We start from the raw sequence: 54,591 nt of genomic DNA on the forward strand, positions 1-54,591 counted from the left end.
CCGGTGCCGGCCCGATCCGGATCGCCTCGTCCGCCATCGCGACATGCGGCGCGCGCGCGTCCGCGTCGGAATAGACCGCGACGGTGGCGATCCCCATGCGCCGCGCGGTGCGGATCACGCGGCACGCAATCTCGCCCCGGTTGGCGATCAGGATCTTGCCGAACATGCCCGCCGCCGTCGCCTGGTCAGGCAGCCGCTTCGCACACCCGCATCGGCTCCTCCGCCACCATCGGCTGCAGTCCCAGCTTGGCGAACAGCGAGGCGTCGGCCCTGTCGCCGCGATTACCCGCGGTCAGCAACTTGTCGCCGGTGAAGATCGAATTGGCGCCCGCCATGAAGCACAGCGCCTGAGTCGCCTCGCTCATCGATTCACGCCCTGCGGACAGGCGCACCATGCTGCGCGGCATGGTGATCCGCGCGACGGCGACAGTACGGACGAACTCGATATCGTCGATCTTCGCCAGCGGCGTATCGGCCAGCAAGTCACCCAGCACCGTGCCCCTTACCGGCACCAATGCGTTGACCGGCACGCTTTCCGGATGGCGCGGCAGCGTGGCGAGCGCATGGACGAACCCGACGCGATCGGCGCGCGTCTCGCCCATCCCGACGATCCCGCCGCAGCACACGTTGATCCCGGCGTCGCGCACATGCGCCAGCGTGTCGAGCCGCTCGTCGAAGCTGCGCGTGGTGATCACCTCGCCATAACGCTCCGGTGCGGTGTCGATATTGTGGTTGTAATAATCGAGCCCCGCCTGGCTCAGCCGCTCCGCCTGTTCGGGCGTCAGCATGCCCAGCGTCATGCACGTTTCCATGCCCATCGCGCGAACGCCCTCGATCATCGCGACGATCGCGTCCATGTCGCGATCCTTGGGATTGCGCCACGCCGCACCCATGCAGAACCGCTGGCTGCCCGCATCGCGTGCCTCGGCCGCGCGTTGCAGCACGGCGCGCACGTCCATCAGCTTGGTCGCCTTCACCCCGCTGTCGGCATGCACCGATTGCGAGCAATAGCCGCAATCCTCCGGGCAGCCGCCGGTCTTGATCGACAGCAGCGTGCACAATTGCACCTGCCCCGCCGCGTGATGCGCGCGGTGGACGCCCTGCGCCTGCCACATCAGCTCGTCGAACGGCAGGTCGAAAAGCGCGGCAATTTCCTCGCGGGTCCAGTCGGTGCGGGTCCCGTCGCTGGGGCTCGCGTGCGTCCGGTTCAACGTGTCCACATCATGTTCCTCAATTGCGCCGTCCGCTCCTGGGTGAGCCGGGTCAGGCATTGCGCACGCGTCATCGCCTGCAGCGATCCGCCCGCGAACTCGCCACCCTCGATCACGCATTGCTTGTCGCGGAATTGCAGCCACGCGCGCTGGCTGGCAAGCGTCGCCGCCGCATAGCCGAAACCACCCGCCCCGCCGCGCGCATCGCGCTGCTTCATCTGCGCATAGGTGCGCTTCCACTGGGCGTTGAGCGCCGCATCGGCGCGGCGCAGGTCCTGTGCGGCCTGCGCGTTCATGCTCGCCTGGGTCTGCGCGCCGGCCGGCGCCGCCATCGACAGCGTCGCCGCGGTCGCAAGGGTGAGCATTCTGATCATCATCGTCTCCATAGCGGTTCCGATGCTCAACGCACCGGAACGCCATGGATGTTCACTGGCGGCACGGCGGCCGCCAACGGTTCACCGTCCCTTGAACACGGGCTTGCGCTTTTCGAGGAAGCTCATGCCGCCCTCGCGCGAATCCTCCGATCCGCCCGCCAGCCGCTGGCCCTCGGCCTCGGCGCGCAGCACCTGGTCGAACGTCCCGTCGAGCGCGGTCATGATGTTGCGGCGCATCGCCGACAGCGCGACCGTCGGGCCGGCCGCCAGGCGCGTCGCCAGCGCCAGCGCCTCGTCCATCAGCACGGCATCATCGACCGCCTTGTAGATCAGGCCCCATTGCTCGGCCTGCTCGGCGCTGATCCGCTCGCCCAGCATCATCATCTGCGTCGCGCGCGCCTTGCCGATCGTCTTAGCCAGCAGCCAGGTCGAACCACCGTCGGGCACAAGCCCAATGTTGACGAACGCCTGCAGGAAATACGCGCTCTTGCCCGCGAACACGAAGTCACCCGCCAGGCCCATCGAACAACCGACGCCGGCCGCCGGACCGTTCACTGCGGTCACCACCGGCACCGACAGGTTCAGGATCTGGCTCATCAGCGGGTTGTAGAAGTTCATCAATGCGCGGTGGCTGGTGTCGCCGCCCTTGATGCGGGTTTCCCCGCCGCCGCGCGCCTGCAGGTCGGCGCCCGAACAGAACGCCCGGCCCCCGCCGGTCAGCAGCACGGCGCGCGCCCCCTGAAGATCGTACAGCGCGACCGTCAGATCCTCCGCCAGCTGGATCGACGCCGCGTTCAGCCGCTCGGGACGGTTGAGCGTGATGACCAGGACGTCGCCCTTCTTTTCGGTCAGGATCGTTTCGTAATCAGCCATTTCGGTCTCTCTCCTTCAATGTCCCGCTCCCCTGGGGATCCGGGTGTGGCAGTGATCTGCCGGAACCTTGCGCATCATGGCGCGCCAGCGCCAGTGCGATCGCGCCCCGCGTATCGGCGGGGCGGATCACCGCATCGACGATGCCTGACGCTACGGCATTGACCGGATCAGCGATGCTGGCGGCATAGTCACGCACTTTCTCGCGTGTCGCCGCATCATCACCGTGGCGCAGCAGCAGCCGCGCGGCGCCAGCGGCGTTCATCGCGGCGATCTCCGCGGTCGGCCAGGCGAAGCGCGCGCCGCCCGCGCCGCGCGGCGCCATCATCAGCCACGCCGGCCCGGTTGCCCGCCGCGTGACGACGGTGATCACCGGCACGTCGGCACGCGCAACCGTCGCCAGCAGCGCCGCGCCCGCCGCGACGATCCCGCCCGCCTCCTCCTGCGCGCCCGGCATCAACCCGGGCGAATCAACCAGCGTCACGATCGGCAACCGGCAGGTGGCACATAGCGCCGCCAGCCGCGTCGCCTTGGCGATGCCGGCACGGTCGATCACCCCGCCCGCCACGATCGGCTGGTTCGCCATGATGCCGATGCTGCGGCCACCAATGCGGGCGATCCCGCACAGCATCCCGCCACCACGATCGGGCTGAAGCTCCAGCCACGCGCGATCATCGCAGATCGCCTGCACCAGTTCGCGCATGTCATAGGGTTCGGCCGGATCCGCCGGCACCAGCGTATCGAGATGCGCCGCGACCCGGGTGGCTGGATCAACCGATGGTGCGACGTCGCGCACCAACAAGCCAATCGCCATCCGCGCGGCGAACAGCAGCTCGATCTCATTGGCAAAGATGCGATCCGCAATCCCGCTGGTGGTTGCTTGGAGCATCGCCCCGCCCAGCGCCTCCGCCGTCGCCAATTCGCCGGTGGCGTCGCGCAGCACGTCGGGCCCCGACACATACAGCCGGCTCGCGCGCTCCAGCATGAAGGTGAGATGCGCCATCGCCGGGGCGAAGGCTGCCGCGCCGATCGCATCGCCGAACACCAGCGCCAGATGCGGCACACGCCGGCGGCCGCCATTCGCCAATGCGTGAAGGATCGTCGCCTGTCCGGCCAGCGCCGCCTGCGCCTCGTCCAGCGCGAGCCCGCCCGAATCATACAGGCCGACGACCGGCACCTGCGCCGCCTGCGCCCGCGCCAGCAATTCTGCGATGTGCGCGGCCTGATCCGCAGTGGCGATCCCGCCCTGGTCGGTCACGTCCTGCGCAAAGGCCATCACGCGCTGCCCGCCGACCAGCCCGGCCGCGGTGATCACGCCCGCGCCGACGGCGATCGGCATCATCGTGCCCTCATCGAACAGGGTGTCGAGCCGCTCGCACGCGGCCAGCCGGTGCCGCTCATGCTGCGCTGCTGCGGCGGCAAAGCGCGCCCGCAGCGGATCGGGGGGCCGGTGCCCCTCCCCCGCCGCCCCGCTCATGACGCCCCCTCGCTCATCGCAAATGTCCTGCGCCGTCACGGCGGTGGAGGCAAATGACGAATCCGTCAGGGGGCAACAGCAACGCTATGCCGTGTATGGCTACCAGCCGGGCGCCGTGTGCGGCTTACCAGCCTGGAACCGCGGCTGGCCTACCAGCCCTGGATCGCGTCGGGATCGACCTGGGCGATCAGCCGCCGCGCCGCGCGCCGGGCAAAGGCGAGCGTGCATTTCTTGCGCCCATGGGTGCTCATCGCCTCGATCTTGGCCTCGCGCACCACCGCCGCGTCATAACGATCGGCGACGATCAGCCCGGTACGCTCGGGCAGGAAGGCGGGGCCAGCAATCGGCCCGTGATCGAACCCCGCCGGCACCGCCCAGAAGAAGCGGTCGCAATGCGGCAGATATTCCTGCCACTTGTTGTCGCCAAGCAGGTCGGCGCGCGACACCTTGATCTCGATGATCGTGATCTGGCCGCGCACGTCGAGCGCCATCAGGTCGACGCGCCGCCCGCCGTCCAGCGGCACCTCGGGCATGGCGACAAGTTCGTGGCGCAGCAGCAATCGCGTAACCCCGCGCGCCACATCGGCGGCGCACAGCGGCGAATCGGGATCGTCAACGCAAGAAGCGGGCGTGGTCAGCACGCCCGCTTCATAGAACATTGCAGGAACAATGAGAAGGGCTCAGCCCGCAATCGGCATCAACGGCGGCTCAGCGCCAGAAGATGTGGTTGCCGATCGACGCGACCTTCTTCAGCCCCGATGCGGGCGGACGGCCACGGTTGAAATACAGCGCCGGACCGGCCTGATCGTCCCATGCGTCGTTCAGCGCGACCTTCGCCACCGCGACGGCGGTACGATAGGCCTTGCTGTCCTCGTTGATCGACGGGATGCGGCCGCCACGCACGAAGCCGAACTGGCCACGCTGCGTGATCACGTCACAGACGTCCGAGGGGAAACGGCCCGACTTGGCGCGGTTCAGGATGACCTCGGCCACTGCCAGCTGGCCCGACAGCGGCTCACCGCGGGTTTCGAAGTAGATCGCACCGGCCAGGCACTGCAGCGCCTCATCGTCGCCATCATGGGTCGACTGGGCAGCCACGGCGGCGGCAAGCGACGGATATGCAACCGTTTCCTCGTTTGCGAGTTCATCATCGGCGAGGTCGGTAGGATTGGGAACCTGTACCGTCGTCGGCGTCGGCGTGAAAACTGTCGCGGTCATCGGTGCGGTAGCGTTCGGCTGGGGGAGCATGTGCTCAACCTCGGCAGCCAGTCCGGCCGTGCTCTGCGCAGTCAGGCCGAAAAAGGTGATCGTCATGGCTGCGGCAAGCGCGGCCCGCGAAAGAAACGACATCTTCTACATTCAAGTGCGGTGGTTACGCGGACACGACCGGGTTTCCGTGGAAACAGCGATCGACCGGGACCCCCCCGACTGCGTCACCGATGTGGATCGCACCCACCGCGGCACAACGCTTTGAAACTATGCTGGCGGGATTTGCCCCGGCCGCGCGGCGAGTCAATCAAGCCAGGATCGTTTCAGCGGCGAACCGTTGTGAGTCCGCGACGTCCAGAGCCACTACCCATAGATCGGGATCGCGCTGGCGCCGCCGTTTCCAATAATCCTCGATCGACTCGTCCCGCGTCGCACCGGGCCCGCTCTCGACCAGAATGTCCCCGCCATCGGGCCCGATCGCGCGTTCGACGACGGTGTTTTCGCGCTCCAGGATGATCAGGATCGCGCCGGCATCGGCATCCCCGCGCGCCCGCACGACGGCGATTCCCCCCGCATCGTTGACGCGGCGGATCAGCGCCGCGACCAGCAGATGGGTGGGCAGGCGGCGTGTCATAGGGTCAGGCGCTGCGATAACCGGGCAGGCTGGCCAGCGCGATTCGGCTGCGCATGAAGGTGCCGGTGCCGCGCGCGACCTCCTCGCCATCCGCCGTGATCAGCCGCGCATCGCCGACGAACACGCGCCGCTGGCCGTTGACCCAGCGTCCTTCGGCGACCACCGGCCCCGCCGACAGCGGGCGGGTCAGCAGCAGGTTGAACTGCGTGGTCAGCAGGAAACGATCGGTGATCAGGCTGTTGCAGGCGTAGAAAGCCGCATCGTCCAGCATCTTGAAATAGGTCGTGCCATGCGCCGCGCCGGCGGCATGGTAATGATCGCGCGTCACCTCGAAACTGATCCGCGCCACGCCGGGCTCGGGAATCGACAGGGTGGACGCGAACAGGCGGTTGATCGGCGCCGCCGCATAAAGCGATTCCAGCGCGCGATGATGCGCCTCGGCGCCTTCAGGCTGCATCCCGGCCCATCCCCGGCTCGTCCGCCGTCAGCAGGGCGTAGATCGCATCGCGCGATCCCGCGCCGCGCAGCTTGGCGACGAAGCCATGGTCGCGGAACCGGCCCGAAACTCGCGCCAGCGCCTTCAGATGATCCGCTCCCGCGCTGGCGGGGGACAGCATCCCGACGACGATGTCGACCGGCATGTCGTCGATCGCGTTGAACTCGATCGGTTGCGCCAGCCGCGCGACGATCACCACGATGCGCGACAGCCCCGGCAGCCGCGCATGCGGGATCGCCACGCCGCCGCCAAAGCCGGTCGAGCCCAGCTTCTCACGCTCGGCGAGCGCATTGGTTACCATGCTGGGATCCAGCCCCAGCGGCGGGCCGGCAAGCGCGCCCAGCTGCTGGAACAGGATCTTCTTGTTGTTCGCCATCACCCCGACCACGACCAGGTCGGGGTGGAGGAGGTCACTCAAATCGCTCGCCATCGTAGTCGGCGTTACCCCGCTCGTTGCGGCTCGACCCAGCCGATCGTGCCGTCGCCGCGCCGATAGACCATGTTGTACGAGCCCGTCCCGCTGTTCTTGAACAAAAGCGCATTGGTGTTGCGCAGGTCGAGCATCATCACCGCGTCGGACACGGTCGCATCGGGCACGTCCACGCGCGTTTCGGCGATGATCAGCGGGGCGTCCTGTTCCTCGTCCTCGCCGATCCGCTCGGCGAACAGCGTGTACCCGGCATTGTCCAGATTGTCGTAGGCGCCATTCTCCGCCAGCGCCTGCGCCTGCCCGGCGTTGCGGTCCTTCAGCCGGCGCATGTAGCGGCGCAGCTGCTTCTCGATCTTCTCCGCCGCACCGTCAAAGGCGAGGTGCGCGTCCGGCGCGTCATGCCGGCCCTTCAGCACCAGTCCCTGCATGACATGCGCGACGATGTCGCAACTGAACCCGCCATTGGGTCCCTGGCCAAATGTCACCTGCGCCGAAATCGCGCGACTGAAATATTTCTCGGCCATGCCTTGCAGCCGAGTGTCGACATGATCCTTCAGCGCATCACCCGTTTCCACCTGGTGACCAGATACCCGGATTTCCATCGACTCATTCTCCATTGCTGGCCCGGCGTGCTTGCGCCGGTGCGTTGGGCGTCAACCGGACGCCGCGGCCCCCCAGATCGGATTCTTGATCTTTGTCATGAACGCTGAATGGGCGGTAAGTTCCGCATCGCTGGGTGCGAAATGCCGCGGGGCGCGCACCGGGCGCGGCGGAGCGTCGGCGACGGCCACCTCCTCCACCACCAGATCGCTGACCAGCGACAGGCCGATCTGCCGCCCGCCCATCAGCTCGACATAGACCTGCGCCAGCAGTTGCGCGTCGAGCAATGCGCCGTGCAGCACGCGGTGCGACCGGTCGATGCCATAGCGCGAGCACAAGGCGTCCAGCGTCAGCTTCGCGCCGGGATGGCGCTGCTTGGCGATCGCCAGCGTGTCGACCATCCGGCTGGTGCAAATCAGGTCGCGCCCGCACCGCCCCAGTTCGCCATTGAGAAAGCCGAAGTCGAACGAGGCATTGTGCGCGATCAGCGGCGCATCGCCGACAAAGGCGATCAGCTCCTCCGCCACCGCGGGGAACAGCGGCTTGTCGGCGAGAAACGCGTCGGACAGGCCGTGGATCGCGAACGCGCCCGGCGGCATCGTGCGCTCGGGATGGAAATAGGCGTGAAAGGTGCGCCCCGTTTCGCAGCGGTTGATCAGCTCGACACAGCCGATCTCGACCATCCGGTCCTCGCCAAAGGTGAAGCCGGTGGTTTCGGTGTCGAAGACGATTTCGCGCATGCGCTGATTATCGGACTTCCACCTCGTTCAGGCAAGCGATCACCCGGCGAACATGGCTACGTGTTTCCTCGATGGGGACGTCAGTCGGGATGACGAAATCGGCCTGCGCGCGCTTGTCGGCGTCGGGCACCTGCCGCGCCAGGATCGCGTCGAGCTTCGCTTCCGACATGCCCGGCCGCTGCAAGGTTCGGGCGCGCTGCACCTCGGGGGCGGCGGAAACGACCACCACCTTGTCCATCGCGCGCTGCCCGCCGGTCTCGAACAACAGCGGCACGTCGAAGATGACCACCGGCGCCTCGGCATTGGCCGTCAGGAACGCTGCCCGCTCCTCTCCCACCGCCGGGTGGACGATCGCCTCCAGCGCCTTCATCGCCGCATCATCGCCAAGCACCGCCTCGGCCAGCGCGGTGCGATTGACCCCCTGCGCGCCGGTCGTGCCGGGAAAGCGCGCCTCGATCGCCGCGACAACGCGGCCGGCCGGCCCCTGCAGCTTGTGCACCTCGGCATCGGCATCGAACACGGGGATGCCTTCGTCGGCAAACATTGCCGCGACGGTGGACTTGCCCATGCCGATCGATCCGGTGAGCCCCACTTTCAGCATTCCCTTTTCTCCCCTCATCGCCCGCCCGTGCGGCGGCGCTTCATCGTGCCGTCAGGCGTCGCCGCCGATCAGCCGCGCGCGCAATTCGGCGTCATGCTCGCGCGGCGCCGGCTGGTCGAAGAACAATTCGAACGCCGCCGCCGCCTGCCCGACCAGCATTTCCAGCCCGTCGATCGTCTCCAGCCCGCGCGCCTCGGCCGCGTCGAGCAATGGCGTGTGCAGCGGCGCATAGACGATGTCATAGACCAGCGCGTCGGCGGGGAGCGGCAGCAGGTCGAGGTCGAGCGGCGGCTGCCCCTCCATCCCCAGCGCGCTGGTGTTGACCAGCAGCTTCGCCGCCGGCAGCCGCCCGGTCAGCGGCAGCACCTCGCCCTTCAACCCGAACCGGCTCAGCAACGCCGCTGCCTTCAGTGGCGAACGGTTAAGGATCGTCACCGGTCCGACGTTCATCCGCGACAGCGCGAACAGCACCGCGCGCGCCGCGCCGCCCGCGCCGACGATCGCCACCGGCGCGCCGGTCAGGTCGACGTCGGCGATCGGCGCATAGAAGCCGGCGGCATCGGTGTTGGTCCCGAACAGCGTGTCCGCCCCCTGCCGCACCACCGTGTTCATCGCCCCGATACTGTCGCGCACCCCGCCCGGGTCGTCGACCAGATCGAGCATCTCCACCTTGTGCGGGATGGTCACGTTGCACCCGCGCCACGCCGGATCGGCGCGCCGCTCGGCAATGAAGCGCGGCAGGTCATCGCTGGTGACGCGCGTCGCGCGATACTCGGCGTCGATCCCCCGTTTCTCGAGCCAGAAGCCATGGATGATCGGCGACTTGGAATGGGCGATCGGATCCCCGATCACTTCGGCATAGGGCCTGGTCATGCCGGCAACACGCTCCGTTCACGCAAGTAAGAGAGGACCGGCAACAGGGGCATGCCCAGCACGGTGAACTGGCTGCCCTCGATCCGGCTGAACAATTGCGCGCCCGGCCCCTCGATCCGGTAGCAGCCGACGCAGCCCGAAATCGCCGGCCATTCGGCGTCGAGATAGGTGTCGATAAAGGCCTCGGACAGCGGCCGCACCATCATCCGCGCACGATCGACATGGCGCCACACCGGCCGGCCGCCCTCGGCAATCACCGCCGCGCTGACGAGATCGTGGCGCTTGCCCGACATCATCGCCAGGTGGCGCGCAGCGTCCTCGCGGCTTTCCGGCTTGGACAGGATCGTGCCATCCTCCAGCACCGCCAGGCTATCCGACCCCAGCACCAGTGCCTGCGGATGGCGCTGCGACACTTTCAGCGCCTTCATCTCGGCCAGCGCATCGGCCAGGTCGCGCGGGGCGATCGCGCCCAGCGCCGCCTTGGCGGCATCCTCGTCCACCATCGCCGGCTCGGCGTGGAACGGCACGCCGGCGGCGGTCAGCATCGCCATGCGCGAGGCGGATTGGGAGGCAAGCACAAGCGTCAGCGCGCTCGAACCGGGGGCAGCAGGCGTCACGGCGTCTTTATTCCTTCAGCGTTCCATCATGCCGGTGCCGCCCGCGCGCTCGTTGAACAAGGAAATGACGGCGGCGGCCGTTTCCTCGATCGAGCGGCGGGTGACGTCGATCACCGGCCAGCTATGGTCGGCGAACATGCGCCGGGCATAGCTCAGCTCGTGGATCACCGCTTCCTGATCGACATAGGATGTCTCGGGCGCCTGGTTCAGCGACAGCAAGCGGTTGCGCCGCACCTGGATCAGCCGGTCGGGGCTGGTGGTCAGCCCGACGATCAGCGGGTTCTTCAGCGTGAACAGGCTCGCGGGCGGCGGGCTTTCCACCACGATCGGGATATTGGCGACCTTGAACCCGCGATTGGCGAGATAGATCGACGTCGGCGTCTTGGACGATCGCGAGACGCCGGCCAGCACGATGTCGGCGTCCTCCCATTCCTCCCACAGGACGCCATCGTCATGCGCAATGGTGAACTGGATCGCATCGACGCGCGCAAAATAGGCCGCGTCCAGCACGTGCTGGCGCCCCGGCTTGTTCTTGGCCTGCTGCCCGAGCAGCGCGGACAATGCGTCGTTGACCGGATCGAGCGGCGCGACCAGCGGCAGGCCCAGCGACTGGCAGCGCTGCTCCAGCGCGCGGCGCGTCGCCGGATTGACCAGCGTGTAGATCACCAGCCCCGGGTTCTGCGCGATTTCCTGCAGGATGCGGTCGAGATGCGCCTCGGTGCGCACCATCGGCCAGAAATGGCGGACGGTTTCCACGTCGTCATATTGCGAGAGCGCCGCCTTGGCGATGTTCTCCAGCGTCTCGCCGGTGGAATCCGACAAAAGGTGCAGATGCAGCTTAACCGTCATCGGCATGAATCTGTGGATAACATGGGGATAAGCGGTAGCGTAACCGGCGCGTCCGGCCAAGCGGGACACCGGATCGTGGAAAACCGATCATCTATCCACAATCCCGTCCACGCCGGATGGTTTCACCCACAGGCTGTGGATAATGGGGACAGCTGAATCGAATCCCCGGGAGTCCGCGACTCTGCGTGGGTCAACCTGTTGGCAATCAGGGGACGAACGCATAAGCCCCGGCACCAACGCGCCAACATCATCTCACAACCCTGTGAATCTTACTTTTGAGTAGAAGCATGGACGCCCAAACCGATTCCAAACCGCTGTTGGATGTCCTGAAAGGGCAGCGCCGCGCGCGGCCACCGATGTGGCTCATGCGCCAGGCGGGCCGCTATTTGCCCGAATATCGCGCGCTCCGGGCCGAAAAGGGCGGATTCCTCGCGCTCGCCACCGATCCGGAGGCAGCCGCCGAGGTGACTCTGCAACCGATCCGCCGCTTCGGCTTCGACGGCGCGATCCTCTTCTCCGACATCCTGATGGTGCCCTGGGCGCTCGGCCAGGACCTGACCTTCGGGCCGGGGGAGGGCCCGCGCCTCACGCCGCGGCTGGTGGATCATGCGCTCGCTTCGCTGCAACCGGTGCCCGAACGGCTTGCCCCGGTGTACGCCACCGTGCGCCGCGTCGCCGCCGCGCTGCCCGCCGAAACCACCTTCCTCGGCTTTGCCGGCTCGCCCTGGACGGTCGCGACCTACATGGTCGCCGGGCAGGGCAGCCGCGACCAGGCCGAAACGCGCAGCATGGCCTACCGCGATCCCGCCGCGTTCGGCGCGATCATCGATGCGATCATCGCCAGCACGGTCGATTATCTCGCGGCGCAGATCGACGCGGGGGTGGAGGCGGTGCAGCTGTTCGACAGCTGGGCCGGCACGCTCTCGCCGGCGCAGTTCGAACGCTGGGTCATCGCGCCCAATGCCGCGATCGTCTCGGCGCTGAAGGCACGCCACCCCGACACCCCGATCATCGGCTTTCCGAAGGGGGCAGGGGGCAAATTGCCGGCCTATGCCCGCGAAACCGGCGTCGATGCGTTGGGGCTCGATGAAACCGTCGATCCGGCCTGGGCCGACGCCAACCTGCCCGAGATGCTGCCGGTGCAGGGCAATCTCGATCCGCTCGCGCTCATCGCCGGGGGCGCGGCGCTCGATTCAGCGGTCGACCGCATCCTTGCGGCCTTTCCCCACCGTCCGCATATTTTCAACCTCGGCCACGGCATCGATCAGCACACGCCGATCGCGCATGTCGAGCAGGTGATCGCCAGGGTACGCGGATCAGAGGCAGGCGGGTCGGGAGCGCACGGCTGATGGGTGTAGGATTTCTCGGCGAATACTACCTTTGGGTGAAGGCCGCGCACGTCATCTTCGTCATCTTCTGGATGGCGGGGCTGTTCATCCTGCCGCGCTATCTGGTCCATCATCAGGATGGCCTCGGCGACCCCGTTGAGGAGGACCGCTGGAAGCTGCGCGAAGGCCGCCTGCGCCGCATCATCCTGACGCCTGCAATGATCGCCGTCTGGGTCATCGGCCTCGCGCTGGCGATCAACATCGGCCTGCTGGTGACGATCCAGGGCCTCGCCTGGCTCCATGCCAAGCTGTTCGTCGTCTATCTGCTGACCGGCTATCAGGCGGTCATGGTCGGCTATGCCAAGAAGCTTGCCGTGGGCAAGGCGCCCTGGCCCGGCCGCCGGCTGCGGATGATGAACGAGGTGCCTGCGCTCGCCGTCATCATCATCGTGATTCTGGCGGTGGTGAAGCCGTTCTGATCCCGTTGGCGTGACATTTGGCCGGCAGCGGCCGAAATCAGGCCGTTTGTCGCCCGGATACAGGCCGGGCGCGGTGTGATGGAGGCCGCAGGACGCGCTTGACTATGCCCTGACGCGCTCCTACGTCGCGGCTTACGGTGTGGCCTTTCGGCCCGCTGCCTCCTTGCAGTCTCGTTGCCGCGCGAACGTCTTTTCCGCCGACCGGGCTTTCTCCCCAACCGATTCACATCGGACTCAAACATGCATCTCAAAGATCTCAAGAAGAAAGCCCCGGCAGAGCTGGTCCAGCTGGCCGAGGAGCTTGGCGTCGAGGGCGCCTCCACCCTGCGCAAGCAGGACCTGATGTTCGCGATCCTCAAGGTCCAGGCCGAGGAAGGCGAGCAGATCATGGGCGAGGGCACGATCGAGGTGCTCCCCGACGGCTTCGGCTTCCTGCGCTCGCCAGAGGCGAACTATCTCGCCGGTCCCGACGACATCTACGTCTCGCCTAACCAGGTCCGCAAGCATGGCCTGCGCACCGGCGACACGGTCGAGGGCGAGATCCGCGGGCCCAAGGACGGCGAACGCTATTTCGCGCTGACCAAGCTGGTTCGCGTCAATTTCGATGATCCCGACGCGGTGCGTCACCGCGTGAACTTCGACAATCTCACTCCGCTCTATCCCGAAGAGCGGCTGAAGATGGAGATCGAGGATCCGACGCTGAAGGACAAGACCGGCCGCGTGCTCGATCTTGTCTCGCCGATCGGCAAGGGTCAGCGCTGCCTCATCGTCGCCCCGCCGCGCGTCGGCAAGACGGTGATGATGCAGAACATCGCCCGCGCGATTTCGCTCAACCATCCCGAAGTGTTCCTGATCGTGCTGCTGATCGACGAGCGCCCGGAAGAAGTCACCGACATGCAGCGCACGGTGAACGGGGAGGTCGTGTCCTCGACCTTCGACGAGCCGGCGACGCGCCACGTCGCGGTGGCCGAAATGGTGATCGAAAAGGCCAAGCGCTTGGTCGAGCACAAGAAGGACGTGGTGATCCTGCTCGACAACATCACCCGCCTCGGCCGCGCCTACAACACGGTTGTGCCGTCGTCGGGCAAGGTGCTGACCGGCGGTGTCGACGCGAATGCCCTGCAGCGTCCAAAGCGCTTCTTCGGCGCCGCACGCAACATCGAGGAAGGCGGCAGCCTCACCATCATCTCGACCTCGCTGATCGACACCGGCAGCCGCATGGACGAGGTGATCTTCGAAGAGTTCAAGGGCACCGGCAACGCCGAAATCGTGCTCGACCGCAAGGTTTCGGACAAGCGCATCTTCCCGGCGATCGACGTATCGAAGAGCGGCACGCGCAAGGAAGAGCTGCTGGTCGAGAAGGACAAGCTCAGCAAGATGTGGGTGCTGCGCCGTATCCTGATGCAGATGGGCACCGTCGATGCGATGGAGTTCCTGCTGGGCAAAATGAAGGATTCGAAGACCAACGAAGACTTCTTCGCGAGTATGAACCAGTAAGGGTTCCGTCAGGGCGGGGCGGCAGGCGCCTGTCGGCCGCCCGTCCTGGTTGCGAGATTACAGGTGCCGTGCGCCAGCCTCCGACCGAACATGTCGGTGTGGCGCGGTGCCGCTCCCCCTCGGCACCGCGCCCGCGGATACGCGCCGTCCCCCTGTTGGCGACGCGCCTCCACCACATGAAGCGAGCATGCCGCGCCATTCAGCGCTGATGCGCGTCGGACACCATCCGGGAAAAACCCGGTAAGACGCTCATCTCCGGGAATTTTCCGGGTGGCGAACCGCTCGCTGCCGGCGCAAGGCAAGGGCAATGGCAAGCCGCTTGCTCTCCTTCGCGCCGGGTGACAGGCGCGCCCCGGTGCTGGCAGGCCGGCATCCCACCGCGTCGCGCCTGCGCACCGATGCGCTGCTTCTTGCCCTCTACGCGGCCGGGTTCCTCCTGGCCCATGCCATCGCGGTTCGCTGGGGTGGCGATGGCTATTATTCGCTATGGTTCCCTGCCGCCGGCCTACGCTTCGCCTTGCTCTGGCGGGCAGGGGTGCGTTTCACCCTGCCGGTCGCGGCGGTCGAGCTTGCAGCCAATCTCGCGACGGGCGCGGTCGTTCTTCGCAGTGAGGACTGGGTCTTGGTGGTGCTGAGCGTCGTTCGCCCGGCGCTGGCCTATGGCCTGGCGATCTATGCCGTCCAGTGGCTGACCCGCGGGGCAAAGGCGGATGACGCCTTTTTTGCGCCGCCAATGCCGTTTGCGCTGGCGAGCGTGGCTGCACCGTTCGCGGCCGCGCTTGCTGCCTTGCCGCAGGCGCTGTTGCGGCCTGAGCTGACCGGGGTGGCGGACCTGCGCAGCGTCGTGCTGTCGCTCAGTGCCTTCACCATCGGTGATCTTCTTGGGGTCCTGCTGGTCGCGCCTCCCTTGCTCTGGGTGGCCGACGCCGTGCTCGCGCCGAGCGCGCGGCCGGTGCGACGACCGTCGCCGGCTCTCCTGGTCGAGGCGTTCGGCGTGTTGCTGGCAGGGCTGGGCGTGGCCGGCGGGCTCGCGTGGATCGGCCTTGGTCTGCAGCCGGCGCCGGCGCTGGTGGCGATTGCCTGGGTCGGCCTGCGGTTCGGGCGTGTGGCGGCCTGGGCGGCGCTGCTGTGCGTGGCGGCGATCGTCCTGCCGCTCTCAGCCGGCGCGATGGACACCGGCGATCGATTGCAACTCCACCTCGGCCTAGCGACGATCGCGGTCGCGGGATATCTCGCTGGCAGCTTCGCCGACGCGCAGATCCAGGCGCGCGAGGATCTCGCGCGGCGTGATCGGCTGCTCTTCCAGGCCGAGCGCCTGAAGACGCTGCGCGCCATGTCGGTCGCGGTGATCCACGAAATCTCGCAGCCGCTGTCGACGCTGTCGATCGAGGCGCGGCATCTGCATGAATCCGCACAGGGCGCGTCCCCGGAGGTCGAGAAAACCGCGGCGCTGATTCATGCCAAGGCGACGCAATTGTCTGATCTGGTGCGCCGCCTGCGCCGCTACGGCGGCCGTGCCGTCGATCAACCAACCCCGCTGCCGCTCACCGCGCTCTTCGAGAGCGTCCTGCCGCTCGCCGGCCCGGAGGTTACCGCGCTGGGCGCGAGGATCACCATTGAGCCGCTGGACGCGGACATCCTGATCGAGGGGCAGGAGGTCGAGCTTGCCCAGGCGCTGGTCAATTTGGTCCGCAACGCCGCCCAGGCCTGCGGCCGGGGCGGGGAGGTGGTGCTGTCCGCGCGCAAGGAGGGCGCGGTGGCCATCATCACCGTCGCCAACCGGCATCGCGCTGACCTGCCGCCGCAGCCCGGCATGGGGGTCGGCACGCTGGTCGCCCGTGCGATCCTCGAGGCACATGGCGGCACGCTGACCCGCGAGACGGGCAGCGATGCGATGGTGCGCGCGACCATCACCTTGCCGCTGATCGGAGATCCGGAATGAAGGAAGCGCCGGTCTATGTCGTCGATGATGACGCCGATCTCGGCGCCAGCGTGGCGCGCCTGCTCGGTCGGCACGGCTTTGCTGCGCAGGCGTTCGTCGATCCTGCCGCGCTGCTGGGTCTCTACGCCGCGGCACCTGCCCAATGCATCGTGACCGACGTGATGATGGGTGATCTCGACGGCTTTGCCTTTGCCGATCGCGTGCGCGCGATTGATCCGGCGACGTCGATCGTCTTCATGACCGCCTGGCCAACCACCGCCAACGCCGTTGATTCCGTGCGCCGCTATGGCGGGCTCGATTATCTGGAAAAGCCGATCGACGAGGATCGCCTGGTCGCGGCCGTGGCCGAGGGGGTGGCGTGGAGCCGCCAGCGCCGCGAGACGCACGCGCGGACCGCACAGCTGACCGCGCGTGAGCGTCAGGTGTTCGACCTGCTGGTGCTGGGCCACCCCAACAAGGTGATCGCCGACCAGCTCGGCCTGTCGCCCAAGACGATCGAGGATCATCGCGCTGCCGTGATGGCCAAGACCGGGGTCAACGGCCTCGCGCAGCTGATCGCGCTGACCCGATGACCGGATCCGTCACGTCATTCGGCGGAGACGCCGCGATGGACGACCAGCTCGTCGAACTCGCCATCCTTGGCATCCTGGCCGAGCGGTCGGAGGTCTATCCGCCGTATCTCGTCAGTGAACTGCGTCGTCGTGCGCCGATGCTGCGCGTGGAACTCGTGGGCCCGGTGCTGGAGCGGCTGTGGCGGGAACGGCGCGTGGCCCGGCTGTGGCACCGCTATCTGCTTCCTGACCGCGTGCCGACGGTGCGCGCACGCTGGCTGTCGATGATCGAGCATAGTCGCACGAGCCGCGCCGCGCGTGAGGCGGCGGGCGCCGCTTATGATGATGGTCAGGCGCTGCTGCAGACATGGGATGGCTGGCGCATCGGCGCGGTGGACGCCTGACCGGCGCCCGCCCGAAATCTCCGGGTTAATTGAACCGAGGCACATAGTGATGCATATATGAGGCAAGGAGTGCACTCATGCTTGCCGCTTTCCTCGACGACATCCGCGACCAGGACCTGATTGCCCCCCGCCGCATGGCGGAGCGGCTGCGCCTGCCGATGTCGCGTCTGGCGAAGCTGGCACATCTGAACCGCAACACCATGGCGGCCCGTCCCGACAGCCCCGCCGTGCAGACGAAGCTGGGCGAGATTGCCCGCATCATCGCGCGCGCCGCGGAACTGGCGGGCGACGAGGGGCGGGCGATCATCTGGTTCAAGCATCAGCCGATCGCCGGCTTCGGCAAGACGGCGGAGGAACTGGTGGAGGCCGGCCGTGCCGATGCGGTCATGTGGACGCTCGAAAGCATGGATCAGGGTAGCTACGCCTGATCTCGCCCGGGCGATCGGACGCTCCCGTGCCGCACCAGCCGCTTCTCCCGCTCACCGGACGCTTCTGGCGCATGCTGGGGGTCCGGTGGCAGCGGCGCCCCTATGACAGTGGATCGCACCTGACCGGTGGCCGCTGGAATCCGGTCGGCACGCCGGCGCTGTACCTGTCGGCGGATTACAACACCGCGATTCAGGAGATGCACCAGGATCTGGTGCGCCCCGGAACGCTCATCGCCTTTGACGTCGCGGCGGATTCGATCGCTGATCTCGGGGACGCAGATCCGGCCATCACCCTTGCCTTGTGGCGGCAGATCCACATGATCGACCGCAAGACGCCGCCAAGCTGGGCGCTCGCGAGCAAGCTGATCGCCGAAGGGGCGCAAGGCGCGCTGGTTCCCTCGGCGCAGCATCGCGGTGGCCGTAACCTTGTGTTGTGGCGCTGGCACGACGCGACCGTCGCAGGAGAGGGCGCTCGCCTCACCCTGCTCGATCCGGAGCGCGCGCTGACCGGGCGTGACTGACGCCAAGCGCGGCTTTGTTCGTCCGCGACGTGCGGAGTGCCTCCTGATCGGCGGATATCAGCCGACGCTGGCGGACGCTGTTGCGCTGGGATAACGACGTGGCGCAACCGGGGCGGTTCAGGACCGTTCCACCACCAGCCATGCCGGAGCCATTGCGTTGATCCTCACTCTTCTTGCTCAAGCGGCTGCTGCCATACAGGGGCCCGGCTCGCTGGGTGACATCTGGCAGCATATCCTTGCCGATTTCTCGAACCTGTCCGAGCCTGCGGCGCTGGCCGCCTTCGGTCAGGTGCTGATGATCGATCTGGTGCTGGCCGGCGACAATGCGGTCGTCGTCGGGGCGCTCGCCGCGGGCCTGCCCGCCGAACAGCGCAAGAAGGTCATCCTGATCGGCATTATCGCCGCCCTCGTGCTGCGCATCGCCTTTGCGCTGGTGGTGACATGGCTGATGGGGATCGTCGGCCTGATCTTTGCCGGCGGCCTGCTGCTCTTGTGGGTCAGCTGGAAATTCTGGCGTGAATTACGGGCCGATTCGCACATCAACGCAGGCTCGGAAGAGATCGAGGGCGACGAGCGGTCGGGCCTCGCGCCCGCGCGGTCGTTCGCGTCGGCCGCCTGGGCGGTTGCCATTGCCGACGTGTCGATGAGCCTCGACAACGTTCTCGCCGTCGCGGGTGCCGCGCGCGAGCATCCCGGCATCCTCGTCGTTGGCCTGATCCTGTCGGTCGCGCTGATGGGGTTGGCCGCGAATTTCATCGCCCGCATCATCGGCCGCTATCGCTGGATCGCCTATATCGGCCTCGCCGTGATCGTCTTCGTTGCGTTCAAGATGATCTACGAAGGCTGGGTCGGCACGGGCGAGACGGTCGGCATCATCACCCTGTTCTGAGCCGCGATCGCTTCGGCTGACGGGAACCGGAGGGGGTTCACCACGCGTTCAACCCCTCCGGCCGATACGCCGCGCAGTGACCAACGGGAGAGTCATGGTGAAATTTGTGGTGCCATTTGCTGTTGCGGTCGTCATCGCTGCGCCCGCAGCCGCGCAATCGGGTGATCTGGCGCAGGTCCAGAACCATCTGCGCGCGGTCAACACGATGACGGCGAATTTCACGCAGACGGACCGCGCCGGCAAGACGGTCACCGGCACGCTGTCGCTCAAGAAGCCGGGCAAGATCCGCTTCCAATATGAAAAGAGCGTACCGATCCTGGTCGTCGGCGATGGCAAGGCGCTGACCTTCATCGACTATTCGGTGCGTCAGGTGCAGCGCTGGCCGATCACCAATTCGCCGCTCGGCGTGCTGATCAACCCGGATCGCGATATCAGCCGTTATGCCAAGGTGATCCCGGGCGCGGACCCCCGCGTGCTGTCGGTGGAGGGCTATGACCCCAAACACCCTGAATATGGTCGTATCACCATGGTCTTCGCGCGCGACGCGTCAGCCCCGGGTGGGCTCATGCTGCAGGGCTGGGTGACGCTCGACAGCCAGGGTAATCGCACGACCATCCGGCTCGATAATCAGCGCTTCAACGTGCCGGTGAGCGATGGAACGTTCCGCTGGAACGATCCACGGAGGACCAGCCCGCGCAGCTGATTGATTTAGATAGGTTCCGTTCATCTAGGCGACAGGTATGTGATTCTAGAACATGAGGTGCGGATGTGGGGCGATCCGGGATTTTCCCCCTGTTGCCCGGACAATGTTCCACACTCCCCCTGCGTGACGAACGCCAGGTCGGCCCTCGCTCCATGCCCCCGGAGCGAGGGCCTTTCCTTTTCCGCGCGTTCTACTCTCGCAGCGCGCCACGGGGCATCGGCCGATCGGTTGTGAGCGGCGCAGCCTCCCGCTACAGCCACTGGCGTGAAGATCGTCAGCTGGAACATCAATTCGGTTCGCTTCCGCCTCGACATCGTCGAGCAATTCCTTCGGGAGGCGGCGCCAGACATCCTGTGCCTTCAGGAAACCAAGGTCATCGATGCGGATTTCCCCACCGCCAGCTTCCGCGCGCTGGGCTATGATCATGTCCTGATTCACGGGCAGCGGATGCATCACGGCGTCGCGATCATCAGCCGCGTGCCGCTGGCCGAGGACGATCGTTTCGATTGGCAGGCCAATCGCGAGGCGCGCCATATCGGCGTTCGCCTGCCCAACGGGGTCCGGCTGGAAAATGTCTATGTGCCGGCCGGCGGCGACGTACCCGACCGGGAGGTGAACCCGAAGTTCGGCCAGAAGCTCGATTTCGTGCAGCGCATGACCGAATGGTCCGCCTCGCTCAACTGCCCGACTATCCTGACCGGCGATTTCAACATCGCGCCGCTGCCGTCCGACGTGTGGAGCCACAAGGCATTGCTCAAGGTGGTCAGCCATACGCCGGTGGAGGTCGAGGCGCTCGACAGGCTGCAGCAATCCAACAGCTGGGTCGATCTTGGCCGGCACTTCTACCCCGCCCCGGCGCGGCTCCATACCTGGTGGAGCTATCGCTCGCCCGACTGGACCAAGAATGATCGCGGCCGGCGCCTCGATCACATGTGGGCGACCAGCGATGTGGCTCAGGCGGCACGATCGCACCAGGTGTTCGAGGCGTGCCGCAGCTGGCTCAAGCCTTCCGATCACGTACCGATCATGACGGAGTTCGACTTTTGACCGGCGCGCGCCAGCCCGATCCCAAGGCGGCGGCGCGGGCGATTGACGCCCTCCGACGCGGGTGGCCGATCCGTATCGGTGCGCTTGCGCTTCTGCCGATCGAAACTGCCGATCCGCTGCGGCTGGAGGCCTTCGATCCCACGGCTGAGGCGCCCGTGCTGCTCTCCGCTGGCCGTGCGGAGACGCTGAAGCTCGCCAATCAGCGCGAGGCTGCCGTGCCCGACGCGCCGGTGCTGGTCGATCGTGCGCCATGGATTGATTTTGCCGGCGGCACTGCGCTGGCCGATCCGCAGCTTGATCTCGCGACGCCGCTGAAAGGGCCGTTCCGTGCAATCGAGGTGGTCTCCCCCGACGACGCACGCGCGGCGCTGCGGCTCGCGCGGGTCGCGGGGATGCTGCCGGCCTTCTTCGTCCGCCCGGATGGCCCGGCCGAGGTCACGCTGACCGCAGCAGATATCGAGGCGCACGAGGACGCGATACGCCTCAGCATCGCCGCGCGCGCCCGCCTGCCGGTCGCCCATGCCGAAGATGCCGAGATCGTCGCCTTCCGCACACCGGAGGGGCCGGGCGAACACGTCGCGCTGCTGATCGGCGCGCCCAACGGTCAGCCGCCGCTGGTGCGGCTGCACAGCGAATGCCTGACGGGCGACGCGCTGGGCAGCCTGAAATGCGATTGCGGGCCACAGCTCGACGCCGCGTTGAAGGCGATCGCCCAGGCCGGCTGGGGCATCCTCCTCTACCTGCGGCAAGAGGGGCGGGGGATCGGCCTCGTCAACAAGCTGCGCGCCTATGCGCTGCAGGATCAGGGCTTCGACACGGTCGACGCCAACACCCGCCTCGGCTTCGCGATTGACGCGCGCGATTTCGGTGTCGCGGCGCGGATGCTCGACCTGCTCGGCCAGCGCGACATCCGGCTGCTGACCAACAACCCCGGCAAGGTGCAGGGGCTGGAGGCGCATGGCATCAAGGTGGTCGAGCGGGTGCCGCATTTCCTGCCGACCAACCCGCACAACGAACATTACCTCGCCACCAAGCGCGACCGGACTGGCCACCAGCTCTGACCGATACGGCGTAGGCGCGCCGCGGTGCTGGCGGGCTTACGCGCTCGCCGGCAGGCCGAGCACGCGGCGGACGCCCTCGAAATCGTGCGCGATCGTGTGGACGCCAATCTTGCGCAGCCGCTCGTCATGCCCAAGCGCGCAATGGCTGCCGGCGCACAGGCCAATCACATGTGCACCGCTGGCGACCGCGCCGGTCGCGCCAACGGGCGAATCCTCCAGAATCACGCAGCGTTCGATCGGCACGCCCAGCTGCGCCGCGCCATGCAAATACAGGTCGGGCGCCGGCTTGCCGCGGGCGACATGCTCTCCGCCGGAATATAGATGATCGCCGAACACATCCTCCAGCCCCAGGTGGCGCAGGTGCGTGCTGATCCACCGTGTCGAGCTGGACGAGACAACCGCCTTGGGCAGGTCGGCCGGCAGCGATCGAACAAAGGCAACCGCCCCGACGACCTCTTCGACGCCTTCCAGCAGGACGCGCTCATTCTCGGCCAGGCGCGCCTCGTTCCAATTGGCGGGCAGCGGGCCGCCGATGAAATCCTCCACCCGGTTGAGGAAGTCCTGGCCGGCCAGCCCCATGAAGCGGGCCATCGATTCCTCCGGCGTGATCGGGTGGCCGTTCGCCGTCAGGAAATCGGCGATATGCTTGTTGCCGAGAAACTCGCTCTCGATCAGCACGCCATCGAAATCGAACAGCAGCGCGTCAAAATCGATCATGCGGCCGCCTCCGGCTGGGTGCGGGCGCCGAACAGTGCCGCCCCGATGCGCACATGGGTCGCGCCGATCATCACCGCCGTCTCGAAATCATCCGACATCCCCATGCTGAGGCCTGTTAGTCCTTCCTCACGCGCCAGCTTTGCCAAGAGCGCGAAATAAGGCGCGGCATCGACCCCGACCGGGGGAATGCACATCAACCCGGCGACCGGCAGGTCTGCCTGCCGCGCCTCGGCAAGCAGCGCGGGCAGGTCGTCGATCGCGCACCCGCCCTTTTGCGGCTCCTCGCCGATATTCACCTGAACGAAGCAGGGCAGACGACGATCCTGCGCATCCATCGCGCGGCTCAGCGCGCCGACCAGTGAGGATCGGTCGACGGCGTGGATCACGTCGGCCAGTGCCACGGCATCGGCCGCCTTGTTCGATTGCAGCTGGCCGATCAGGTGCAGCGTGACGTCGGGAAATTGCTCGCGCAGCGCCGGCCATTTGGCGGCCGCTTCCTGCACCCTGTTCTCACCGAAATGGCGCTGGCCGGCCTCCAGCAGTGTCACGATGGCCTCGGCGCCGTGTGTTTTGGAAACGGCGATCAGCGTCACATCGCTTGCCTTGCGGCGGGCGAGCTTGGCGGCGTGCGCGATGCGGGTGGTGGTCGCGGCGAGACGGTCGTCGGCGTGCATCGCCCGCGCTATAGGCAGGCGGATGCCGCGCCGCCAGCCTGTCCCGACCACCCGGCCGATTCCCAGCATCTGGTTGATGACGGACGAGCGGATGGGGAAGCGGCTGTGGCACGCCGTCCAACGCCTGCCGCGCGGGGCAGGGATCGTCTTTCGCCATCATCGCACCCCGCTGGCGCAGCGGCGGCGGCTGTTCGCCCGCCTGCTGCGGCTGGCGCGGTCGCGCGGGCTTGTACTGGTGCGCGCCGGCGAGGTGGCATTGCCGGGCGAGATGGGGGTGCATCGCGGCACGTCCGGGGCGTTCGTCACCTGGCCGGTCCATAATCGGCACGAAGCACGCGCCGCGCGCTGCGCTGGCGCTGCAATCGCCTTCGTATCGCCGGTCTTCGCCACGCGCTCCCACCCGGGCGCGCGGGGGTTGGGGATGGCGCGTGCGGCAGCGCTAGCCCGCGCCTTGCCGATGCGGCGGATCGCGCTTGGCGGCATGGACGCGCGCCGTTTCCGACAAAGCGCAGATTTCGATGGCTGGGCGGCGATCGACGCCTGGCTGGACTGATCAGCGAGTCATCGCGACGTAACCCACGCCGCGCGATCGTCAGAAGCGGAAGGCGGTGCCCAGGTAGACGGCCTGGCTGTCGCGGCGATCGTCGTTGAAGCGGGCGAGCCGCTCACGTTCCGACTTGTAGCGCACGCCGGCGGTCAGATCGATGTTGCGGGTCAGCGAATAGGAGCCGCCCACATCCAGCGAGTAGCTCGGCGCTTCCTCGACCATCTGCGTCGCGGTGCCCGGCAGCGGACGATCCGCCGCTGCCTTCACCCGGCCGGTGAAGCGCGGCATCGAATAGCTGACCGACAGATCGGCCGCCTCGCGGCTGCCCGGCTGCCCGGCCAGATCGATCTTCGCCACGTCACCCGTCACGGCGAACCGCTTCCAGCCCACCGATACGCCAAGGTTGTAGGCGACCGGCACCAGGCCGACGGTCGGCGCGGCCGCGGTGGTCCGCGCGGCATCGGCAACCTGCGTCGAGCGGGCACGCACCGCCACCGTCACCGGGCGGTTGCCCTGACGATTCTCGGACGGGGTGAAACGGAACTGGCCATCGGCAAGGCCGCTGCGCGCAAAGGCGGCGGCAAGGCGCGGATCGGCCGCGGCAGGCGTAAAGCCACCCACCGAACGGGTCGCCGACGGACGCTTGGTCGTGGTGCGATCAAGCTCGGACGCACCCATCGCCGGCGCAACGACGAGCGCCGAGGCGACAAGCGCCACGACAGACCCACCAATTAGCGCACGAACAGCGATCACGAATCCCTCCGACCCTTGCAACGCAACTAACACGATTCGTTCGCACGCCGCCATGCTGGCTTGTTGCTTTTGGGACGAGTGTTGCACGCTTTCCACACTATGCGCGACGAATGGACTGGGCGATGCGTCGGTTCCGTGAACTTGCGGGCAATGGGTCGCCTCTGTAGAGGTCGATGTCACCAGTTTTCCATCAGGACGATGCCCATGTTCCGCCCGTTGCGTTCCGCGCTGGTCGTTTGCGCTGCCCTTGCCGTTGTGGGCTGTGGCGGTGGCCGGCAGAAGGTTTCCACCGATCTTGCTGCCAGCCGTGTCACCACGATCGGCGTGAACAGCTATCTGTGGCGCGCCTCGCTCGACACGCTCAGCTTCATGCCGCTGCTGCAGACCGACTCAAACGGCGGCGTCATCGTCACCGACTGGTATGTGAACCCGCAGACGCCCAATGAGCGGATGAAGGTCACGGTCACGATCCTCGACCAGGATCTGCGCGCCGATGCGGTGCGCGTCGCGGCGCTGAAGGAGGTCAACCAGGGTGGACAGTGGGTGGCGGCACCCGTCACCGCGGCTACCACGCAGAAACTGGAAGACATAATCCTGACCCGGGCGCGCGACTTGCGGCGTGCGTCCTCGCTGAACTGATCCAGCCATCATGAGCCAGCGTTTCAACGCGCTTTCCGTCGACGCCCGCTGGCAGCGGGTGTGGGATGAGCGTCGCACTTTTGCCGCCAACGATTCCTCGCCGAAGCCCAAGAGCTATGTTCTTGAGATGTTCCCCTATCCGTCGGGGCGCATCCACATGGGCCATGTACGCAATTACACGATGGGCGACGTGCTCGCCCGCTTCCGCCGCATGAACGGCATGGAAGTGCTCCATCCGATGGGGTGGGACGCCTTCGGCATGCCGGCGGAAAATGCCGCCATGGAAAAGGGCGTGCATCCGGGCGGCTGGACGCGTGACAATATCGCCACGATGAAGGCGCAGCTGAAGCGGCTGGGCTTCGCGCTCGACTGGACGCGCGAATTCGCCACCTGCGACCCCGAATATTACGGCCACGAACAGGCGATCTTCCTCCGCTTCCTTGAGGCGGGCTTAGTCTATCGCCGCGAAAGTGCGGTGAACTGGGACCCGGTCGACATGACCGTCCTCGCCAATGAGCAGGTGATCGATGGGCGCGGCTGGCGCTCGGGCGCGCTGGTCGAAAAGCGCAAGCTCAACCAGTGGTTCCTGAAGATCACGGCCTTTGCCGAGGATCTGCTGTCCGGCCTCACCGACCTGAAGGACTGGCCCGAAAAGGTCCAGCTGATGCAGGAAAACTGGATCGGCAAGAGCCAGGGGCTCACCTTCCGCTTCGCGCTGACCGATGCGGCCGGCACGGGCGAGGGCGTCGTTGAGGTCTATACCACCCGCCCGGACACGATCTTCGGCGCAAGCTTCGTCGCGGTCGCGGCGGATCACCCACTGGCGCAGTCGGTGGCGGCTGGCGATCCCGCCGCGCAGGCGTTCATCGAGGAATGTCGCCGTGGCGGCACCACTGCGGCCGAGCTGGAAACGCAGGAGAAGAAGGGCTTCGACACCCGCTACAAGGCCGCGCATCCCTTCGATCCGACGATCCAGCTACCGGTGTATATCGCGAACTTCGTGCTGATGGATTACGGCGTCGGCGCGGTGTTCGGGGTTCCCGCGCACGACCAGCGCGATTTCGAGTTTGCCACCAAGTACAAGCTGCCGATCCGCCGCGTCGTCTCTGAAGGGACGAAGGATTCGCCCGAATTCCACGAGACGGAGGCCTATACCGGCCCTGGCACGCTGGTGAATTCGCACTTCCTCGACGGCATGGACATCGAGGATGCGAAGCGTGAGGTGATCCTGCGCGCCGAGGCTGGCGGCTGGGGCGAGGGGACCACGGTCTACCGCCTGCGCGACTGGGGCATCAGCCGCCAGCGTTACTGGGGCACGCCGATCCCGATCATCCATTGCGCCGGTTGCGGCGCCGTGCCGGTGCCGCTCGATCAGCTGCCGTTGAAGCTGCCTGAGGATGTCAGCTTCGCGGTGCCTGGCAACCCGCTCGATCGCCATCCGACCTGGAAGCATGTCGCTTGCCCCTCGTGCGGCAAGGATGCCGTGCGGGAGACCGACACGCTCGATACGTTCGCGGATTCCTCCTGGTATTTCATCCGCTTCGCCAGTCAGCCGGACGACAAGCCGTTCGACAAGGCGGTGGCTGAGCAGTGGTTGCCGGTCGGGCAGTATATCGGCGGCGTGGAACATGCGATCCTCCACCTGCTCTATGCGCGTTTCTGGACGCGCGCCTTGCAGCATGTCGGAATGATTGATCTCGCTGAGCCATTCGCCGGCCTGTTCACCCAGGGCATGGTGACTCACGAGACCTACAAGTCTTCCGACGGCCGCTGGCTGTCGCCGGGCGAGATCGAGGACGGGATCGAAGTATCGACGGGGCAGCCGGTCACGGTGGGCCGCGTCGAGAAGATGTCCAAGTCGAAGAAGAACACCGTCGATCCCGAACCGATCGTCGATCAATATGGCGCCGACGCGGTGCGCTGGTTCATGCTGTCGGATTCGCCGCCCGAGCGCGATCTGGAGTGGAGCGAGAACGGCATCGAGGGCGCGTGGCGCTTCATCCAGCGACTGTGGCGTCTGGTCGCCTCAGAGGGCGGTGGGAGCGCTGCTGACGGCGGCGAGGACATCGGCCTGCGCAAGACCGCGCACCGCACCGTGAAGGGCGTGGCAGACGCCATTGAGGGGCTGCAGTTCAACAAGGCCGTGGCGCTCATCTACACGCTCGCCAACGCGATCGAGAAGGCGGCGCCGTCGCAGGACCGCAGCGACGCGCTCGCGACGCTGCTGCGCATCGTCGCACCGATGGTGCCACATCTGGCCGAGGAGGCCTGGGCCGCGCAGGGCGGCGAGGGGCTGATCGCCGATGTCGCCTGGCCGACTGTTGACCCGGCGCTGCTCGTCGATGACGAAGTGACCGTCGCGGTGCAGGTCAATGGCAAGCTCCGCGACACGATCCTGCTGCCAAAGGGCACGCCGCGGGAAACCGCCGAGGCTCAGGCGCTCGCCTCCGAAAAGGTGGCCCGCTTGCTCGAGGGCAAGCCGCCGCGCAAGGTGATCGTGGTGCCCGATCGCCTGGTGAACATCGTCGCATGAGGCGGCTGCTGCCCCTCGCTGCGGCGCTCATGATGCTGGGCGGATGCGGCCTCAAGCCGCTCTACTCCGGCGGCAGCGCCAGCCCGGCCGCACAGGTCCTGGGCGAGATCGAGATCGTGCCGATGGAGGGGCGCGCCGGCTGGCTGCTGGCCAATGCGCTGCGTGAACGGATGAGCGTCGTCCCGGCATCGGCCAGCCCGCGCTACCGGCTGCAGATCGCGCTCGACGACCAGATCACTGGCCTTGCCATCCGCCGCGACGATTCGGTCGCGCGGGAGCGGCGCACGCTCCGTGCACGCTACCAGCTGGTGGAGGTCGGCAACGACGGCGTGGTGCTCGACGCCACGGCCGGCTCAGACGCAGGCATTGACGTCGTCGGTTCGGACTATGCCACGATTGCCGCTGAGGCCACGGCGCTTGAACGCCTCGCCGATGTGGTCGCGGATCAGATCATCACGCGGATTTCGGTATCCGTGGGGCAGAACGCCGCCAAGCAATGAAGGCGACCGAAGCCCGCCTCAAGGCGGCCCTGGATCGCCCGCCTGCCGACATCCGGCTCTATCTCCTGTTCGGCCCGGACGAGGCGGGGGCGACCGCGCTCGCCGACCGGCTGCCCCGCGCGCTCGGCCCCGATGCCGAGCGGATCGATCTCGACGGCGCCACGCTGCGCAGCGACCCGGCGCGACTGGTCGACGAAGCCGCCTCGCTGTCGCTGTTCGGCACGCCGCGTCATATTCGGGTCAGCGCCGCTGGCGAGGAGAGCCTGGCGGCCGCTACGGCGCTGCTGGAGGCCGATCGCGTCGCCAACCCGGTGGTGATAATCGCCCCCGCGCTGAAGGCCAGTTCGAAGCTCAGCAAGCTCGCGCTCGACTCACCCGCCGCTCTGGCACTCGCCTGCTACGTCCCCGGCGCCGATCAGATGGAGTCGATCGCCAATGACCTCGCGCGTGAGGTCGGGTTACGGCTCGGTCCGGGCGTCGCGCGCCGCCTCGCAGCCGCCGGGGGAGGTGACCGGGCGGTGATCGCGCGCGAGATCGAGAAACTCGCCCTGTACCTCGACGCCGCTCCCGATCGTCCCGCCGCCTGCGAGCAGGACGCGCTCGATGCCGTCGGCGCTGACCTCGGCGATGCCGACATGGGCGACGTGGTTGCTGCGCTCGTCGCCGGGCGACCGGCCGAGCTTGGTGAAGCGCTCCGTCAGCTCGACGAGGCCGGCATATCGTCAATCCCCTGGCTTCGTGCGCTTGCCCGCCGGCTGGCCACGCTCGCCGAAATGAAGGCCGAGGTTGCGGGGGGCGATGACGTCGGCAGCGTGATGAAGCGGCACCGCGTGTTCTTCAAGGAAGAGGCGGCCACCAGCGCGGCGTTGCGCCAATGGTCGCCCGCGGCGCTCGCGCGGGCGATGGTGCTGGTACGCGAGGCGGAGCGCGCCGTAATGGCAGGCGGCGGCAGTGCGGGCGACGTGGTCGCCAGCCAGGCGATGCTTACGCTCGCACAGCGCCTTCGCGGCTAGTCACGGGGCAGGGCAGTGCCAGTCCGTCGCTGGCGCGTACCCGACAGGATCAGATCGGCTCGCCGCTCAACCGCTGGCAAATCATGTCGAGCTGATCGAGCGTCGAATAATCGATCGTCAGCGACCCGCCATTGGGGCTGTAGGTGATCCGCACGCGCACACCCAGCAGGTCGCCCAATTGCCGCTCCAGCGCGGCGACATCGGCATCACCGCTCGCCGAGGAGCCACCAGCACTCGCGCGGTTGCCGGGCTTGCGCGTCGTCGCTGGCTTGGCCGATTGCGCCAGTTTCTCGGTCTGCCGTACCGACAGCCCCTTGGTCACCACCTGATCGGCCAGCGCCTCGGGGTCAGGCGCGCCGATCAGCGCACGGGCGTGGCCCATGCTCAGCGTACGATCGACCACGCGCGCCTGGACGGTCTTCGGCAGGTCCAGCAGCCGCAGCAGGTTCGCGACATGGCTGCGCGACTTGTGCACCGTCTGCGCCAGCACTTCCTGTGTATGGCCGAATTCGTCGACCAGCCGGCTGTACGCCTCTGCCTCTTCGATGGCATTCAGGTTCTGCCGCTGGATATTCTCCACCAGCGCGATCTGCAGCGTTTCACTGTCGGTATAGTCGCGGACGACCACCGGCACTTCGTGCAGCCGTGCACGCTGCGCCGCGCGCCAGCGCCGCTCACCCGCGACAATCTGATAGGTATGGCCATGTGGCCGCACCACGATCGGCTGGATGATGCCGCGTTCCGCGATCGACGCGGCCAGTTCGTCGAGCGCATCCTCGTCGAAATGTCGCCGCGGCTGCTCCGGGTGGGGGGCGATCGCGCTGACGGGGATCATTCGCACGCCCGCGGGCGGCCCGCCCTCGGTCGCGGTCGGGGAATCATCACGGGCGATATCGCCGAGCAGGGCCCCCAGACCCCGGCCCAGCCCGCCGCGGGCGCGCTTGGTATCGGTCATGCGGCCACCTCGCTGGCATGCGGCAACCGGGCAATCAACTCCCGCGCTAGGGCAATATAGGCTTGCGATCCGCTGCACCGGTGATCGTAGATCAGCGCGGGCAGGCCGTGGCTGGGCGCTTCGGACAGTCGTACGTTGCGCGGGATCACCGTCTCGAACACCACCTTGCCCAGCACGGCGCGCACGTCCGCCGATACCTGCTCGGTCAGCCGGTTACGCCGATCATACATCGTCAGCGCGACGCCGATGATCGCCAGTGCCGGATTGAACCTGGCACGGATCCTCTCGACCGTCGTCAACAGCTGGCTGAGACCCTCCAGCGCGAAGAACTCGCACTGCAACGGCACCAGCAGCGAATCCGCCGCCACCATCGCATTGATCGTCAGCAGCCCGAGGGAGGGGGGGCAGTCGATCAACGCAATGTCCCAGCGCGGCGGCGCTGCGTCGAGCGCGCGGTGCAGGCGATGAGTCCGGTTTTCCAGCTCGACCAGTTCGATCTCTGCGCCGGACAGGTCAACCGTCGCCGGCAGCACGTCGAGCCGCGGAACGCCCGTCGCGACGACGGCGCTTTCCACCGGCGCCCGATCCACCAGCACATGATAGCTCGATGCAGCGCGCTGCGCCTGAGTGATCCCCAGCCCCGTCGAGGCGTTACCCTGCGGATCAAGGTCGATCAGCAGGACGCGCTTGCCCGTCGCGGCCAGCGCGGTCGCCAGATTGATCGCCGACGTTGTCTTGCCAACCCCGCCCTTCTGGTTGGCCACTGCGATGCGGATCATCGCCGTTCCTTCACATTTGTCACGACGACGATGCCGGAGGCAGGGTCGGTGATGCTCTGTTCCACGTGGAACAATCCCGCGAAGCGGCGCTGCGCTTCCTTGACCTCAGTGGTGGCCGATTGTCCCTTGGGTAGCAAGTAAAGCGTGCTCATCGACGCCAGATGCGCCGTGGATTGCAACAATTCCGCTAACGAGGCGACCGCCCGCGCAGAAATCACCGCGGCTTTGGGCTCGGCGACGCGCTCGACCTTCGCCTGCTGAACCGTGACGCGCGCTGTCAGACCCTCTTGCTCGATCACGCCCCGCAAGAAGTCTGCCCGCATCCGGCGGGGTTCGATCATGACGACAGGCCGATCACTCGCCAGCGCGACGACCATGCCTGGGAAACCCGCGCCCGTGCCGACGTCAATCCACGTCCCGTCATGCTTATCGGCCAAGGGAAGCAGCTGCGCGGAATCGAGGAAATGCCGGTTCCACAAGGAGTCGAGCGTCGGCCGGGCGACCAGATTCTGTCGCTCGCTCTCCGCGCGGACAATATCGGCAAACCGCTCAAGCCGCGGCATCGCTGCGTCACCAACGATCGCACGGACCGCGGCGCGTGCTTCTTCCTCGTTCATCGCTGCGCTGCCTTCGCATCAAGCCACAAGGCGGTGAGGGCGGCAGGGGTGACCCCGCGCACGCGCGACGCCTCACCCAGCGTACGCGGCCGCGCTGCCCGGAGCCGCTCGCGCATCTCGTTCGACAGGCCGGCAATCCGGTCCAGCGCCACATCGCTGGCGATCACGATCTTCTCGTCCTTCTTCATCCGCGCAATCTCCGCCGCCTGCCGTTCGAGATAGGGGGCGTAGCGAACGTCCTCCTCATGCTCGCGGATCAGGTCAGCGTCGATCGCGCCGTCTGCGTCTGCCTCGCCACTGCGGAGCTGAGCGCGCTGCGCCATGCGTGTCGCGACATGACGCTGCCGCCGTGGGGACAGCAGCCCCAGCCGCTCCGCTTCCCCGCTCAGCCGCGCCTCGGCATTGTCGGCGCGCAGTGCAAGACGATATTCGGCCCGCGCCGTCAGCATGCGATAGGGTTCGCTGATGCCTTGCAGGACCAGATCGTCGATCATGACGCCGATATAGCTGGCGGTCCGATCCGGCTGGAAAGGCGTTAGATCAAGCGCAGCAGCGGCCGCATTGGCCCCCGCCACCAGTCCCTGTGCGGCGGCCTCTTCATAGCCGGTGGTGCCATTGATCTGGCCAGCCAGGAACAGGCCCTTCAGCTGCGGCAGCGCTAACGTGGCGTCGAGCGCGCGTGGGTCGATGTGATCATATTCGACCGCATAGCCGTGCATGGTGATCCGCACGTCTTCAAGCCCCGGCACACTCCGAATGAACGCGTCCTGCACATCGGTCGGGAGCGAGGTGGAGATGCCGTTGGGATAAACGGTGGCATCATCGAGTCCCTCGGGCTCAAGGAAGATCTGATGCCCGTCGCGATCGCCAAAGCGCCGGATCTTGTCCTCGATCGACGGGCAATAGCGTGGACCCAGGCCCTCGATCGCACCGGTCTGCAGCGGTGAGCGATGCAGATTGTCACCGATGATCGCATGCGTTTCACCGGTGGTACGGGTGATGGCGCAGGCAAGCTGCGGAAGGCGGCGGCCGTGCGTCATGGGCGACATCGTCCAGGGATCGACGTCCGATGGCTGTGGTTCGAGCCGCGCCCAGTCTATCGTGCGGCCGTCAAGGCGGGGAGGGGTGCCGGTCTTCAGCCGCCCCATCGGCAGCCCCAATTCGCGAAGCTGCGTAGCCAGCGGCAGTGCTGCCGCCTCGCCGACGCGACCACCGGTTTCCTGCACCTCGCCACGAAAGATCCGCCCACCAAGGAACGTGCCGGTCGCCAGGACGACCGCGCCGGCTGAAATGGTCGTGCCGTCGGCAAGCGTAACGCCGGTCACGCGGTCACCCTCCAGGCGAAGCGCGACCGCGTCGCCACCAACGATCGTTACGCCGGCCTGGTCAGCCAACATCGTCCGGATGGCGGCGGAGTAGAGCTTACGATCGGCCTGAATTCGCGGTCCCTGAACCGCCAGTCCCTTGCTGCGGTTGAGCATCCGATGGTGGATGGCCGCAGCATCGGCCGCTCGTCCCATCAGGCCGTCAAAGGCGTCTACCTCGCGAACAAGATGACCCTTGCCCAACCCGCCGATCGACGGGTTGCACGACATGGCGCCGATTTTGCCAGGATCATGGCTGACCAGCGCGACCCGGGCGCCGCGTCGGGCAGCCGCGGCCGCGGCTTCTGTCCCGGCGTGTCCACCCCCGATGACGATAACATCCATGGATTGTTCCACGTGAAACATCACTTTCCAACACAGAAGCGCGCGAACAGTGCATCGAGCATGGTCTCGGTGGCGTCGACCCCAAGCAGACCGGCGAGCGCGCGCGTTGCCGTTCGTACCTCTTCTGCGCGCAACAGCAAGTCGTCGCTGTTTAGTGAAGCGACAAGCGCGCGGTGCGCGGCGTCAATCGCGCGGCGCTGTTCCACGTGGAACGTCGCCTCCGCTCCACCGCCCAACACAGCATCAGCCCGGCGCTCGATCTCACCCCACAGACGGTCGATGGTCGCCGGATCATAGACCGACGTGGGTATAGCGCCCCTCGGCGCGTCTTCCCGGCGGTCGGCCTGAGCGAAGACACGGATCGCACGTTCGCTGTCCTCAGTCCCCGCGAGGTCCAGAATGATGTCCGCCGAAGCCAGCGCGGCGCGTGCGCGCTCGATCCCGATCCGCTCGATCGGATCATCCGTCTCCTCCCGCAACCCGGCCGTATCGATCAGCGTATAGGCCCGCCCACGACGAACGACCTGCGCCTCAACCCGGTCGCGCGTCGTCCCGGCAATCGGCGAGACGATCGCCGCCTCACGCCCGATCAGCGCATTGAGCAGCGATGATTTGCCCGCATTTGGCGGGCCGACCAGAACGATGCGAATACCATCGCGATATCGCTCGACCGATGGACGGGCGAGAACCCCCGCCAGCTTATCCGCCAGCGCTCTGGTTTCCGCATCAATCCGAACGGTATCGACCGCCTCGACATCATCCTCATCGTCGAAGTCGATCGTCGCCTCGATCAGCGCGCCGATACGCGCAAGCTCGGCCATCCACTGCGCGACCAATCGGCTGACCACACCATCGGCGCTGTCCATCGCCAGCCGCCGCTGCTGCTCGGTTTCCGCTTCGAGAAGATCGGCAATCCCCTGCGCCTGGATCAGGTCGATCCGACCATTGGCCAGCGCCCGCCGCGTGAACTCGCCAGCCTCCGCCGGCCGCAGTCCCGGTTGCTCACTGAGCGCGCGCTCTACCGCTGCAACGACCGCTCGCCCGCCATGCAGGTGCAGCTCGACCAGATCCTCCCCAGTGGCGGTCCGTGGTCCCGGAAACACCAGGACCAGCGCTTGATCCAGCACCAGCCCATCATGGCGCAGCGTGCGCAATGCTGCGGTCCGAGGCGCGGGCAGGGGGCCCGCAAGCGTCTTTGCTGCCACTATGGCGCTCGGCCCGCTGACCCGCAGCACGGCGATGGCGGCCGGCGGGCGGCCGCTCGATACGGCAAAGATCGTGTCCATCAGCCGCCGGGCTTGGAGCCCGCCTCGAACATGCTGCGCCAGAAATTGGCCCCGGTCTCACCCATGGGCGCCCAGTTGCGCATCAATCCCTCCAGCACCTCCGGCGCCACGGCCTTCTGCTCCAGCGATTGCTGCAACAACGCGACGTAGCGGTCGTGCAGCGGCGACAGGTCCGGCAGCCCCATGGCGCGGCGCGCTTCTTCCGGAGAACAATCCACCTCAATGCTGATCTTCATGGCCGCCTCCGCTTGAGCCGTGCTGCGGGGAGCGATAGCGTCACCCGTGCACCATCTATGCCCGCTCTGCCGCTGCCGTCGCAACTGCGGGAGCGGGCTGCATCACAAGGAGAAGGATTTTCATGGGTCAGATGATCGACATCACCGCGCTGAACAATGAGGGCAGCTTCAAGGCCTATCGCGCCGATCCGGCTGGCACGCCGACCGCTGCCATCATCGTCATCCAGGAAGTGTTTGGCGTGAACCCGGGCATCCGGCAAAAGTGCGATCGCCTGGCAGAGCAGGGCTATCTCGCCATCGCGCCCGATCTGTTCTGGCGCATCGCGCCGGGCGTCGAGCTGAACCCGGACATTCCCGAAGAGTTGCAGCGCGGACTCGACCTGTTCGGCCAGTTCGATCAGGACGCTGGCATTCGCGACATCGAAGCGACCATCCACGCAACCCGGTCGCTGCTCGGCGGGTCGGGCAAGATCGGCGCGGTCGGCTATTGCCTCGGCGGGCGCCTGGCGTTCATGACCGCCTGCCGCACCGATATCGATGCCAGCGTCGGCTATTATGGCGTCGGCATCGATGGCCTGCTGGGTGAGAAGCACGCCATCGCCAACCCGGTTCTCCTCCATATAGCCGGCGAAGACGGCTTCGTTGACAAGGCCACCCAGCAGAAGATGCACGAGGGGCTGGACGATCACCCCAAGGTCACGCTGTACGACTATCCGGGTGAGGATCACGGCTTCGCGACCGAAATGGGCGACCGCCGCTCGCCGGCTGCTGCTGATCTCGCGGATCAACGCACGGCCGATTTCTTCGCCGAACATCTGAAGTAATCGGCACCCGCCTCCTCCGCCACGCGCGGGGGAGGCGCCTTTCGCTCAGCGGGCGTTGATCTCGCGGACCAGCGCCAACACCTCGCCGGCCAGTTCTTTCTGGCAGATCAGCAGATCGGGCAGGTACACATCCTCCTGATTGTACCGCAGCGGGCTGCCGTCGATGCGCGAACAATGCAGGCCGAAAGCGGCCGCCACAGCCACCGGGGCGGCCGAATCCCACTCAAATTGTCCGCCCGAATGCAGGTATATATCCGCTTCCCCCTGCACCACGGCCATCGCCTTCGCCCCGGCTGACCCCATCGGCACCAGCGTCGCGCCAAGCCGCTCGGCCACCGCCACCGCCTCGGGCGCGGGCCGGGTGCGGCTCACCAGCATCCGTAGCGGGGACGCCGGGGGAGGGACCGCCGCCGGCTGATCCGATCGCAGAACCAGCCCGGCGTCGGGCAGCGCCACCGCCCCGATCGCGGCGACACCATCGATCGCCAACGCGACATGCACCGCCCAGTCGTGCCGCGCTTCGCCATATTCGCGCGTCCCGTCGACCGGATCGACGATCCAGGTGCGGCGCTTGGTCAGCCGCTCGCCATCACAGCTCATCTCTTCCGACAGCAGGCCATCGTCGGGTCGCGCATGGCGGATCGCCTGGACAAGGAACTGATTGGCGGTCTGGTCGCCTGCCTTGCCCAGCGCCTGCGGGCTGAACACCGTGGCACCGCGCACCGCCAGCAGGATCTGCCCGGCCGTCTCGGCAAGGTGGGCGGCGAGCGCGGCGTCGGTCATGGCGTTGGTCACGGGATGATCCTGGCAATGATGAGGTCCGCTGCTTCTTCGGGCGTCATCGCCGTCGTGTCGATGCGGATCTCGGGATCCTCCGGCGGCTCATAGGGGCTGTCGATGCCGGTGAAGTTCGCCAGCTGCCCGGCGCGCGCCTTGGCATACAGGCCCTTCACATCGCGTCGTTCCGCTTCCGCGAGCGGGGTGTCGATATGCACTTCGATGAACTCGCCCGGCTGCATCATCTGGCGCACCATTTCCCGCTCGGCGCGGAAGGGGGAGATGAAGGCGGTGACGACGATCAGCCCGGCATCGGTCATCAACCGCGCGACTTCACCCACCCGGCGGATATTCTCCACCCGGTCGGCGTCGGTGAACCCCAAATCCTTGTTCAACCCGTGGCGGACGTTGTCACCGTCGAGCAGGAAGGTGTGGCGGTTCATCCGCACCAGCTTCTTCTCGACCAGATTGGCGATGGTCGATTTGCCCGCCCCGGACAGGCCGGTGAACCACAGTACCACCGGCTTCTGGTTCTTCAGCGCGGCCAGCGTCTCGCGGCTGACGTCGGTCGGCTGCCAATGGATGTTCTGCGATCGCCGCAGGCTGAAATGCAGCATCCCCGCCGCCACCGTGGCGTTGCTCAGCTTGTCGATCAGGATGAACCCGCCCAGCGCGCGGCTGTCGGCATAGGGTTCGAATACCAATGGCTTGTCGGTGGAAAGATTCGCGACCCCAATCGCATTCAGGTCCAGCGTCTTGGCCGCCAGCTGCTCGAGCGTGTTGACGTTGACCTGATATTTGGGCGCCTGCACCGTTGCGCTGACGGTCTGCGTGCCCAGCTTCAGCCAATAGGCGCGGCCGGGCAGCATGTCCTCATCCGCCATCCAGACGATCGTCGCTTCGAACTGATCGGCGACTTGCGGCGGATCACCTGCGGCGGCGATCACGTCGCCGCGCGAACAATCCACCTCGTCGGCCAGCGTCACCGCGACTGATTGGCCCGCGACCGCTTGGTCCAGATCACCGTCCAGCGTCACGATCCGCGCGATCGCGCTTGTCTTGCCTGACGGAAGGATGCGTACCGGATCACCCGGTCGCACAACGCCCGCGGCGATCTGCCCGGCGAACCCCCGGAAATCGAGATTGGGCCGGTTGACCCATTGCACCGGCAGGCGAAGCGGCCGCGCCTGGTCCGCCTCAGCATCGATCGGCACCGCCTCCAGATGCGCGATCAGCGGCGGCCCGCTGTACCAAGGCGTCTGGTCGGACGCGGCGGTGATATTGTCGCCACGAAAGCCCGAGATTGGAATGGCAGTAAACCCATCGATGCCGATGGTCGTCGCGAACGCCTGATAATCCGCAACGATCGCGTCGAACACCGACTGGTCATAGTCGACCAGGTCCATCTTGTTCACCGCCAGCACCAGGTGCCGGATGCCGATCAGATGCGCGAGATAGGAATGCCGCTTGGTCTGCGTCAGCACGCCCTTGCGCGCATCGACCAGGATCACCGCCAGATCGGCGGTGGAGGCACCTGTCACCATGTTGCGGGTATATTGTTCATGCCCCGGCGTGTCGGCGACGATGAACTTGCGCTTCTCGGTCGCGAAGAAACGGTAAGCGACGTCGATCGTGATGCCTTGTTCGCGCTCTGCCGCCAGCCCATCGACCAGCAACGCGAAATCGATTGCGTCGCCCTGCGTCCCGACGGTGCGTGAATCCTGTTCCAGTGCGGCCAGCTGATCCTCGAAGATCATCTTCGAATCGTACAGCAGCCGCCCGATCAGCGTCGACTTGCCATCGTCGACCGACCCGCAGGTGATGAAGCGCAGCAGCGACTTGTTCTGATGCTGCGCCAGATAGGCATGAATGTCGTCGGCGATCAGCCGATCCGCCTGATAGGAAGGCGCCGCCGGCGCCACTGACTGCGACGCCATCAGAAATACCCCTCCTGCTTCTTCTTCTCCATACTTGCCGCGCCGCCATCCTTGTCGATCGCGCGGCCCTGCCGTTCGCTGGTGGTGGTCAGCAGCATCTCTTGGATCACATCTTCCAGTGTCGCCGCCTCGCTCTCCACCGCGCCCGTCAGCGGGTAGCAGCCCAGGGTGCGGAAGCGGATCGATCGTTCGACCGGCACTTCGCCGTCGCGCAGCGGAAAGCGATCATCATCGACCATCAGCAGCATGCCGTCGCGCTCGACGGTGGGTCGTCGCTCGGCGAAATAGAGCGGCACGATCGGAATGTCGTTCAGCTGGATGTACTGCCAGATATCTAGCTCGGTCCAATTGGAGATCGGAAAGACCCGGATCGATTCACCACGTGCCTTGCGGGTGTTGTAGAGGTTCCAGAGCTCGGGGCGCTGGTTCTTCGGGTCCCAGCGGTGATTGGCCGAGCGGAAGGAAAAGACCCGCTCCTTGGCCCGGCTCTTTTCCTCATCCCGCCGCGCGCCGCCAAAGGCGACGTCGAAGCCATATTGATCCAGCGCCTGCTTCAACCCTTCCGTCTTCCACATGTCGGTGTGCAGCGGGCCGTGATCGAACGGATTGATCCCGCGTGCTTCCGCCTCGGGATTGCGGTGGACCAGCAACTCCATGCCGCTCTCGCGCGCCATGCGATCGCGCAGCGCGTACATCGCCTTGAACTTCCACGTCGTGTCGACATGCAGCAGCGGGAACGGCGGCGGGGCAGGGTGGAACGCCTTGCGCGCGAGATGCAGCATGACCGCCGAATCCTTGCCGACCGAATAGAGCATCACCGGCCGCTCACTCTCCGCCACCACCTCGCGCATGATGTGGATCGATTCGGCCTCCAGCCGCTCGAGGTGGGTCAGTGTCCGCGCCGTCATCGAAAATCCCCGCAACGCCAATCCGGCTGACCTGCAACATGGCCGCGGCAGGGTGACACGGCACCTCCCATGTGGGAGGGTATAATATGGCGATTACCCGCCCCGACGAAACCGACCTCTTGTTGCCGCTGCACGACGGCGCGCATGAGCAGGCACCGTTCACCCTCTTCCTCCAGCGGCTGAAGCGCCGCGTACGCGCCGATCAGGCCGCGCTGGCGGTGCGTGCGGGGCAGGGGGAATGGCGCTGGCTCGGCTCAAGGATCGCTCCGCCGCCTGATCAGGATCATCTCACCGCCTTGCGGGCGCACCGCGTCTATGCGGAGGAGGAAGGGGGCTACGCGCGGCTGATCCGCGTCGATGAACCCGGCGGTGCCGCTGCGGTGCTCGTGATTCGCCGTACGCAGCCTGATTTCAGCGCGGCCGACGGCGCCCTTCTCGCCCGCCTCGCACCGCATCTCGCGACCGCGCTGCGCACGCGTGCGGCACTCGATCATGCCGCCACCACCGCGACGGTGGTCGAGCGGGCGGTCTCCGCCGGCCGGATCGCCTGGGCGTCGTTCGGTGCCGATGGACGCCCCCTTGCGCGCTCGGATGTCTTTGCCGCGCGGGGCGGCGCCTTCTGGCCAATAGCGGCCGACGTTACCGCCTGCGTGGCCGAACGCAGGCCAATGGTCGTCCGTTTGCGGCCAAATGAGGCCGCGGCGATGCTGCTCATTCCGCTCGATCTGCCCCGGACGCCGCTCGCCACCGCCCCCGTGGCGCTTGGCCTAATGGCGCTCAACGCAGGACCTGGGGTTGATGCCCAACCGGCGCTGCTCGCGGCATTGTTCGGCCTCACCGGCAGCGAGGCGCGCCTGGCGGCCGCAATCGCCGCCGGCGCCACCCTGTCCGACGCCGCGACGCAGCTCGGCCTGACGATCGAAACGACGCGTAACTATTCCAAGCGCCTGTTCGCCAAGACGCGCACGCGCGGCCAGGTCGATCTGGTCCGCTTGATCGGCGCCAGCCCGGCGCGCTTCGCGCTGGGCCCGTTTACGCCGCCAGCGGAAAGCGAAGAAGGCGGTTCTCGACCGGAATAAGCGCCTGTGCCGAACGCCCTACCGCCCGCACGATCTCCGGATGGTCGACGTCCAGCCCCCCGGTCAGTGCGCCGAAGGCCGGCAGGATCAGCTTGTGGCTCGCCGCGACGAAGCAGCGTCGCGACACCAATTTGCCACGGATCCGGATCCGCAGCTTGGGGTGAAAGTGGCCCGACAGCTCGGGTCGCGTCTCGCTCAGCGTCGCTTCGTGCCGCAGCACCAGCCCGTCCACCACCGCCTCGTCCATCACCTCGCCGCCGCAGCGATCAACGCCGTGCGGATCGTGATTGCCGGTGATCCACGTCCATTGCGTCGCGCTGGTCAGCGACCGCAGCATGTCCTGCGCCCGCTGCGGCAATCGCGCGCATCCTTCCGGATCGTGGAAGCTGTCGCCCAGACACCAGACCTCCCGCGCGCCGGTCTCTTCCACCAGCGCGGTCAGGTCCGCCAATGTGACGAAGCTGTCGTACGGCGGCAGCATCTGCCCGGCGCGCGCGAACCAGCTCGCCTTTTCCAGATGCAGATCGGCGACCAGCAGGGCGCGCCGCGCGGGCCAGAATATCGCACCGTGGGGCAGGGGCGTCAGGTCATGCCCGCCGAACGAAAGGTGAACCATTGCCACCCTATGCGCCACCGGCCGCGGCGGATCAACGGGTGGCGCGGCGGCTCAGGCAAGTTTTAGAACGTGTAGGCCAGTCCCAGCACGCCCAGCCATTGATTGCGCGAACCCGCGATGCTGACGATCGGACTGTCACCCACATCGTTGATCAGCTTGCGATAGGTCACGCCGCCTACCACCTTGAATCCGCTCAGCAAGTCGCCGGTGATGGAATGGGTGCCGACCGCGCCGACGGTCCAGCTCTTCCAGCCGCCGCGACCACGGAAGGCGGGAAGGCCGCTCGCCGCCACCTGGCTGGGCGCGACGTCGAAATAGGTGCTAAGATATTTGGTCTCGACCCGCTCGGCCGACCCGAACAGCGCCACCGCCGCCCTTGTCGACAGCGGCGTGAAATAGTTGATCGTCGGCTGCCAGATGCCGCTCTTGTGCACGCCGGTGACGTCGTGGCGGTAGCTGACCGACAGCGAAATCTTGTCGTACGGGCTGGTGATGACGCCCGTCTTGCCAACGCCGACGAACCCGCCGAGCTCAAGCGCCGTGGCGCGCGTGCCCAGCGCGCGGACGCGCGGGTCATCGATGCTCGACCGCTTGGTGCGCATGAAGTTCAAAACGCCGATGGGTCCGGCCTGAAAGTCCCAGCTGGGGCCGGGCTGGCTCGGGATCAGATCGGCGTTGGCGCGATTGCCCAGCACCTGGAAATTGATGCCGCTCACCGTCCCGATCACGCCGGGGACGGGGGTGAACTGATAATCGTTGGAGCCTTCGTAATCCGGCATGTAGCCGGCGCCGAGACCGACGGTGATCGCATCGCCCCCTGCACGATCGGCGAGCGCGGCAGCGGGGTCCGCGGCGGGTGCGCTGTCCTGCGCGGCAGCGATGGTCGGGAACATGGAAAGAGCGGCAGCGAGGCCGAACAGGCATTTGGCGGTCACGGAAAACGTCCCCTAATGGTCCGCACCGTAACACTCGCCTCGCGATTTGGCTCCGGCGCGCCCGTTTACAGAATGTAACGCATCTTCACCTGTTGCTTTTCCGCATCATCCTTGATGCTGAAACGAGCGGCGTCGAACTTGGGCGGGCCGAAGCGGATCGGCGGATTGCGCGAGAAGCCAAACCCTTCGCGCGGGATGCCGGCGAACGTGTCCAGCTTGGCATTGCCATTCTCGTCATGGATAACCGCAACGGCATAGTCGCCATAGGGCAGTCCTTCGAAGCGGACCTTCCGGATATCGGCGGACACCGAACGGGTAGTGGCGTTCGTATCATCGACGCAATCGGGGAAATTGGCGGGATCGCCGGTCAGGCAGATGCGCAGCATCCCCTTGTTCGACCGGACGGCATCGAACCCGACATCAAGCCGCGCGATCGGCGCCGCCCCGATCAGCATCCCCGCCCCGAGCGCCAGCAGCAGCGCGCGCCCGGCTCCGCTCGTGGCTGCGCGTGAAATCGCCGAGCCCGTCGTCGGTGCCACACAGCCGGTCCCAGAAGCGGAAATACAAACCATAATTACACCCGTAACGCTCATGATGCCGCTGGTGATGGCTGGCGGTAATCAGCCATGCCCCCACTGGGCCTTTCCACATGAACCGCGGGAAAATCTCCCAACCCATGTGATTGGTGACACCCATAACTGTCATGATGGTCAGGACCAGTCCAAGCGCACCGACGTGGATCGGAATGAGGAAGACGAGTAGCGGAATTACCACAGCGCCGGTCAGCGCCTCGATCGGGTGAAACGCCATCGCCGCCCAGGCGGTCGGCGGGCGGCTGGCGTGGTGGACGGCATGCGCGATGCGGAACGCGCGCGGCTCATGCATCCAGCGATGCGTCCAGTAGAACCAGGTGTCATGCGCGAAGAGGTACAGCAGCACCGACAGCGGCAGGTACCACAGGGGATAGGCGTGGACGTCCTCGTAGATCTGCGTCCAGCCACGGTTCTGCCAGCCCCAGGCCACGATCCCCGCCGGCACGCCATAGATCGCGGCGGAGGCGAGGCTCCACCAGATCTCGCGCCGGATCTGCGGATCAAGCCCGGCGTACAGCGCCGGATGCCTCGCGCGTGTCGCCATGGCGAAGGCGCCGCTGGTGATCAGGTATCGCACGCCGACGATCAACGTCATCGCCACGGCGGAAAGGATGATGGCCAGCACGATCGACATGGCTCCGCTTGTACGGCCTCCGGTGATGCGGGGAAAGCGATCATGCCCGCTCCCGCGCCGGGACAGGTGGCGTTGGCTGTACACAAGGGCAATCGGGTGATCCCCGCTTCCGGTTTTGGCGGCGATCCGCTACGCGGGCGGTATGCCGGTTACCCATGAATGCGATCTCGCCATTGTCGGCGGCGGGCTGGCGGGCGGGCTCATCGCGCTGGCGTTGGCGGCGCGGCGCCCGGATCTTTCGATCCGCATTGTCGAGGCGGGTGACGTGCTGGGGGGCAATCACCTCTGGTCCTTCTTCGATGCCGACGTCTCGCGCGAGGATCGCTGGCTGCTGACGCCGCTCGTCTGCCATGCCTGGCCCGGCTATGACGTCGCTTTCCCGGCGCATCGCCGCACCATCAACCAGCCTTATTATTCGATCGAGTCCGAACGCCTCGACCAGGTCGTGCGCAAGGCGCTTCCCGCCGGGTCGATCATGACCGGCTGCAAGGTACTGGCCTGCAGCCCGACCGCCGTTGTCCTCGCCGATGGGGAGCGGATCGAGGCAAAGGGCGTGATCGACGCGCGCGGCCCGGGTGACCTGTCGATGCTGGAGGTCGGCTGGCAGAAGTTCGTCGGGCGGTTACTCGACATCCCCGCCGGGCATGGCGTCGCGTATCCGATGGTGATGGACGCGACCATCGCCCAATATGACGGCTATCGCTTCGTCTATCTGCTGCCCTTTTCACCCACTCAATTGTTCGTCGAGGACACCTATTACAGCGACAGCGCGACGCTGAACGTCGGCGCGCTCAATCGTCGGATCGATGTCTATGCCGAGGCAAAGGGCTGGGCGGCGACTCCCGCCGGGCGCGAGGAAAAGGGCGCGCTGCCGGTCGTCATCGGCGGCGATTTCGAGGCCTATTGGCGCTGGGGCGGCGCGAAAGTGGCGAAGGCAGGCGCGCGCGCGGGACTTTTTCATCCCACCACGGGTTACTCCCTGCCGGATGCGGTGCGGCTCGCCATCCGCATCGCAGAGGCAACGGATCTAAGTGGCGAAGGGCTGCACGACTTGACCCATGATTATGCCCAGGCGCGCTGGAACGAGCGGCGCTTCTACCGCATGCTCGACGCCATGCTGTTCCGCGCGGCGGAGCCGGACGCTCGGTACAAGGTGCTCGAGCGTTTTTACCGGCTGCACCCCAATCTGATCGCGCGCTTCTATGCCGCGCGCTCAACCGGCAAGGACAAGCTGCGCGTGCTGTCGGGCAAGCCCCCGGTGCCCCTTTTCCGCGCGCTGCGCGTCATCCGAAAGGCGAATTGATGCGCGCGATCGTTATTGGTGCCGGCTTCGGCGGGCTGGCGCTTGCCATTCGTCTCCAGTCGGCGGGCGTGGAAACCACCATCGTCGAGGCGCGCGACAAGCCCGGTGGCCGCGCCTACGTCTGGCAGCGCGACGGGTTCACCTTTGACGCTGGCCCGACCGTCATCACCGACCCCGCCTGCCTGTCGGAACTATGGGCGCTCACCGGCCAGGACATGGCGCGCGACGTGACGCTGGAGCCGGTGAAGCCATTCTACCGGCTGAACTGGCCCGACGGCACCAATTTCGATTACACCAACGATGACACGTTGCTGCGTGGCGAGATCGCGCGGCTCGATCCCGATGACGTCGCCGGATACGCCCGCTTCCTCGAATATTCCGCCGGCGTCTATCGCGAGGGGTATGAGAAGCTCGGCCATGTCGCGTTTCTCGACTTCGCCTCGATGATCAAGGCGGCGCCGGCGCTGGCGAAATATCAGGCGTGGCGGTCGGTCTATTCGATGGTGTCCTCGTTCGTGAAGAACGAGAAACTGCGCGAGGCCTTGTCCTTCCACACGCTGCTCGTCGGTGGCAATCCGATGACCACCAGCGCCATTTACGCGCTGATCCACAAGCTGGAGCGTGACGGCGGCGTCTGGTTCGCGCAGGGCGGCACCAACCGGCTGGTCGCCGGCATGGTGACCTTGTTCGAGCGGCTCGGCGGCACCATCCGGCTCAACGATCCGGTGGCGGAGATCGAGACGCTGGGCGACCGGGTCACCGCGGTACGCACGCAGAGCGGCTGGCGGCAGGAGGCCGACATGGTCGCCTCCAACGGCGACATCGTCCACACCTATCGCGATCTCCTGGGCACCTCGCGGTCCGCGGCGCGCACGGCAGCGCGGCTGGAGCGTAAGAAATACTCGCCCTCACTGTTCGTCGTCCATTTCGGGATCAAGGGCACGTGGCCGGGCATCCCGCACCACATGATCCTGTTCGGCCCGCGCTATAAGGGGCTGCTGGCGGACATCTACGATCATGGCGTGCTGAGCGAGGATTTCTCGCTCTACCTGCACCATCCGACCGTCACCGATCCCAGTTTGGCGCCGGAGGGCTGCTCGACCTTCTACGCGCTTGCCCCCGTGCCGCATCAGGGCAAGTTCCCGGAGGATTGGGACCGTGTCGCGCCGATCCTGGAGAAGCGGATCCTGGATGAGGTCGGCCGCCGCCTGATCCCAGACATCCACGATCGGATCATCACCAAGTTCAGCTACACGCCGGCCGATTTCTCGCGCGATCTCAATGCGCACCTCGGCAGCGCGTTCAGCCTGGAGCCGGTGCTGACGCAGAGCGCCTATTTCCGCGTCCACAATCGTGATGACAAGATTTCGAACCTGTATTTCGTCGGTGCCGGGACTCATCCGGGCGCCGGCATCCCCGGTGTCGTCGGCAGTGCGAAGGCAACGGCGGCACTGATGCTTGAGGGAGTGAGAAGGTGACAGTCGGTGTGATCCCTTCCGTAGTAGGGAAGGGAAAGTGATGAAGCGTCTGGCGGTTTACTGTGGATCGGCGACGCCGCGCGACCCGCAATATATGGAACTGGCATGGGATGTCGGCCGCTCGCTGGCGGAGCGTGGCATTGGCGTCGTCTATGGCGGCGGTCGGCTGGGCCTGATGGGCGCCGTCGCGGATGGCGCGTTGGCGGCCGGCGGCGAAGTGATCGGCATCATCCCGCAGGCGCTGGTCAACGCAGAGGTCGCACATCGCGGCCTGACAGAACTCCACGTCGTGGAGGGGATGCACGACCGCAAGCGGGCGTTCACCGATCTGGCTGATGGCTTCGTCACCATCCCCGGCGGCACCGGCACGATGGACGAACTGTGGGAGGCGCTCAGCTGGGCGCAGATCGGCTATCACGAGGATCCGGTCGGGCTGCTCAACGCCGCTGGCTATTACGATCACCTCATCGCCTTCTGGCATAAGATGAGCGAAGTGGGCTTCCTCCGCCCACAGCATGAGGATCTGCTGATTATCGCCGATACGCTGGACGTGTTGCTCGACCGCATGGCCGCGCATCAGCCGAGCCAGCCGATCGTGCGCATGACCGCGGACGATCTTTGAGCGGTGCGATGCCCTTCGCGAAGGTGATCTGAGCATGGCCGCTCCGGCTTCCGATCGCGCCGCGCTGGTGGCGGCGGCGCGCGAATCGATCGCGCGCGGGTCGAAGAGCTTTGCCCTCGCCAGCAACCTCTTCGATCCCGAGACGCGGGAACGCGCGTGGCTGCTCTACGCCTGGTGCCGCGCCTGCGACGATATCGTCGACGGGCAGGATCACGGCCACAACGCCACCACCGTCGACGATGCCGAGGCGCGCGTCGCGATCATCGCGGAAAAGACCACGGCGGCGCTTGCCGGTCGCAGCGTCGGCGACATGCCGTTCGATGCACTGCGCGTCGTTGCGGCGGAGACGCGGCTCCCTGCGCGCTTCGCGCATGATCTGGTCACCGGATTCCGGCTCGATGCGGAAGATTGGCGGCCGCGCAGCGAGGACGATCTGTACCGTTATTGCTACCATGTCGCCGGCACCGTCGGCTGCATGATGGCGGTGATCATGGGGGTCGATCCGGCGGATGACGATACCCTGGACCGCGCGTGCGATCTGGGACTGGCGTTCCAGCTCGCCAATATCGCGCGCGATATCGAGGAGGATGACCGGATCGGCCGCTGCTATTTGCCCGACGAATGGCTGGCGGAGATGGACATTCCGCCCGGCCAGCACATGAAGCCGCCGTTCCGTGATCGCCTGGTGGTGCTCGCGCGCCGCTTGGCGGATCGCGCTGCGCTGCATGAGGCCAGCGCCCGTGTCGGCGCGGCGAAGCTGCCGCCACGCGCGCGCTGGGCAGTGCTGGCGGCGGCCGGCATCTATGGCGATATCGCGCGCGAAGTGGCGAAGCGCGGCGCGCACGCCTGGGATCACCGTGTCACCACGTCGAAGGGCGCGAAGCTGGCGTGGGTGGCGAAGGCAGCGGTGGCGGTGCGCCGGCCGGTCGCCGATACGCCGCGCGACCGCATTCTGTGGACCCGCCCCCGCTGATCGCGCGGGCGGGCCGGCGTCCGATCACACCAGATCGGGCGGCGTCGCTTCCTTCACCAGCCGCGCGACGATCTCGTCCAGCGAGACGATTTCCTGCCCCTGGCTGCCCAGCCGGCGGACGGCGACCGTGCCTTCCTCCGCCTCGCGCTTGCCGACCACCAGCAGCGCCGGCACCTTCGCCAGGCTGTGCTCGCGCACCTTGTAGTTGATCTTCTCGTTGCGAAGATCCGTCTCGACGCGCAGCCCGGCCGCGGCCAGCCTGTCGCGCACGACATGCGCATAATCATCGGCCTCGGACACGATCGTCGCGACCACCGCCTGCACCGGGGACAGCCACAGCGGGAAACGTCCCGCATGATGCTCGATCAGGATGCCGATGAAGCGCTCGAACGAGCCCAAAATGGCGCGGTGAAGCATGATCGGCCGGTGCCGCTCGCCATCCTCGCCGATATAGCTCGCGTCGAGCCGCTCGGGCAGCACGGTGTCGGTCTGGATCGTCCCGACCTGCCACGTCCGCCCGATCGCGTCGGTCAGGTGGAATTCCAGCTTGGGCGCGTAGAAGGCGCCTTCGCCCTCCAGCTCCTCCCAGCCATATTCCGGCGTGTTGCGTCCCGTCGCGGCGACCGCGTCACGCAGCGACTGTTCGGACCAGTCCCACATCTCCTCGCTGCCAAACCGCTTTTCGGGGCGCAGCGCGAGCTTGATGGCATATTTCTCGAAACCGAGGTCCTTGTAGACCACGTCGAGCAGGTCGATGAACTTCGCCACCTCCTCGACCAATTGGTCCTCGCGCACGAAGATATGCGCATCGTCCTGCGTGAACTGGCGCACGCGCATGATGCCGTGCAGCGCGCCATGCGGCTCGTTGCGGTGGCAGCAGCCGAACTCCGCCATGCGGATCGGCAGGTCGCGGTACGATTTGATCCCCTGGCGGAAGATCAGCACGTGCGCCGGGCAGTTCATCGGCTTCAGTGCCATCCAGTCGGCGTCGTCGGACACCAGGGCGCCTTCGTCCTCGATGTTCGGCACCTCGTCCGGGATGACGAACATGTTCTCGCGATACTTGCCCCAGTGCCCCGAACGCTCCCACTGGCGCGCGTCCATGACCTGCGGCGTCTTCACTTCCTCATAGCCGCCCATGTCCAGCCGCCGGCGCATATACGCCTCCAGCTGCCGCCAGATCATATAGCCCTTGGGGTGCCAGAATACGCTGCCATGCGCCTCCTGCTGGAGGTGGAACAGATCCATCTCCTGCCCGATCTTGCGATGATCGCGCTTCGCCGCTTCCTCCAGCATGTGGAGGTGCGCATCGAGCTGCTTCTTGTTCAGCCAGCCGGTGCCATAGATGCGGCTCAGCATCGCGTTCTTCTGGTCGCCGCGCCAGTAAGCGCCCGACACGCGCGTCAGCTTGAACGCCTGAGGGTCGAGCTTGCCGGTGGAGGCAAGGTGCGGTCCGCGGCACATGTCCAGCCAGTCGCCGCCCGACCAGTAAACCGTCAGCTCCTCGTCATCGGGAAGCTCGGCGGCCCATTCGGCCTTGAACGTCTCGCCCTGCTGCTTCCACCGCTCGATCAGCTGCTCGCGCGTCCACACCTCACGGCGCAGCGGCTTGTCCGCGGCGATGATCTTGCGCATCCGCTCCTCGATCAGCGGAAGGTCCTCTTCCGTGAACGGCCCACGATCCGCCGGCGCGGCGAAATCGTAGTAAAAGCCATCATCCGTCGACGGGCCAAAGGTGATCTGCGTGCCGGGGAACAGCTCCTGCACCGCTTCCGCCAGGATATGCGCGAAATCGTGCCGCGCCAGTTCCAGCGCGTCCGCCTCGTCGCGGTTCGTCACCAGCGCGAGGTGCGAGCTGCCCTCGAACGGGCGGTTGATGTCGCGCAGTTCGCCATCGACCCGCGCGGCGATCGCCGCCTTGGCGAGGCCCGGCCCGATGGCGGCGGCAATGTCGGCCGGCGTCGATCCCGGCGGTACCTCGCGTACCGAACCGTCCGGAAGCGTGATCGAGAGCATGGTCATGAGAGGCTTTCCTGCAATGCCGATGCGCTTAGGCGAGCGCGAACGCGACGAAAAGAGCGTCCGGTATCTGGCAGGAACGAAGTGGAGGACGCCGGCCCACCCGTTCCGGGTGAGCAGGCCGTCAGCGCATCAGCGCGTGACCGACCGCCCCCGGATGCCCGGGGTGGTGGTAGTGGTCGTGGCACGATCGTGCAGCATGAGCGGAATATAGCGTTCAGGCCGCGGGCGAACAAGCGCCGCCATCCGCACATACAACAACGGGCCCGCCCTCCCGAAGGAGAGGCGGACCCGCGCCCTCAATACGCTACGCGAGGGATACGCAGGCCGAAACGGCCATTTCGTCAGCGGCAGTACCGCGGATTGTTCGACTTCTCGATCGCGTTGCCGGCCACTGCGCCGCCGACGCCGCCGAGGACGGTGCCCAGCGCGCGGTCCCCGCGGCTGTCGATCGTGCGACCCAGCAGGCCGCCGGCAATCGCGCCGACGATGGCGCCGGTCGTGCCGTTGTTGCAGCGCTGGTTGCGATAGCGGCGATCGTAGCCGCGATAGTTGCGACGATTGTCATAGCCGCGGTAATTGTCATAGCCGCGATACTGACGCTCATAACGGTCGTAACGATCACCACCCCAGCGCTGGGCCGATGCCTCGGCGGGGATCAGAGCAACCGTGCTCATCGCGAGAGCGGCGCCAGCGAGCGAAAGCTTCTTAAACATGGGTTCGACTCCCGTTTCAAAATCCGTCCGGGAAGGCTGATGCCATCCCGATGACCATGGTTTTGCGCGATTCGCATTGAGCCGACCCTGAATGCGCCCGTTATCGACGGTTCAGGTACGTTGGTCCTATGGGCACAGCGGTGCGCCGTTCCACGTCCTTCCTCCTCTCCGTCGCTGCGGTGCTGCTGGTCGTGCCACGCTATGATGGTGCAGAGCGGCTGCCGACGATCCGTGATCGCCCGACGGTCACCGCCAGCCCGTACGTGCCCGCTGGTGGCTGGCCGGATCGCATCGGCGCGTTGGCGCCCGTCGGCGGAATGACCTTGTCGAGCAGCGATCCGGCGTTCGGCGGCTTTTCTGCGCTGGCGCTACACGATGGGCGTGCGCATCTGCTCAGCGATGGCGGCAATCTCGTCACCCTCGCCCTTCGGGGCGGCACGGTGCGTGAACCGCGGGGTCATGTCCTGCGCCAAGGGCCAGGGGTGGGGTGGGACCGGCGGGATCGCGACAGCGAATCGCTGACGCTCGATCCCCGCACGGGGCGCGCCTGGGTCGGCTATGAGACGCACAACCAGATCTGGCGCTACGCCCCCGGCTATGGCCATGCCGAGCGTCACAGCGCCCCCGCTGCGATGCGCCGCTGGGAGCCGAACCTTGGCGCCGAATCACTGGTCCGGCTACGCGACGGCGTGTTCCTCACCTTTGCGGAGCGAAAGCCCAATCGCCGCACCCGCCACGGCCTGTTGTTCACTGGCGATCCGACCGTGCCTGGGGCGAAGCCAATTCGCTTTCTGTTCCAGCCGCCCAATCGCTACGACCCGAGCGACGCGGCCGAGCTTCCTGACGGCGACCTGCTCGTCCTCACACGCCGCTTCCAATATCCGTTCCGCTTCACTGCGAAGCTTGTCCGGATCAGCCGCGCCGACATTCAGCCGAATGCCGTGGTGTCGGGGAAGACGGTCGCGACCCTCGCTCCGCCGGTGCTGGGTGAGAATGCGGAGGGGCTGGCGATCACGCAGGAACGGGGCGAGACGATGGTGTGGATCGTCACCGACAATGACGCGATGGTGCTCCGGCCGACCTATCTGCTGAAACTGCGCTGGCCGCGATCAGAACGAGAAAAGTAACACCGCTTCCCCTGAACGACCAAAGGCCCGCCGTCCCGAAGGACGGCAGGCCATGGTCGCGTTCCTGTCCGCTGGATCAGGCGGCGGTGGAAACCGCGGCAGCGCGCTTCTTCTTCACGTCGCGCTTCAGGCGACGTGCACGAAGCGACAGCTTCTCGTCGCTGGTCTTGACCAGCCAGTTGTCGAGACCGCCATTGTGCTCGACCGAGCGCAGGCCGTGAGTCGAAACGCGCAGACGCACGCTCTTCTCGAGCGAGTCCGACATCAGCGTCACATTCTGCAGGTTCGGCAGGAAGGTACGCTTGGTCTTGTTGTTGGCGTGGGAAACGTTGTTACCCACCTGCCGGCCCTTGCCGGTCAGCTCGCAAATGCGCGACATGGTTCAGATCCTGAGTTTCGGGTTGGCCCGGAAAGTCGGCGCCACTAGCGGTACCCCGCCGAATCGTCAAGCATCGCTACATGCAACCTAGTGGATCACCTGATCGTTGTTGCACCACCGATACGACTGGAGATCAGGATCATGCGTGCCATTCTCGTCATTCTGGGCATTGTCGCACTTGTGATTCTGGCAGGTATGGCGACTGGTTTCATCAACATCGATCAGACGCAGACCGCGCGATTGCCGCGAATCGAGGGCGGTCAGGCGCCTGAATTCAAGGCCGACGTTGGCAAGATCGACGTTGGTACCGAACGGAAGGTCATCGAAGTGCCCAAGGTCGAGGTCCAGCGCCCGGGTGCCTCGCCCACGCCGGCGCAATGATTCGCCCGGCGCGCTGACTCCGTCGCTGGCGTTGTAATCGGCGATGGCCTGAGCCCCGCCGGCGGGGCATAGCGGCGGCGATGTTCCCTCTCCCTGATCCCATGGCCAGCGCCCTGGCTGCCGCACGCGAGGCGGCCCTGAAGGGCGAAGTGCCCGTCGGCGCGGCGATCACGCTGGAAGGACAGATTGTCGCGGTCGCCGCCAATGCGCCGCGCCGCCTCCACGATCCGACCGCCCATGCCGAGATGCAGGTCATCCGCGCCGCCGCCCGGCTGCTCGCGCGCGACCGGCTGGAGGATTGCGATCTCTGGGTGACGCTGGAACCGTGCGCGATGTGCGCCGGCGCCATCGCCCATGCCCGGATCCGGCGGCTCTATTATGGCGCATCCGATCCGAAGGGCGGGGCCGTCGAATATGGCCCGCGCTTCTTCTCGCAGCCAACCTGCCACCACCGCCCGGACGTCTATGGCGGGATCGGCGCGCGCGAGGCCGGTGACCTGCTGCGCGATTTCTTCGTCGCCCGTCGCTAGCGACGACCGCGGCCGCACCGGCGACCGCGGTCCGCATCTGCTTACTGGCGGTAACCCAGCTCGTTCTCCGAGATCGGCACGATCTTGATCTCGACGCGGCGGTTGGCTGCGCGGCCTTCCTCGGTCTCGTTGGTCGCAATCGGTTGGGTCTCGCCAAAGCCGCGAATACCGATGCGCGCGCGCTGCACGCCATGGCTGGACAGATAATCGGCAACGGCCGTCGCGCGCCGCTCCGACAGGCCCTGGTTATAGGCGTCGCTGCCGGTCGAATCGGTATGGCCGTACACGTCGATATAGGTGCGGTTGTACTCGCCCAGCACGCTCGCCACCCGGTCCAGCGTCTGCTGGAACTGCGGCTGCACCGCGGCCGAATTGTACGCGAAGTTGATGCCGCTCGGGATGTTCAGCAGCAGATCGTCGCCCTGGCGGATCACCTGCACGTCGGTGCCGGCGGTGCGGGCGCGCAGATCGCGCTCTTGCTTGTCCATATAGGCGCCGATCCCCGCGCCGGCGATGCCGCCGATCCCTGCGCCGACGATCTTCTCCGTCCGGTCGCGCCGGCCACCGACAAGGTCGCCCAGCAGATAGCCGCCCAATGCGCCGCCGATGCCGCCGATCGCCGCCTTCGAGATCCGCCGCTCACCGGTTTCCGGGTCGGTGGTGCACGCTGCCGTGGTGAGCAGCGCGCCGCTGACGACCAAGCCAACCAACGCAGACTTCAAACGCATCATCGTGTCCCCTTTTCATTCGTGTCCGCCAGAAACCCGGCGCTGATATGGGTTGTTCCGTATCCGGGCTGAACCGCAAATGACGCGAATGGTTGTGGAGCGCGGCGAATCCCGCCAAGAGAGTTCCACATCATGCTACCGCCGTTCCCCTGGATCGACGTCCTCATCATTCTTGCGCTGGTCGCCCTCAACGGCGTCTTCGCGATGAGCGAGCTCGCGATCGTTTCGTCCCGCAAGGCCCGTCTCGAAGCAATGGTGCGCAGCGGCAAGCCCGGTGCGCGGGCCGCGATGGCGCTGGCCGCCGACCCGGGCAAATTTCTCTCCACAGTGCAGATCGGGATCACGCTGATCGGTATCGGCACCGGGGCCTATTCGGGTGCCAGCCTTGGCACCCCCACGGCTGCCAGGCTGGAGGCATTGGGCATGCCGACGGCATTGGCGAACAATGTCGCGGTGGCGCTGGTCATCGGGCTTACGACCTATGCCTCGCTGATCATTGGCGAATTGGTTCCCAAGCAGATCGCGCTGCGCAATCCGGAGCCGGTGGCCAGCTGGCTGGCGCTGCCGATGACGTGGCTCGCCGTCCTGACCAAGCCGATCGTCTGGGTGCTCGATGCGTCCAGCATCCTGATCTTCCGCCTGCTGGGGCTCAACCGCGAATCGGAGGAGCATGTCACGGCGGAGGAACTGCACCTGATCGTCGCCGAGGCGAGCAAGTCCGGCGTGATCGAGGAGCATGAACGCTCGATCATCTCCGGCGTGGTGCGGCTCGCCGACCGCCCGGTGCGCGAGGTGATGACCCCGCGCACGGAGGTCGACTGGCTCGATTCCGGGCTCGACGACGCCGCGATCCGCGCCAAGCTGCTCGCGACGCCGCACAGCCGGCTGCCGGTCGCCGACGGGTCGATCGATGCGGTGATCGGCGTCGTTCAGGCGCGCGATGTCGCCGCCGCGCTGGCACGGGGCGATTCGCTCGACCTGAAGCAGCTCGTGCGCAAGGCGCCGTTCGTGGTCGATCAGATCGATGCGATGGACGCGCTCGACGCGCTGCGCCGCGCTGACGTGCCGATGGCGCTGATCCACGACGAATATGGCCATTTTGAAGGGATCGTGACCCCGGCCAATCTGCTCGCGGCAATTGCGGGCGAGTTTGCATCCGATGCCGAACCGGGTGAGGCGCCCAACATCGTCGAGCGCGACGACGGCTCCTTGCTGGTCGCGGGTACCACCTCGGCCGACACGC

63 protein-coding genes (2 of these 63 running past the window's edge) are annotated in these 54,591 nt (G+C 66.7%); 27 read left to right on the top strand and 36 right to left on the bottom strand.

Annotated features, from left to right (window positions below; translation table 11 throughout):
* The 16 genes from CA236_RS08770 to CA236_RS08845 all read right to left on the bottom strand — a co-directional run.
* Positions 1-166: the start of an acetyl/propionyl/methylcrotonyl-CoA carboxylase subunit alpha gene (locus CA236_RS08770; protein ID WP_125945317.1), read on the bottom strand. 1,796 nt of this gene lie to the left of the window's left edge; 166 of the gene's 1,962 nt are visible here — the first part of the coding sequence; its start codon is at positions 164-166; its stop codon lies beyond the left edge, outside the window.
* A gap of 19 nt (positions 167-185) precedes the next feature.
* Positions 186-1,220: a biotin synthase BioB gene (gene bioB / locus CA236_RS08775; protein ID WP_241212583.1), complete on the bottom strand. Its 1,035-nt coding sequence runs from the start codon at positions 1,218-1,220 to the stop codon at positions 186-188.
* A complete protein-coding gene (locus tag CA236_RS08780; RefSeq protein WP_231621949.1) occupies positions 1,208-1,585 on the bottom strand; it encodes a lysozyme inhibitor LprI family protein in 378 nt (125 codons plus the stop codon). Before CA236_RS08780 ends, bioB begins: the two co-directional genes overlap by 13 nt.
* Before the next feature lie 81 nt (positions 1,586-1,666).
* Positions 1,667-2,458: an enoyl-CoA hydratase-related protein gene (locus CA236_RS08785; protein ID WP_046409474.1), complete on the bottom strand. Its 792-nt coding sequence runs from the start codon at positions 2,456-2,458 to the stop codon at positions 1,667-1,669.
* Positions 2,451-3,932, bottom strand: coding sequence for a carboxyl transferase domain-containing protein (locus CA236_RS08790; protein WP_125945319.1), 1,482 nt, complete (start codon positions 3,930-3,932; stop codon positions 2,451-2,453). Before CA236_RS08790 ends, CA236_RS08785 begins: the two co-directional genes overlap by 8 nt.
* Positions 3,933-4,081: 149 nt before the next feature.
* A complete protein-coding gene (locus CA236_RS08795; RefSeq protein WP_046409472.1) occupies positions 4,082-4,591 on the bottom strand; it encodes an MmcB family DNA repair protein in 510 nt (169 codons plus the stop codon).
* 49 nt (positions 4,592-4,640) lie between these two features.
* Positions 4,641-5,282 (bottom strand): cell wall hydrolase, encoded by a 642-nt coding sequence (locus CA236_RS08800; protein ID WP_046409470.1) that lies wholly within the window; start codon positions 5,280-5,282, stop codon positions 4,641-4,643.
* Positions 5,283-5,448: 166 nt separating this feature from the next.
* Positions 5,449-5,775 carry a DUF1491 family protein gene (locus CA236_RS08805; RefSeq protein WP_046409468.1) on the bottom strand — a complete coding sequence of 109 codons (327 nt, stop codon included), beginning with the start codon at positions 5,773-5,775 and terminating at the stop codon, positions 5,449-5,451.
* Positions 5,776-5,779: 4 nt separating this feature from the next.
* Positions 5,780-6,232, bottom strand: a complete 453-nt coding sequence (locus tag CA236_RS08810) for a PaaI family thioesterase (RefSeq protein ID WP_046409466.1) — start codon at positions 6,230-6,232, stop codon at positions 5,780-5,782.
* Entirely contained in the window at positions 6,222-6,701 is a 480-nt protein-coding gene (locus CA236_RS08815; RefSeq protein WP_125945320.1) for a PTS sugar transporter subunit IIA, read from the bottom strand. Before CA236_RS08815 ends, CA236_RS08810 begins: the two co-directional genes overlap by 11 nt.
* An 11-nt stretch (positions 6,702-6,712) precedes the next feature.
* The gene (raiA, locus tag CA236_RS08820) at positions 6,713-7,303 is read right to left on the bottom strand and encodes a ribosome-associated translation inhibitor RaiA (protein WP_046409660.1); all 591 of its coding nucleotides are present in this window, start codon (positions 7,301-7,303) and stop codon (positions 6,713-6,715) included.
* Between the two features lie 51 nt (positions 7,304-7,354).
* Positions 7,355-8,041 carry a DNA polymerase III subunit epsilon gene (dnaQ, locus tag CA236_RS08825; protein WP_046409462.1) on the bottom strand — a complete coding sequence of 229 codons (687 nt, stop codon included), beginning with the start codon at positions 8,039-8,041 and terminating at the stop codon, positions 7,355-7,357.
* A gap of 7 nt (positions 8,042-8,048) precedes the next feature.
* Positions 8,049-8,642: a dephospho-CoA kinase gene (gene coaE / locus CA236_RS08830; RefSeq protein WP_125945321.1), complete on the bottom strand. Its 594-nt coding sequence runs from the start codon at positions 8,640-8,642 to the stop codon at positions 8,049-8,051.
* Between the two features lie 51 nt (positions 8,643-8,693).
* Positions 8,694-9,515 carry a shikimate dehydrogenase gene (gene aroE / locus CA236_RS08835; protein WP_125945322.1) on the bottom strand — a complete coding sequence of 274 codons (822 nt, stop codon included), beginning with the start codon at positions 9,513-9,515 and terminating at the stop codon, positions 8,694-8,696.
* A complete protein-coding gene (locus CA236_RS08840) occupies positions 9,512-10,102 on the bottom strand; it encodes a nucleoside triphosphate pyrophosphatase (RefSeq protein ID WP_082103015.1) in 591 nt (196 codons plus the stop codon). The genes aroE and CA236_RS08840 overlap by 4 nt, the downstream gene beginning before the upstream one ends.
* Before the next feature lie 45 nt (positions 10,103-10,147).
* Positions 10,148-10,981 carry a pyruvate, water dikinase regulatory protein gene (locus tag CA236_RS08845; protein ID WP_125945434.1) on the bottom strand — a complete coding sequence of 278 codons (834 nt, stop codon included), beginning with the start codon at positions 10,979-10,981 and terminating at the stop codon, positions 10,148-10,150.
* Positions 10,982-11,268: 287 nt separating this feature from the next.
* Here CA236_RS08845 and hemE point away from each other — a divergent pair, with 287 nt between their 5' ends.
* The 12 genes from hemE (at position 11,269) to ribA (ending at position 21,831) form a co-directional block, all read left to right on the top strand.
* Positions 11,269-12,330, top strand: coding sequence for a uroporphyrinogen decarboxylase (gene hemE, locus CA236_RS08850; RefSeq protein WP_125945323.1), 1,062 nt, complete (start codon positions 11,269-11,271; stop codon positions 12,328-12,330).
* The gene (locus CA236_RS08855; protein WP_046409455.1) at positions 12,330-12,788 is read left to right on the top strand and encodes a CopD family protein; all 459 of its coding nucleotides are present in this window, start codon (positions 12,330-12,332) and stop codon (positions 12,786-12,788) included. The genes hemE and CA236_RS08855 overlap by 1 nt, the downstream gene beginning before the upstream one ends.
* A gap of 240 nt (positions 12,789-13,028) precedes the next feature.
* The gene (rho, locus tag CA236_RS08860) at positions 13,029-14,285 is read left to right on the top strand and encodes a transcription termination factor Rho (RefSeq protein ID WP_046409453.1); all 1,257 of its coding nucleotides are present in this window, start codon (positions 13,029-13,031) and stop codon (positions 14,283-14,285) included.
* 307 nt (positions 14,286-14,592) lie between these two features.
* Positions 14,593-16,227, top strand: a complete 1,635-nt coding sequence (locus CA236_RS08865) for an ATP-binding protein (protein ID WP_125945324.1) — start codon at positions 14,593-14,595, stop codon at positions 16,225-16,227.
* Positions 16,224-16,799, top strand: a complete 576-nt coding sequence (locus CA236_RS08870; RefSeq protein ID WP_125945325.1) for a response regulator — start codon at positions 16,224-16,226, stop codon at positions 16,797-16,799. Before CA236_RS08865 ends, CA236_RS08870 begins: the two co-directional genes overlap by 4 nt.
* Positions 16,800-16,834: 35 nt before the next feature.
* A complete protein-coding gene (locus tag CA236_RS08875) occupies positions 16,835-17,182 on the top strand; it encodes a hypothetical protein (protein WP_125945326.1) in 348 nt (115 codons plus the stop codon).
* Positions 17,183-17,259: 77 nt separating this feature from the next.
* The gene (locus CA236_RS08880) at positions 17,260-17,610 is read left to right on the top strand and encodes a hypothetical protein (RefSeq protein ID WP_046409449.1); all 351 of its coding nucleotides are present in this window, start codon (positions 17,260-17,262) and stop codon (positions 17,608-17,610) included.
* A 26-nt stretch (positions 17,611-17,636) separates the two neighbouring features.
* Positions 17,637-18,131 (top strand): RES family NAD+ phosphorylase, encoded by a 495-nt coding sequence (locus tag CA236_RS08885; protein ID WP_241212584.1) that lies wholly within the window; start codon positions 17,637-17,639, stop codon positions 18,129-18,131.
* Positions 18,132-18,291: 160 nt separating this feature from the next.
* Positions 18,292-19,020 carry a TerC family protein gene (locus CA236_RS08890; protein ID WP_046409652.1) on the top strand — a complete coding sequence of 243 codons (729 nt, stop codon included), beginning with the start codon at positions 18,292-18,294 and terminating at the stop codon, positions 19,018-19,020.
* 94 nt (positions 19,021-19,114) lie between these two features.
* Positions 19,115-19,723, top strand: coding sequence for an outer membrane lipoprotein carrier protein LolA (locus tag CA236_RS08895; RefSeq protein ID WP_046409447.1), 609 nt, complete (start codon positions 19,115-19,117; stop codon positions 19,721-19,723).
* Positions 19,724-19,987: 264 nt separating this feature from the next.
* Positions 19,988-20,770: an exodeoxyribonuclease III gene (locus CA236_RS08900; RefSeq protein WP_125945328.1), complete on the top strand. Its 783-nt coding sequence runs from the start codon at positions 19,988-19,990 to the stop codon at positions 20,768-20,770.
* A complete protein-coding gene (ribA, locus tag CA236_RS08905; RefSeq protein WP_125945329.1) occupies positions 20,767-21,831 on the top strand; it encodes a GTP cyclohydrolase II in 1,065 nt (354 codons plus the stop codon). The genes CA236_RS08900 and ribA overlap by 4 nt, the downstream gene beginning before the upstream one ends.
* 36 nt (positions 21,832-21,867) lie before the next feature.
* Here ribA and CA236_RS08910 read toward each other — a convergent pair whose 3' ends face one another.
* Together CA236_RS08910 and CA236_RS08915 are read right to left on the bottom strand one after the other, a co-directional pair.
* On the bottom strand, positions 21,868-22,548 hold the full coding sequence (locus CA236_RS08910; RefSeq protein WP_082102992.1) for an HAD family phosphatase: 681 nt from the start codon (positions 22,546-22,548) through the stop codon (positions 21,868-21,870).
* Positions 22,545-23,222, bottom strand: a complete 678-nt coding sequence (locus tag CA236_RS08915) for a YggS family pyridoxal phosphate-dependent enzyme (protein ID WP_125945330.1) — start codon at positions 23,220-23,222, stop codon at positions 22,545-22,547. The genes CA236_RS08910 and CA236_RS08915 overlap by 4 nt, the downstream gene beginning before the upstream one ends.
* 76 nt (positions 23,223-23,298) lie before the next feature.
* Between CA236_RS08915 and CA236_RS08920 the strand changes: the two genes are divergently transcribed.
* Positions 23,299-23,775, top strand: a complete 477-nt coding sequence (locus tag CA236_RS08920; protein WP_125945331.1) for a thiamine phosphate synthase — start codon at positions 23,299-23,301, stop codon at positions 23,773-23,775.
* Positions 23,776-23,814: 39 nt separating this feature from the next.
* Here CA236_RS08920 and CA236_RS08925 read toward each other — a convergent pair whose 3' ends face one another.
* Positions 23,815-24,522 (bottom strand): porin, encoded by a 708-nt coding sequence (locus tag CA236_RS08925; RefSeq protein ID WP_241212585.1) that lies wholly within the window; start codon positions 24,520-24,522, stop codon positions 23,815-23,817.
* 204 nt (positions 24,523-24,726) lie between these two features.
* Here CA236_RS08925 and CA236_RS08930 point away from each other — a divergent pair, with 204 nt between their 5' ends.
* The 4 genes from CA236_RS08930 to holA are packed head-to-tail and all read left to right on the top strand — an operon-like array spanning position 24,727 to position 29,207.
* Complete coding sequence (locus CA236_RS08930) at positions 24,727-25,161, top strand: DUF3576 domain-containing protein (protein ID WP_046409438.1); 435 nt, start codon at positions 24,727-24,729, stop codon at positions 25,159-25,161.
* A 10-nt stretch (positions 25,162-25,171) separates the two neighbouring features.
* Complete coding sequence (gene leuS, locus CA236_RS08935; RefSeq protein ID WP_125945332.1) at positions 25,172-27,694, top strand: leucine--tRNA ligase; 2,523 nt, start codon at positions 25,172-25,174, stop codon at positions 27,692-27,694.
* Entirely contained in the window at positions 27,691-28,194 is a 504-nt protein-coding gene (lptE, locus tag CA236_RS08940) for an LPS assembly lipoprotein LptE (RefSeq protein WP_125945333.1), read from the top strand. Before leuS ends, lptE begins: the two co-directional genes overlap by 4 nt.
* On the top strand, positions 28,191-29,207 hold the full coding sequence (gene holA / locus CA236_RS08945; RefSeq protein WP_125945334.1) for a DNA polymerase III subunit delta: 1,017 nt from the start codon (positions 28,191-28,193) through the stop codon (positions 29,205-29,207). Before lptE ends, holA begins: the two co-directional genes overlap by 4 nt.
* 49 nt (positions 29,208-29,256) lie before the next feature.
* Here holA and CA236_RS08950 read toward each other — a convergent pair whose 3' ends face one another.
* Genes CA236_RS08950 through CA236_RS08975 form a run of 6 tightly spaced genes read right to left on the bottom strand, consistent with a single transcriptional unit; the run spans position 29,257 to position 34,789 of the window.
* A complete protein-coding gene (locus CA236_RS08950) occupies positions 29,257-30,162 on the bottom strand; it encodes a ParB/RepB/Spo0J family partition protein (protein WP_125945335.1) in 906 nt (301 codons plus the stop codon).
* Positions 30,159-30,941 (bottom strand): AAA family ATPase, encoded by a 783-nt coding sequence (locus tag CA236_RS08955; protein WP_125945336.1) that lies wholly within the window; start codon positions 30,939-30,941, stop codon positions 30,159-30,161. Before CA236_RS08955 ends, CA236_RS08950 begins: the two co-directional genes overlap by 4 nt.
* The gene (gene rsmG, locus CA236_RS08960; protein WP_046409426.1) at positions 30,938-31,558 is read right to left on the bottom strand and encodes a 16S rRNA (guanine(527)-N(7))-methyltransferase RsmG; all 621 of its coding nucleotides are present in this window, start codon (positions 31,556-31,558) and stop codon (positions 30,938-30,940) included. Before rsmG ends, CA236_RS08955 begins: the two co-directional genes overlap by 4 nt.
* Positions 31,555-33,267: a tRNA uridine-5-carboxymethylaminomethyl(34) synthesis enzyme MnmG gene (gene mnmG / locus CA236_RS08965; protein ID WP_241212586.1), complete on the bottom strand. Its 1,713-nt coding sequence runs from the start codon at positions 33,265-33,267 to the stop codon at positions 31,555-31,557. Before mnmG ends, rsmG begins: the two co-directional genes overlap by 4 nt.
* A 20-nt stretch (positions 33,268-33,287) precedes the next feature.
* Complete coding sequence (gene mnmE / locus CA236_RS08970) at positions 33,288-34,553, bottom strand: tRNA uridine-5-carboxymethylaminomethyl(34) synthesis GTPase MnmE (RefSeq protein ID WP_125945338.1); 1,266 nt, start codon at positions 34,551-34,553, stop codon at positions 33,288-33,290.
* Positions 34,553-34,789, bottom strand: a complete 237-nt coding sequence (locus CA236_RS08975; protein WP_125945339.1) for a DUF6489 family protein — start codon at positions 34,787-34,789, stop codon at positions 34,553-34,555. The genes mnmE and CA236_RS08975 overlap by 1 nt, the downstream gene beginning before the upstream one ends.
* A 122-nt stretch (positions 34,790-34,911) precedes the next feature.
* Between CA236_RS08975 and CA236_RS08980 the strand changes: the two genes are divergently transcribed.
* Complete coding sequence (locus CA236_RS08980; protein WP_125945340.1) at positions 34,912-35,613, top strand: dienelactone hydrolase family protein; 702 nt, start codon at positions 34,912-34,914, stop codon at positions 35,611-35,613.
* Between the two features lie 45 nt (positions 35,614-35,658).
* Here CA236_RS08980 and CA236_RS08985 read toward each other — a convergent pair whose 3' ends face one another.
* From CA236_RS08985 to cysD, 3 genes are read right to left on the bottom strand one after another with little or no spacing between them, the layout of a single operon-like run.
* The gene (locus tag CA236_RS08985) at positions 35,659-36,396 is read right to left on the bottom strand and encodes a 3'(2'),5'-bisphosphate nucleotidase CysQ (RefSeq protein WP_125945436.1); all 738 of its coding nucleotides are present in this window, start codon (positions 36,394-36,396) and stop codon (positions 35,659-35,661) included.
* 8 nt (positions 36,397-36,404) lie between these two features.
* Positions 36,405-38,327 (bottom strand): sulfate adenylyltransferase subunit CysN, encoded by a 1,923-nt coding sequence (gene cysN, locus CA236_RS08990; protein ID WP_125945341.1) that lies wholly within the window; start codon positions 38,325-38,327, stop codon positions 36,405-36,407.
* Positions 38,327-39,235 carry a sulfate adenylyltransferase subunit CysD gene (gene cysD, locus CA236_RS08995; protein ID WP_046409415.1) on the bottom strand — a complete coding sequence of 303 codons (909 nt, stop codon included), beginning with the start codon at positions 39,233-39,235 and terminating at the stop codon, positions 38,327-38,329. The genes cysN and cysD overlap by 1 nt, the downstream gene beginning before the upstream one ends.
* Positions 39,236-39,321: 86 nt before the next feature.
* On the opposite strand from cysD, the gene CA236_RS09000 reads away from it, so the two are divergent.
* Positions 39,322-40,314 (top strand): hypothetical protein, encoded by a 993-nt coding sequence (locus CA236_RS09000; RefSeq protein ID WP_125945342.1) that lies wholly within the window; start codon positions 39,322-39,324, stop codon positions 40,312-40,314.
* Here CA236_RS09000 and pdeM read toward each other — a convergent pair.
* From pdeM to CA236_RS09020, 4 genes are all read right to left on the bottom strand, one after another.
* A complete protein-coding gene (gene pdeM / locus CA236_RS09005; protein ID WP_125945343.1) occupies positions 40,268-40,930 on the bottom strand; it encodes a ligase-associated DNA damage response endonuclease PdeM in 663 nt (220 codons plus the stop codon). The genes CA236_RS09000 and pdeM overlap by 47 nt on opposite strands.
* Positions 40,931-40,992: 62 nt before the next feature.
* Positions 40,993-41,865: a MipA/OmpV family protein gene (locus tag CA236_RS09010; RefSeq protein WP_052742548.1), complete on the bottom strand. Its 873-nt coding sequence runs from the start codon at positions 41,863-41,865 to the stop codon at positions 40,993-40,995.
* A gap of 65 nt (positions 41,866-41,930) precedes the next feature.
* A complete protein-coding gene (locus CA236_RS09015) occupies positions 41,931-42,320 on the bottom strand; it encodes a DUF2141 domain-containing protein (RefSeq protein ID WP_125945344.1) in 390 nt (129 codons plus the stop codon).
* Positions 42,286-43,092: a sterol desaturase family protein gene (locus CA236_RS09020; RefSeq protein WP_125945345.1), complete on the bottom strand. Its 807-nt coding sequence runs from the start codon at positions 43,090-43,092 to the stop codon at positions 42,286-42,288. Before CA236_RS09020 ends, CA236_RS09015 begins: the two co-directional genes overlap by 35 nt.
* Before the next feature lie 142 nt (positions 43,093-43,234).
* Here CA236_RS09020 and crtY point away from each other — a divergent pair, with 142 nt between their 5' ends.
* Genes crtY through CA236_RS09040 form a run of 4 tightly spaced genes read left to right on the top strand, consistent with a single transcriptional unit; the run spans position 43,235 to position 47,468 of the window.
* Positions 43,235-44,395, top strand: coding sequence for a lycopene beta-cyclase CrtY (crtY, locus tag CA236_RS09025; RefSeq protein WP_125945346.1), 1,161 nt, complete (start codon positions 43,235-43,237; stop codon positions 44,393-44,395).
* The gene (locus tag CA236_RS09030; RefSeq protein WP_125945347.1) at positions 44,395-45,873 is read left to right on the top strand and encodes a phytoene desaturase; all 1,479 of its coding nucleotides are present in this window, start codon (positions 44,395-44,397) and stop codon (positions 45,871-45,873) included. Before crtY ends, CA236_RS09030 begins: the two co-directional genes overlap by 1 nt.
* 40 nt (positions 45,874-45,913) lie before the next feature.
* Positions 45,914-46,495 (top strand): TIGR00730 family Rossman fold protein, encoded by a 582-nt coding sequence (locus CA236_RS09035; protein ID WP_125945348.1) that lies wholly within the window; start codon positions 45,914-45,916, stop codon positions 46,493-46,495.
* Between the two features lie 34 nt (positions 46,496-46,529).
* Complete coding sequence (locus CA236_RS09040) at positions 46,530-47,468, top strand: phytoene/squalene synthase family protein (protein WP_125945349.1); 939 nt, start codon at positions 46,530-46,532, stop codon at positions 47,466-47,468.
* Between the two features lie 24 nt (positions 47,469-47,492).
* Here the strand turns inward: CA236_RS09040 and thrS are convergent, their stop codons facing one another.
* Together thrS and CA236_RS09050 are read right to left on the bottom strand one after the other, a co-directional pair.
* Positions 47,493-49,484: a threonine--tRNA ligase gene (gene thrS / locus CA236_RS09045; protein WP_125945437.1), complete on the bottom strand. Its 1,992-nt coding sequence runs from the start codon at positions 49,482-49,484 to the stop codon at positions 47,493-47,495.
* Between the two features lie 347 nt (positions 49,485-49,831).
* Positions 49,832-50,203, bottom strand: coding sequence for a glycine zipper 2TM domain-containing protein (locus CA236_RS09050; protein ID WP_046409402.1), 372 nt, complete (start codon positions 50,201-50,203; stop codon positions 49,832-49,834).
* Between the two features lie 140 nt (positions 50,204-50,343).
* Here CA236_RS09050 and CA236_RS09055 point away from each other — a divergent pair, with 140 nt between their 5' ends.
* Entirely contained in the window at positions 50,344-51,330 is a 987-nt protein-coding gene (locus CA236_RS09055; RefSeq protein WP_164518898.1) for an esterase-like activity of phytase family protein, read from the top strand.
* A 76-nt stretch (positions 51,331-51,406) separates the two neighbouring features.
* Here CA236_RS09055 and rpmB read toward each other — a convergent pair whose 3' ends face one another.
* Positions 51,407-51,709: a 50S ribosomal protein L28 gene (gene rpmB / locus CA236_RS09060; protein WP_046409398.1), complete on the bottom strand. Its 303-nt coding sequence runs from the start codon at positions 51,707-51,709 to the stop codon at positions 51,407-51,409.
* A 141-nt stretch (positions 51,710-51,850) separates the two neighbouring features.
* On the opposite strand from rpmB, the gene CA236_RS09065 reads away from it, so the two are divergent.
* Both CA236_RS09065 and CA236_RS09070 read left to right on the top strand, forming a co-directional pair.
* A complete protein-coding gene (locus CA236_RS09065; protein WP_125945351.1) occupies positions 51,851-52,090 on the top strand; it encodes a hypothetical protein in 240 nt (79 codons plus the stop codon).
* A gap of 80 nt (positions 52,091-52,170) precedes the next feature.
* Positions 52,171-52,620: a nucleoside deaminase gene (locus CA236_RS09070; protein WP_241212587.1), complete on the top strand. Its 450-nt coding sequence runs from the start codon at positions 52,171-52,173 to the stop codon at positions 52,618-52,620.
* Between the two features lie 41 nt (positions 52,621-52,661).
* On the opposite strand, the gene CA236_RS09075 is transcribed toward CA236_RS09070, so the two are convergent.
* Positions 52,662-53,348, bottom strand: a complete 687-nt coding sequence (locus tag CA236_RS09075; protein WP_046409392.1) for an OmpA family protein — start codon at positions 53,346-53,348, stop codon at positions 52,662-52,664.
* Positions 53,349-53,480: 132 nt separating this feature from the next.
* Between CA236_RS09075 and CA236_RS09080 the strand changes: the two genes are divergently transcribed.
* Positions 53,481-54,591: the 5' portion of a hemolysin family protein gene (locus CA236_RS09080; protein ID WP_125945352.1), read on the top strand. Its footprint extends 185 nt past the window's final position; only the first 1,111 of its 1,296 coding nucleotides appear in the window; the start codon lies at positions 53,481-53,483; its stop codon lies off the right edge, out of view.

It is taken from the genome of Sphingomonas sp. ABOLG (assembly GCF_003950435.1).
Classification (GTDB): Bacteria; Pseudomonadota; Alphaproteobacteria; order Sphingomonadales; family Sphingomonadaceae; genus Sphingomonas; species Sphingomonas panaciterrae.

Bases quoted from the DNA above. Each gene is read 5' to 3' on its own strand.
- CA236_RS09035 (WP_125945348.1), top strand. From the start codon at position 45,914: ATGAAGCGTCTGGCGGTTTACTGTGGATCGGCGACGCCGCGCGACCCG.
- CA236_RS08980 (WP_125945340.1), top strand. From the start codon at position 34,912: ATGGGTCAGATGATCGACATCACCGCGCTGAACAATGAGGGCAGCTTC.
- CA236_RS09000 (WP_125945342.1), top strand. From the start codon at position 39,322: ATGGCGATTACCCGCCCCGACGAAACCGACCTCTTGTTGCCGCTGCAC.
- CA236_RS09050 (WP_046409402.1), bottom strand. From the start codon at position 50,203: ATGTTTAAGAAGCTTTCGCTCGCTGGCGCCGCTCTCGCGATGAGCACG.
- CA236_RS08785 (WP_046409474.1), bottom strand. From the start codon at position 2,458: ATGGCTGATTACGAAACGATCCTGACCGAAAAGAAGGGCGACGTCCTG.
- thrS (WP_125945437.1), bottom strand. From the start codon at position 49,484: ATGCTCTCGATCACGCTTCCGGACGGTTCGGTACGCGAGGTACCGCCG.
- CA236_RS08780 (WP_231621949.1), bottom strand. From the start codon at position 1,585: ATGATCAGAATGCTCACCCTTGCGACCGCGGCGACGCTGTCGATGGCG.
- CA236_RS08815 (WP_125945320.1), bottom strand. From the start codon at position 6,701: ATGGCGAGCGATTTGAGTGACCTCCTCCACCCCGACCTGGTCGTGGTC.
- rpmB (WP_046409398.1), bottom strand. From the start codon at position 51,709: ATGTCGCGCATTTGCGAGCTGACCGGCAAGGGCCGGCAGGTGGGTAAC.
- CA236_RS08805 (WP_046409468.1), bottom strand. From the start codon at position 5,775: ATGACACGCCGCCTGCCCACCCATCTGCTGGTCGCGGCGCTGATCCGC.
- CA236_RS09075 (WP_046409392.1), bottom strand. From the start codon at position 53,348: ATGCGTTTGAAGTCTGCGTTGGTTGGCTTGGTCGTCAGCGGCGCGCTG.
- dnaQ (WP_046409462.1), bottom strand. From the start codon at position 8,041: ATGCGCGAAATCGTCTTCGACACCGAAACCACCGGCTTCACCTTTGGC.
- CA236_RS08865 (WP_125945324.1), top strand. From the start codon at position 14,593: ATGGCAAGCCGCTTGCTCTCCTTCGCGCCGGGTGACAGGCGCGCCCCG.
- mnmE (WP_125945338.1), bottom strand. From the start codon at position 34,553: ATGGACACGATCTTTGCCGTATCGAGCGGCCGCCCGCCGGCCGCCATC.
- CA236_RS08950 (WP_125945335.1), bottom strand. From the start codon at position 30,162: ATGACCGATACCAAGCGCGCCCGCGGCGGGCTGGGCCGGGGTCTGGGG.
- leuS (WP_125945332.1), top strand. From the start codon at position 25,172: ATGAGCCAGCGTTTCAACGCGCTTTCCGTCGACGCCCGCTGGCAGCGG.
- rsmG (WP_046409426.1), bottom strand. From the start codon at position 31,558: ATGAACGAGGAAGAAGCACGCGCCGCGGTCCGTGCGATCGTTGGTGAC.
- cysD (WP_046409415.1), bottom strand. From the start codon at position 39,235: ATGACGGCGCGGACACTGACCCACCTCGAGCGGCTGGAGGCCGAATCG.
- CA236_RS08855 (WP_046409455.1), top strand. From the start codon at position 12,330: ATGGGTGTAGGATTTCTCGGCGAATACTACCTTTGGGTGAAGGCCGCG.
- aroE (WP_125945322.1), bottom strand. From the start codon at position 9,515: ATGACCAGGCCCTATGCCGAAGTGATCGGGGATCCGATCGCCCATTCC.
- CA236_RS08845 (WP_125945434.1), bottom strand. From the start codon at position 10,981: ATGACGGTTAAGCTGCATCTGCACCTTTTGTCGGATTCCACCGGCGAG.
- coaE (WP_125945321.1), bottom strand. From the start codon at position 8,642: ATGCTGAAAGTGGGGCTCACCGGATCGATCGGCATGGGCAAGTCCACC.
- CA236_RS09020 (WP_125945345.1), bottom strand. From the start codon at position 43,092: ATGTCGATCGTGCTGGCCATCATCCTTTCCGCCGTGGCGATGACGTTG.
- CA236_RS08910 (WP_082102992.1), bottom strand. From the start codon at position 22,548: ATGATCGATTTTGACGCGCTGCTGTTCGATTTCGATGGCGTGCTGATC.
- rho (WP_046409453.1), top strand. From the start codon at position 13,029: ATGCATCTCAAAGATCTCAAGAAGAAAGCCCCGGCAGAGCTGGTCCAG.
- CA236_RS08790 (WP_125945319.1), bottom strand. From the start codon at position 3,932: ATGAGCGGGGCGGCGGGGGAGGGGCACCGGCCCCCCGATCCGCTGCGG.
- hemE (WP_125945323.1), top strand. From the start codon at position 11,269: ATGGACGCCCAAACCGATTCCAAACCGCTGTTGGATGTCCTGAAAGGG.
- CA236_RS08985 (WP_125945436.1), bottom strand. From the start codon at position 36,396: ATGACCGACGCCGCGCTCGCCGCCCACCTTGCCGAGACGGCCGGGCAG.
- CA236_RS08930 (WP_046409438.1), top strand. From the start codon at position 24,727: ATGTTCCGCCCGTTGCGTTCCGCGCTGGTCGTTTGCGCTGCCCTTGCC.
- lptE (WP_125945333.1), top strand. From the start codon at position 27,691: ATGAGGCGGCTGCTGCCCCTCGCTGCGGCGCTCATGATGCTGGGCGGA.
- mnmG (WP_241212586.1), bottom strand. From the start codon at position 33,267: ATGGATGTTATCGTCATCGGGGGTGGACACGCCGGGACAGAAGCCGCG.
- raiA (WP_046409660.1), bottom strand. From the start codon at position 7,303: ATGGAAATCCGGGTATCTGGTCACCAGGTGGAAACGGGTGATGCGCTG.
- CA236_RS08920 (WP_125945331.1), top strand. From the start codon at position 23,299: ATGACGGACGAGCGGATGGGGAAGCGGCTGTGGCACGCCGTCCAACGC.
- CA236_RS08880 (WP_046409449.1), top strand. From the start codon at position 17,260: ATGCTTGCCGCTTTCCTCGACGACATCCGCGACCAGGACCTGATTGCC.
- CA236_RS08810 (WP_046409466.1), bottom strand. From the start codon at position 6,232: ATGCAGCCTGAAGGCGCCGAGGCGCATCATCGCGCGCTGGAATCGCTT.
- CA236_RS09070 (WP_241212587.1), top strand. From the start codon at position 52,171: ATGTTCCCTCTCCCTGATCCCATGGCCAGCGCCCTGGCTGCCGCACGC.
- CA236_RS09030 (WP_125945347.1), top strand. From the start codon at position 44,395: ATGCGCGCGATCGTTATTGGTGCCGGCTTCGGCGGGCTGGCGCTTGCC.
- CA236_RS08915 (WP_125945330.1), bottom strand. From the start codon at position 23,222: ATGCACGCCGACGACCGTCTCGCCGCGACCACCACCCGCATCGCGCAC.
- CA236_RS08975 (WP_125945339.1), bottom strand. From the start codon at position 34,789: ATGAAGATCAGCATTGAGGTGGATTGTTCTCCGGAAGAAGCGCGCCGC.
- CA236_RS08895 (WP_046409447.1), top strand. From the start codon at position 19,115: ATGGTGAAATTTGTGGTGCCATTTGCTGTTGCGGTCGTCATCGCTGCG.
- CA236_RS08800 (WP_046409470.1), bottom strand. From the start codon at position 5,282: ATGTCGTTTCTTTCGCGGGCCGCGCTTGCCGCAGCCATGACGATCACC.
- CA236_RS08955 (WP_125945336.1), bottom strand. From the start codon at position 30,941: ATGATCCGCATCGCAGTGGCCAACCAGAAGGGCGGGGTTGGCAAGACA.
- holA (WP_125945334.1), top strand. From the start codon at position 28,191: ATGAAGGCGACCGAAGCCCGCCTCAAGGCGGCCCTGGATCGCCCGCCT.
- CA236_RS09065 (WP_125945351.1), top strand. From the start codon at position 51,851: ATGCGTGCCATTCTCGTCATTCTGGGCATTGTCGCACTTGTGATTCTG.
- CA236_RS08875 (WP_125945326.1), top strand. From the start codon at position 16,835: ATGGACGACCAGCTCGTCGAACTCGCCATCCTTGGCATCCTGGCCGAG.
- CA236_RS08870 (WP_125945325.1), top strand. From the start codon at position 16,224: ATGAAGGAAGCGCCGGTCTATGTCGTCGATGATGACGCCGATCTCGGC.
- CA236_RS08795 (WP_046409472.1), bottom strand. From the start codon at position 4,591: ATGTTCTATGAAGCGGGCGTGCTGACCACGCCCGCTTCTTGCGTTGAC.
- CA236_RS09015 (WP_125945344.1), bottom strand. From the start codon at position 42,320: ATGCTGATCGGGGCGGCGCCGATCGCGCGGCTTGATGTCGGGTTCGAT.
- crtY (WP_125945346.1), top strand. From the start codon at position 43,235: ATGCCGGTTACCCATGAATGCGATCTCGCCATTGTCGGCGGCGGGCTG.
- cysN (WP_125945341.1), bottom strand. From the start codon at position 38,327: ATGGCGTCGCAGTCAGTGGCGCCGGCGGCGCCTTCCTATCAGGCGGAT.
- pdeM (WP_125945343.1), bottom strand. From the start codon at position 40,930: ATGGTTCACCTTTCGTTCGGCGGGCATGACCTGACGCCCCTGCCCCAC.
- CA236_RS09040 (WP_125945349.1), top strand. From the start codon at position 46,530: ATGGCCGCTCCGGCTTCCGATCGCGCCGCGCTGGTGGCGGCGGCGCGC.